The organism is Pseudomonas sp. BS-2016, from assembly GCF_001806145.1.
Lineage (GTDB): Bacteria > Pseudomonadota > Gammaproteobacteria > Pseudomonadales > Pseudomonadaceae > Aquipseudomonas > Aquipseudomonas lundensis.
The window spans coordinates 1-57671 of the sequence record NZ_MLCT01000037.1 but is presented as its reverse complement, the minus strand read 5'-3'; the positions used below and the strand labels follow the sequence as shown (position 1 = coordinate 57671).

The 57671-nt window shown below is 58.9% G+C and carries 44 protein-coding genes and 2 pseudogenes (1 of these 46 running past the window's edge); 15 read left to right on the top strand and 31 right to left on the bottom strand.

The genetic code is table 11. The features are described 5' to 3' along the window. Positions 1-590: the 5' portion of a metallophosphoesterase gene (locus BKD70_RS20150; protein WP_047274709.1), read on the bottom strand. 547 nt of this gene lie to the left of the window's left edge; 590 of the gene's 1137 nt are visible here — the first part of the coding sequence; its start codon is at positions 588-590; its stop codon lies off the left edge, out of view. Between the two features lie 264 nt (positions 591-854). Further along, positions 855-1277 carry a nickel-responsive transcriptional regulator NikR gene (gene nikR / locus BKD70_RS20145; RefSeq protein ID WP_047274710.1) on the bottom strand — a complete coding sequence of 141 codons (423 nt, stop codon included), beginning with the start codon at positions 1275-1277 and terminating at the stop codon, positions 855-857. 89 nt (positions 1278-1366) lie between these two features. Here nikR and nikA point away from each other — a divergent pair. The 5 genes and pseudogenes from nikA to BKD70_RS20120 all read left to right on the top strand — a co-directional run bounded on the left by nikA (position 1367) and on the right by BKD70_RS20120 (position 6334). Beyond that, a pseudogene (gene nikA, locus BKD70_RS20140) lies at positions 1367-2941 on the top strand (nickel ABC transporter substrate-binding protein). 3 nt (positions 2942-2944) lie between these two features. Continuing rightward, entirely contained in the window at positions 2945-3886 is a 942-nt protein-coding gene (nikB, locus tag BKD70_RS20135) for a nickel ABC transporter permease subunit NikB (protein ID WP_047274712.1), read from the top strand. After that, positions 3883-4731, top strand: coding sequence for a nickel ABC transporter permease subunit NikC (gene nikC, locus BKD70_RS20130; protein ID WP_047274713.1), 849 nt, complete (start codon positions 3883-3885; stop codon positions 4729-4731). The genes nikB and nikC overlap by 4 nt, the downstream gene beginning before the upstream one ends. Then, a complete protein-coding gene (locus tag BKD70_RS20125) occupies positions 4728-5501 on the top strand; it encodes an ATP-binding cassette domain-containing protein (protein ID WP_047274714.1) in 774 nt (257 codons plus the stop codon). Before nikC ends, BKD70_RS20125 begins: the two co-directional genes overlap by 4 nt. Then, on the top strand, positions 5498-6334 hold the full coding sequence (locus tag BKD70_RS20120; protein WP_047274715.1) for an ATP-binding cassette domain-containing protein: 837 nt from the start codon (positions 5498-5500) through the stop codon (positions 6332-6334). Before BKD70_RS20125 ends, BKD70_RS20120 begins: the two co-directional genes overlap by 4 nt. A gap of 34 nt (positions 6335-6368) precedes the next feature. Here BKD70_RS20120 and BKD70_RS20115 read toward each other — a convergent pair whose 3' ends face one another. Next, complete coding sequence (locus tag BKD70_RS20115) at positions 6369-7565, bottom strand: sugar transporter (RefSeq protein ID WP_047274716.1); 1197 nt, start codon at positions 7563-7565, stop codon at positions 6369-6371. A gap of 404 nt (positions 7566-7969) precedes the next feature. Here BKD70_RS20115 and BKD70_RS20110 point away from each other — a divergent pair, with 404 nt between their 5' ends. The 3 genes from BKD70_RS20110 to BKD70_RS20100 all read left to right on the top strand — a co-directional run bounded on the left by BKD70_RS20110 (position 7970) and on the right by BKD70_RS20100 (position 17979). Further along, positions 7970-10126, top strand: a complete 2157-nt coding sequence (locus BKD70_RS20110) for a TonB-dependent siderophore receptor (RefSeq protein WP_047274717.1) — start codon at positions 7970-7972, stop codon at positions 10124-10126. 121 nt (positions 10127-10247) lie between these two features. After that, positions 10248-15992: a hypothetical protein gene (locus BKD70_RS20105; RefSeq protein WP_047274718.1), complete on the top strand. Its 5745-nt coding sequence runs from the start codon at positions 10248-10250 to the stop codon at positions 15990-15992. A gap of 247 nt (positions 15993-16239) precedes the next feature. Then, on the top strand, positions 16240-17979 hold the full coding sequence (locus BKD70_RS20100; RefSeq protein WP_047274719.1) for a dipeptidase: 1740 nt from the start codon (positions 16240-16242) through the stop codon (positions 17977-17979). Positions 17980-18050: 71 nt separating this feature from the next. Here the strand turns inward: BKD70_RS20100 and BKD70_RS20095 are convergent, their stop codons facing one another. The 3 genes from BKD70_RS20095 to BKD70_RS20085 are packed head-to-tail and all read right to left on the bottom strand — an operon-like array spanning position 18051 to position 20386. Further along, on the bottom strand, positions 18051-19259 hold the full coding sequence (locus tag BKD70_RS20095; protein ID WP_047274720.1) for a CynX/NimT family MFS transporter: 1209 nt from the start codon (positions 19257-19259) through the stop codon (positions 18051-18053). Beyond that, positions 19246-19707, bottom strand: a complete 462-nt coding sequence (locus tag BKD70_RS20090; RefSeq protein ID WP_047274721.1) for a nucleoside deaminase — start codon at positions 19705-19707, stop codon at positions 19246-19248. Before BKD70_RS20090 ends, BKD70_RS20095 begins: the two co-directional genes overlap by 14 nt. Positions 19708-19726: 19 nt before the next feature. Beyond that, complete coding sequence (locus BKD70_RS20085; RefSeq protein ID WP_047274722.1) at positions 19727-20386, bottom strand: ankyrin repeat domain-containing protein; 660 nt, start codon at positions 20384-20386, stop codon at positions 19727-19729. Positions 20387-20495: 109 nt separating this feature from the next. Between BKD70_RS20085 and BKD70_RS20080 the strand changes: the two genes are divergently transcribed. The 4 genes from BKD70_RS20080 (at position 20496) to BKD70_RS20065 (ending at position 24180) form a co-directional block, all read left to right on the top strand. Then, positions 20496-21356, top strand: a complete 861-nt coding sequence (locus BKD70_RS20080; protein ID WP_047274723.1) for a LysR family transcriptional regulator — start codon at positions 20496-20498, stop codon at positions 21354-21356. Positions 21357-21594: 238 nt separating this feature from the next. Further along, complete coding sequence (locus BKD70_RS24850) at positions 21595-21798, top strand: MarR family winged helix-turn-helix transcriptional regulator (RefSeq protein WP_139047508.1); 204 nt, start codon at positions 21595-21597, stop codon at positions 21796-21798. Positions 21799-22128: 330 nt separating this feature from the next. Then, complete coding sequence (locus tag BKD70_RS20070) at positions 22129-23124, top strand: SUMF1/EgtB/PvdO family nonheme iron enzyme (protein WP_047274724.1); 996 nt, start codon at positions 22129-22131, stop codon at positions 23122-23124. A 60-nt stretch (positions 23125-23184) separates the two neighbouring features. Then, positions 23185-24180: an SUMF1/EgtB/PvdO family nonheme iron enzyme gene (locus tag BKD70_RS20065; protein ID WP_240478018.1), complete on the top strand. Its 996-nt coding sequence runs from the start codon at positions 23185-23187 to the stop codon at positions 24178-24180. A gap of 49 nt (positions 24181-24229) precedes the next feature. On the opposite strand, the gene BKD70_RS20060 is transcribed toward BKD70_RS20065, so the two are convergent. The 9 genes from BKD70_RS20060 to BKD70_RS20020 all read right to left on the bottom strand — a co-directional run bounded on the left by BKD70_RS20060 (position 24230) and on the right by BKD70_RS20020 (position 34341). Then, positions 24230-26758: a LysM domain-containing protein gene (locus tag BKD70_RS20060; protein WP_080960323.1), complete on the bottom strand. Its 2529-nt coding sequence runs from the start codon at positions 26756-26758 to the stop codon at positions 24230-24232. A 19-nt stretch (positions 26759-26777) separates the two neighbouring features. Beyond that, positions 26778-27611, bottom strand: coding sequence for a DUF4123 domain-containing protein (locus BKD70_RS20055; RefSeq protein ID WP_047274725.1), 834 nt, complete (start codon positions 27609-27611; stop codon positions 26778-26780). Beyond that, positions 27608-29659 carry a type VI secretion system tip protein VgrG gene (locus BKD70_RS20050; protein ID WP_080960322.1) on the bottom strand — a complete coding sequence of 684 codons (2052 nt, stop codon included), beginning with the start codon at positions 29657-29659 and terminating at the stop codon, positions 27608-27610. The genes BKD70_RS20055 and BKD70_RS20050 overlap by 4 nt, the downstream gene beginning before the upstream one ends. 83 nt (positions 29660-29742) lie before the next feature. Beyond that, positions 29743-30261 carry an Hcp family type VI secretion system effector gene (locus tag BKD70_RS20045; RefSeq protein ID WP_047274726.1) on the bottom strand — a complete coding sequence of 173 codons (519 nt, stop codon included), beginning with the start codon at positions 30259-30261 and terminating at the stop codon, positions 29743-29745. 681 nt (positions 30262-30942) lie between these two features. Further along, entirely contained in the window at positions 30943-31599 is a 657-nt protein-coding gene (locus BKD70_RS20040) for a DUF799 domain-containing protein (protein WP_047274727.1), read from the bottom strand. Then, positions 31596-31955 carry a DUF4810 domain-containing protein gene (locus BKD70_RS20035; RefSeq protein WP_047274728.1) on the bottom strand — a complete coding sequence of 120 codons (360 nt, stop codon included), beginning with the start codon at positions 31953-31955 and terminating at the stop codon, positions 31596-31598. Before BKD70_RS20035 ends, BKD70_RS20040 begins: the two co-directional genes overlap by 4 nt. 27 nt (positions 31956-31982) lie before the next feature. After that, positions 31983-32666, bottom strand: a complete 684-nt coding sequence (locus BKD70_RS20030; RefSeq protein WP_047274729.1) for a CsgG/HfaB family protein — start codon at positions 32664-32666, stop codon at positions 31983-31985. Between the two features lie 266 nt (positions 32667-32932). Continuing rightward, a complete protein-coding gene (locus BKD70_RS20025) occupies positions 32933-33934 on the bottom strand; it encodes a GlxA family transcriptional regulator (protein WP_047274730.1) in 1002 nt (333 codons plus the stop codon). A gap of 80 nt (positions 33935-34014) precedes the next feature. Continuing rightward, positions 34015-34341 carry a DUF2834 domain-containing protein gene (locus BKD70_RS20020; protein WP_047274731.1) on the bottom strand — a complete coding sequence of 109 codons (327 nt, stop codon included), beginning with the start codon at positions 34339-34341 and terminating at the stop codon, positions 34015-34017. A gap of 121 nt (positions 34342-34462) precedes the next feature. Here BKD70_RS20020 and BKD70_RS20015 point away from each other — a divergent pair, with 121 nt between their 5' ends. Both BKD70_RS20015 and BKD70_RS20010 read left to right on the top strand, forming a co-directional pair. After that, positions 34463-35320, top strand: a complete 858-nt coding sequence (locus BKD70_RS20015; RefSeq protein WP_047274732.1) for a helix-turn-helix domain-containing protein — start codon at positions 34463-34465, stop codon at positions 35318-35320. 71 nt (positions 35321-35391) lie between these two features. Next, complete coding sequence (locus BKD70_RS20010) at positions 35392-36129, top strand: hypothetical protein (RefSeq protein ID WP_047274733.1); 738 nt, start codon at positions 35392-35394, stop codon at positions 36127-36129. Here BKD70_RS20010 and BKD70_RS20005 read toward each other — a convergent pair. The 16 genes from BKD70_RS20005 to tssA all read right to left on the bottom strand — a co-directional run bounded on the left by BKD70_RS20005 (position 36111) and on the right by tssA (position 56612). Further along, a complete protein-coding gene (locus BKD70_RS20005; protein ID WP_047274734.1) occupies positions 36111-37127 on the bottom strand; it encodes a serine/threonine-protein kinase in 1017 nt (338 codons plus the stop codon). The genes BKD70_RS20010 and BKD70_RS20005 overlap by 19 nt on opposite strands. Beyond that, positions 37124-37852 (bottom strand): PP2C family serine/threonine-protein phosphatase, encoded by a 729-nt coding sequence (locus BKD70_RS20000; protein ID WP_047274735.1) that lies wholly within the window; start codon positions 37850-37852, stop codon positions 37124-37126. The genes BKD70_RS20005 and BKD70_RS20000 overlap by 4 nt, the downstream gene beginning before the upstream one ends. Beyond that, the gene (gene tssM, locus BKD70_RS19995) at positions 37852-41385 is read right to left on the bottom strand and encodes a type VI secretion system membrane subunit TssM (protein WP_047274736.1); all 3534 of its coding nucleotides are present in this window, start codon (positions 41383-41385) and stop codon (positions 37852-37854) included. Before tssM ends, BKD70_RS20000 begins: the two co-directional genes overlap by 1 nt. 13 nt (positions 41386-41398) lie before the next feature. After that, entirely contained in the window at positions 41399-42274 is an 876-nt protein-coding gene (gene icmH, locus BKD70_RS19990) for a type IVB secretion system protein IcmH/DotU (RefSeq protein WP_047274737.1), read from the bottom strand. A 5-nt stretch (positions 42275-42279) separates the two neighbouring features. Continuing rightward, a complete protein-coding gene (gene tssK / locus BKD70_RS19985; RefSeq protein WP_047274738.1) occupies positions 42280-43611 on the bottom strand; it encodes a type VI secretion system baseplate subunit TssK in 1332 nt (443 codons plus the stop codon). 2 nt (positions 43612-43613) lie between these two features. Further along, entirely contained in the window at positions 43614-44114 is a 501-nt protein-coding gene (tssJ, locus tag BKD70_RS19980) for a type VI secretion system lipoprotein TssJ (protein ID WP_047274739.1), read from the bottom strand. Positions 44115-44119: 5 nt separating this feature from the next. Next, positions 44120-45316, bottom strand: a complete 1197-nt coding sequence (gene tagH / locus BKD70_RS19975) for a type VI secretion system-associated FHA domain protein TagH (protein WP_047274740.1) — start codon at positions 45314-45316, stop codon at positions 44120-44122. 17 nt (positions 45317-45333) lie between these two features. Next, complete coding sequence (locus BKD70_RS19970) at positions 45334-45474, bottom strand: hypothetical protein (protein ID WP_047274741.1); 141 nt, start codon at positions 45472-45474, stop codon at positions 45334-45336. 92 nt (positions 45475-45566) lie between these two features. Next, a complete protein-coding gene (locus BKD70_RS19965) occupies positions 45567-47081 on the bottom strand; it encodes a sigma-54-dependent Fis family transcriptional regulator (protein ID WP_047274742.1) in 1515 nt (504 codons plus the stop codon). 10 nt (positions 47082-47091) lie between these two features. Next, positions 47092-49704, bottom strand: coding sequence for a type VI secretion system ATPase TssH (gene tssH / locus BKD70_RS19960; protein ID WP_047274743.1), 2613 nt, complete (start codon positions 49702-49704; stop codon positions 47092-47094). A gap of 13 nt (positions 49705-49717) precedes the next feature. After that, on the bottom strand, positions 49718-50725 hold the full coding sequence (gene tssG / locus BKD70_RS19955; protein ID WP_047274744.1) for a type VI secretion system baseplate subunit TssG: 1008 nt from the start codon (positions 50723-50725) through the stop codon (positions 49718-49720). Further along, positions 50689-52476, bottom strand: a complete 1788-nt coding sequence (gene tssF / locus BKD70_RS19950) for a type VI secretion system baseplate subunit TssF (protein ID WP_047274745.1) — start codon at positions 52474-52476, stop codon at positions 50689-50691. Before tssF ends, tssG begins: the two co-directional genes overlap by 37 nt. A gap of 119 nt (positions 52477-52595) precedes the next feature. Further along, on the bottom strand, positions 52596-53003 hold the full coding sequence (gene tssE, locus BKD70_RS19945; protein WP_047274746.1) for a type VI secretion system baseplate subunit TssE: 408 nt from the start codon (positions 53001-53003) through the stop codon (positions 52596-52598). A gap of 12 nt (positions 53004-53015) precedes the next feature. Then, the gene (gene tssC, locus BKD70_RS19940; RefSeq protein ID WP_047274747.1) at positions 53016-54491 is read right to left on the bottom strand and encodes a type VI secretion system contractile sheath large subunit; all 1476 of its coding nucleotides are present in this window, start codon (positions 54489-54491) and stop codon (positions 53016-53018) included. A gap of 28 nt (positions 54492-54519) precedes the next feature. Beyond that, positions 54520-55023 (bottom strand): type VI secretion system contractile sheath small subunit, encoded by a 504-nt coding sequence (gene tssB / locus BKD70_RS19935; RefSeq protein WP_047274748.1) that lies wholly within the window; start codon positions 55021-55023, stop codon positions 54520-54522. Positions 55024-55055: 32 nt separating this feature from the next. After that, positions 55056-56612: a type VI secretion system protein TssA gene (tssA, locus tag BKD70_RS19930; protein ID WP_047274749.1), complete on the bottom strand. Its 1557-nt coding sequence runs from the start codon at positions 56610-56612 to the stop codon at positions 55056-55058. 975 nt (positions 56613-57587) lie between these two features. Between tssA and BKD70_RS24460 the strand changes: the two are divergent. Then, positions 57588-57671: pseudogene (locus BKD70_RS24460) on the top strand (type VI secretion system tube protein Hcp); the annotation flags it as partial.

Genomic DNA, 57671 nt, shown 5'->3' with positions numbered 1-57671 from the left:
GCACGGGCATACGGGGTGCCGTCCACCAGGTCGCCGGTGATCAGGGTCACATCCGGTTGCAGGGCATTGGTTTTATCGACCACTGCCTGCATCCAGGGCGCTTGCAACAGTCGGCTGGCGTGCAGGTCGGTCAATTGCACCAGGCGCAAGCCATCCATTTCCGGGGGCAGATGCGCCAGGGTGATGTCCATCGTTTTCACATCCGGCACGCGGATCGCTTGCCACACGCCCAGCAGTGCCAAGCCGACGCTAACGATGCCCAACGCGGCATTCAGGCGTCGATTGCGCCACAGCGCGCGCCCCTGCGCACGTGACACCAGCCACATCAACAGGCCAATTCCGTCGCGCACCAACAACAGCAGCGCCAGCACGATCAGGCTGCCAAACGCCCAACCCAATGCCATCAGCACCTCGCCGGGTATCTCAGGCGAAGCCATGCTGCCAAACCTGATTCGGGTGATCAGATGATGCTCGGCCACCAGTAACAGCAGCACGCCCAACACGCATTTGCTTGGCGTGCTGACCCGCATTGGCCCGATGAAACGTGCGATGACATACAACGCGATCAGTGCCGTAACCCCATGAAACATGCGTTATTCCTTGTCAAATTTCAGTGTGCGATCGCGATACTTTAGACCACCCCCTGTGATGGTATGTGTCTATACCTTTACGCTTCCAACGGAATGGGAGCGCAAGCGCAGTCGGACACGAAACCCTCCTGCTGACTAATGGTCTGCCTCGGTTGTTTATTTTTAAGTGCACCGCCTTACTTGCCTGTGAAACGCAGGTTTTTGGACGAGCTCAGGTATCTCCGACCTTGGAGAGGTGTACCTACCTCCAATCAACCCGCAGCTTTAATGCGAATGCCCGCCTTCGTCCGTGGGCAACGGGATGATCTGTGCAGCGCCATGCCGCACCCCGCGTTCGGCCATCACCTGGCGCGTCAGTGCGGTGACGTGTTTGATCGAGCCCTTGAGTACCGACACTTCCATGCATTTGCCCTGATCGAGGTGCACGTGCAGGGTCGACAAGGTCAGGTCGTGATGTTCGTGAAAGGCACTGTTCAATCGTTTGGACAGCTCGCGGGTGCCATGGTCGTACACGTAACTCAGGGTAGCCACGCAGGTGTCGTCGGGGTTTGCCGCCTCCGGCTCCAGCAGTCCGGCGCGTAATAAATCCCGAATCGCCTCCGATCGCCCTTGATAACCATGGGTGGTGACGCGCTCATCAATAACCGCCAACAAGGCGTCGTCCAAGGAGATGGTGACTCTTTGCATGGATCTTGCCTCGCGTTTATGAACTTTTCACATAGACTTCATACCCATTGCATGAAATCCAAAATGCCATCATTAGAGGGAGCGCCAGTTTGAAGCAGCCGTCGATGAAAAAGAAGCTTGGCCTGTGGCTACTCGGATGCTGCCTCTCAAGCGGCATCGCACCCAGCCACGCTGCGGACGATGCGCCGACGCTGACTTACTCCTAGCCCACCAATGCAGGGCCGCTTGACCCACGAGGGTACTCGCCCAATCAGATGTACGCCCAAGCCATGGTCTATGAGCCGCTGGTGCGTTACACCCGGTCGGGGCAGCTGGAACCGTGGCTTGCCACGCACTGGACGGTGTCTGCCGACGGCAAGACGTACACCTTTACCCTGCGCGAAGGCGTGACTTTCAGTGATGGCAGCCCGTTCACTGCCGCGGCCGCCAAAGCCAACGTCGACGCAGTGCTGGCCAATGCCAAACGCCATCAGTGGATGGAACTGGTGAGCACCCTTGATCGCGTCGAGGCCCCGGACGCGCGCACGTTGGTGCTGGTCCTCAAGCACCCTTATTACCCGACCTTGATGGAACTGGCCCAGGTGCGTCCGCTGCGTTTTGGTGCGCCCAACGCCCAAAAAGGGGCACCTGTGGGCACCGGCCCGTGGAAACTGGTCGAGACCCGACGCGGCGAATACGACCGGTTTGCCCGTAATGACCAGTATTGGGGTGATAAACCTGCTTACGGCTCGGTGTTGGTGAACGTCATTTCTGACCCCGACAGCCGCGCCATCGCCCTGCAAACCGGTGTCATCGACCTGATCCAAGGCGCCGATGGCGAGATTTCGTCCGGCACCTTCGTGCGTTTGCGGGACGCCGGGTTCAAAACCGCGCTCTCGGCGCCTTTGGCCACCCGGCTGGTCGCGATGAATACTGCGCGCGTGCCGACCAACGAGTTGGCCGTGCGCCAGGCGATCAACCAGGCCGTGGACAAGGACACCCTGATCGCCAAGGTGCTGTACGGGCTTGAACCGCGTGCCGATGCGCTGTTTTCCAACAACCTGCCGTACACCGACCTGGGCCTTAAAGCGCTGGGTTTCGACCGGCAACAAGCCCGCGAGCGTTTGCAAACCGCAGGCTGGACGCTACCGCCAGGCAAAACCATACGGGAAAAAGACGGCCAGCCGCTGAGCGTGGAGTTGGTATTTCTGGGCACCAGCGCGTTGCAAAAAAGCCTGGCCGAGATCATTCAGGGTGAACTGGCCAAGGTCGGGATGCAGGTGCAATTACGCGCCGAAGAAGACGGCGCATTGGTGCAGCGGCAACGTGAAGGCCGCTTCGGCATGATTTTCGCCGACACCTGGGGCGCGCCGTATGACCCGCATTCGTTTGTCAGTTCGATGCGCTATGCCGGCCATGCCGATTACATGGCCCAGCGCGGCTTGCCGATGAAAGACGCCATCGACCGAAAAATTGCTCAGGTACTGGGTGAGACCCGCGAAAAACAACGTGCCGAAGGTTATCGCGACATCCTCACCACGCTCCACGAGCAGGCGGTGTATTTGCCGATTTCCTACCTCACGGCCATCAGTGTGAGCCGCCCCACGGTCGACAATGTGCAGTTTGGCAGCACGCTGTTTGACGTGCCGTTCGATGTCATGCGTCCAGCCAGCGGGAAGCCTTGAACCATGTTGCGATATATCGCGTTACGTCTGATCTTGCTGGTTCCGGTGCTGCTGGGGGTGTCGCTGATTGTGTTCCTCCTCTTGCACATGGGCAACGGCGACCCGGCGCTGGACTACCTGCGCCTGTCACAAATCCCGCCCACGGATAGCGCACTGGTCGAAGCGCGACAGGCGCTCGGGCTGGATCGCCCGTTGCCTGAGCAATACCTGAGCTGGGTATGGAACGCGCTGCATCTGGACTTCGGCGTGTCGTATATCACCGGCCGGCCGGTGCTGGATGACGTGCTCTACTACCTGCCCGCCACCCTGCAATTGGGCGCTCTGGCGCTGCTGGTCACACTGGCGCTGAGCATTCCTTTGGGGCTGGCCGCCGCCCGCTGGCAGGGCAAATGGCCCGATCACGTGGTGCGCTTCGTGACCTTTATCGGCGTGTCGATGCCCAATTTCTGGCTGGCATTCTTGCTGATTGCCCTGCTCTCGCTGTGGCTCGGCTGGCTACCGCCTATGGGCCGCGGCGGCCCGGCGCACCTTGTCATGCCGGTACTGGCGATTGCGCTGATGTCGATGTCAATCAACGCCCGTCTGTTGCGCGCCAGCCTGCTGGACGTGCGGCAACACCGCCATGTGTTTTATGCCCGTGCCCGCGGCCTGAATGAGCGCCGGGTGTGGCGTGATCACATACTGCGCAACGCGTGGATGCCGCTGGTCACCGCCACCGGCATGCACATCGGCGAACTGCTCGGTGGCGCACTGGTGATTGAAACGATCTTTGCCTGGCCCGGCGTCGGCCGCTTCGCCGTGAGCGCCGTGCTTAACCGCGACTTCCCGGTGATGCAGTGCTTCACCTTGCTGCTGACCACATTGTTGGTGCTGTGCAATCTGGTGGTGGATATCTGTTATGCGTGGCTCGACCCGCGCACACGCTTAGCGGGGGTGATGGCATGACGGCGATAGCGGCAACAACCCTGCCCCGCCCCCGGCGCGGGCTGCACGTGGGGCTGGCACTGGTCGCGCTGCTGTTGCTCATGGCGCTGCTCGGTCCCTGGCTGTCGCCTTACGACCCGACGCTGGTCAACCTCGACGACCGCCTGCTGCCTGCCAGCTCGGCTCACTGGCTGGGCACCGATCATCTGGGTCGCGATGTGTTGTCGCGCTTGATCGTCGGCACCCGGCTGTCGTTGGGCAGCGTGGTGCTGACCCTCGGGCTGGTGTTGATTCTCGGGGTGGTGATCGGCGGCATTGCGGGGGTTATCGGCGGCAAGCTGGACATGTTCCTCATGCGCCTGTGCGACATGTTCCTGACCTTTCCGACGCTGGTGCTGGCGTTCTTTCTGATCGCTGTGCTTGGCACCGGGCTGACCAACGTCATCATTGCCATCGCCCTGTCGCACTGGGCCTGGTATGCGCGGATGGTGCGCGGCATGGTGATCGCCCAGCGCAATCGCGACTACGTCCTGGCCTCGCGGCTGGCCGGTGCCTCGCGCCTGACCCGCTTGCGCCAGCACATCATGCCCAACGTGGTCGGGCAATTGCTGGTACTGGCCTCAATGGACATCGGGCACATGATGCTGCACGTGTCCGGGTTGTCCTTCCTTGGCCTGGGGGTGAGCCCGCCGACCCCTGAATGGGGCGTCATGATCAATGATTCCAAGGAGTTCATCTGGACTCACCCGCAACTGCTGCTGTGGCCGGGGCTGATGATTTTCCTCGCGGTGATGGCGTTCAACCTGTTGGGCGATGCCTTGCGCGATCGCCTCGACCCCGGCGTGCTGGCGGAGATCAAGGAATGAAGGACACATTGACACTGCAAGGGCTGACCCTCCGTCATCAGCAGCGCACGCTGGTGGACGGGATCGACCTGACCCTCAGCGCAGGCAGTATTCATGGGCTGGTAGGGGGCAGCGGCTCGGGCAAGTCGCTGACCTGTGCCGGGATCCTCGACCTGCTGCCACCCGGCGTGCAGCGCAGCGCGGGCATATTGCACCTGGACGGCCACCGCGTAGATCCGGCCCGACTGCGCGGGCGGGACGTGGCGCTGGTGGTGCAGAACCCGCGCAGTGCGTTCAACCCGGTGCGTTCATTACGCCACCATGCGCTGGAAACCCTCGACACCCGCCATGTCCGCGGCAGCGAAGCGCACCGCCTGATCTTCGACACCGTGCGCGAAGTGGGGCTCGAAGACGCCGATCGTGTGCTGGATTCGTTTGCCTTTCAGCTCAGCGGCGGCATGTTGCAACGCATGATGATTGCCCTGGCGCTGCTGGCCGACAGCCGTTTCTTGCTGGCCGACGAGCCCACCAGCGATCTAGACGTGGTGGCGCAGGCACGTTTTCTCGACCTGCTGGAGCGGCTGGTAGTCGATCGCAACCTCGGCGTGTTGCTGGTCACCCACGACATGGGCGTGGTGGCGCGCAGTTGCGATCAGGTCAGCGTCATGGCCCACGGCCGAATCGTCGAACAGGTCGATGTGCACCGCTTGTTCGAATCCCCCCACAGCCCTGAAGCGCAGACGTTGCTGGCCGCGCACCGCACCTTGACCCGGGAGGCCTACGCGCCATGAGTTTTCTCCAGATACGCGACGTCAGCCACGGCTATACCGCGGGCGGCCTGTTCAGCAAACGGCATCGGGTCGACGTGTTACGCGGGCTGAACCTTGACTTGATCGAAGGGCAGAACCTCGGTTTGTTGGGCAGCAGTGGCAGCGGCAAAAGCACCCTCGCCCGCCTGCTCATGGGGCTGGAAAGCCCTGACCAGGGCACTGTTACATTCCGTTCAGCGCCGCTCACCGGCCCCGGCAAAGCGTTTTTGCAACAGGTGCAAATGGTGTTTCAGGACGCCCTCAGTGCCTTCAACCCGCAACGCAGCATCGGCTGGAGCATTGCCGAGCCCTTGCGGCATTTGGCGGGCATGGGTGAAGCGGCGTGCAAGGCACGGGTAGAACAGTTGCTGCGTCAGGTCAAACTGCTGCCTTGTGACGGCGACAAAATCCCCACGCAACTCAGTGGTGGCCAGTTGCAGCGCGCCGGGATTGCCAGGGCGCTGTCAGTGGCGCCCAAACTGATCATCCTTGACGAAGCCCTGTCCAACCTCGACCGCGTCTTACAGGTGCAAATCCTGGAACTGCTGGCGGACATCCGCCGCGAATCGGGCACCGGTTTTGTGCTGATTACCCATGACTTGAGCCTGATCAAGCATTTCTGCCAGCGCGTGGTGGTGCTGGCAGAAGGCACGTTAGTGGAAGACCGTGAAGTCACGCCGCACCTGTATTTTGAACACCCGGCGGCGGCCCAGCTGCAAGCTGCGGTTTTACCCGCCCGGCCCCGGCGTGCGCAGCCCGGCCCGGCCGCACCGCACCGCTCCCCCACGACCACGGTTGGCGAGCGTCAGGCGTGAAGCCCCGCTACAGGGGCGTCTGCGGCTCGCACGATTACTCGGCTGGCGGGGTGTGCTCGGGCGAACGGCTGATGCGGTACATGCTCACGCAGTAAATGGCCAAGGCCACGCCTGCCAATCCACCGCCCGTGACGCCGATGTAAGAAAAGCCCGCGTGCACGCCCACCCAGCTACCCAACAGTGCGCCACCGCCGATGCCGATGTTGTAGATGCCGGAGAACATGGCCATGGCCACGTCCGTGGCGTCCGGCGCCAGCGACAGCACCCGCGACTGCAAGGCCAGGCCGAAACACATGATGGCCATGCCCCAAAACAGGCTGAGGGTTGCCAAATACGCCTCGTTGCCGCTCAGCGGCAACAGCAGTGCCAGGCACAGCGCCAGCACCGACACCGCAGCGATCAGGAAGCGCTGCGGGCTGTGGCGATGCAGCACGCTGAACAGCAGCGAACCGATGATCCCGGCGCCACCGAACAACAGCAGGATGAGGGTCACCACATTGCCACTCAACCCGGCCACGGTCTGAATAAACGGCTCGATGTAGCTGTACGCAGTGAATTGCGCCGTGACCACCAGCGCGGTCAGGATGTACACCGCCACCAACGCCGGACGCTTGAACAACACCGGCAAACTGCGCAACGAACCGGAGTTCTGGCTGGGCAGCAACGGCAGACTGCGGGCCAGCCAAAACACCAGCGCCACCGCCAGACCGGCAATCACCAGAAAGGTCGTGCGCCAGCCCATCGCCTCGCCCAGCAAGCGGCCAAGGGGAATCCCCAAGACCATGGCCAGCGACGTGCCCGTGGCCAACAACCCCAGCGCCTGCACTTGCTTGCCTTCTGGCGCCAGGCGTACCGCCAGCGAAGCCGTAATCGACCAGAACAACGCATGGGACAACGCTACCCCGATCCGGCTGAGCAACAGAATGCCAAAGTTGGACGCCACACTGGACAGCACGTGACTGGCGATGAACATGGCAAACAGGATCAACAGCAACTTGCGGCGCTCGACGTTGCGTGTCAGCAGCATGATCGGCAGTGACGTCAACGAGACAATCCAGGCGTAGATCGTCAGCATCAGCCCGACACTGGCTGTGGTCATGTCAAAACTGGCGCCAATGGCGCTCAACAGCCCCACAGGCACGAATTCCGTGGTGTTGAACACAAATGCGGCCAGCGCCAGTGCGATGACCGGTTGCCAATTGGCAGAGGGTGTAACGTTGGGAGTGTTCATTTAAAGGATGTATGACTCGCTATCGAAGGTCTGACAAGGCCCTGACTCGGGCGCCCCGGCACGCACGTTTTGCATACACAACACGTGCCATGCACGCGATTGCGGCCCGAAGCAAAACAGGGCGGCATTCTATAGGCTTCTCACAGCGCCGTTCGTGCACTTGGATCCGGGCGGCGAGGCATTTTGTCACACTACACCTGTTGCAGTTGCATCGTTTCAGCGGATTACGGCGCCATCCATCCCGTGCAGGAAGTGCCGGATTCAATGCCCCGGAGATGCTACCCTGCGCGCCTCAAAGATCTGGCCATCAGCCAGACACCTATCGACCTGTGCACACACACACGCAGGCTGGCGTCTTCGCGAGCCTGTGCGTGCGCGCCAGGGCGGGACGTTCAGGAGTTTTCATGGGTAAGCCTTTGCCGCGTTTTGCGTTCACGACCTTGAGTGTCAGCCTGCTGCTTGCCAGCGCTTTTCAGACGGCGCAGGCCAGCCAAACCGAGCTGCCCGCCATTTCAGTCACCGGCGAAGACAGCCTCGGGTATCAGGCAGACACCGCGTCGGTGGGCGAGTTTGACGCGGCGCCCTTGCTGGACACCCCGGCGGCTGTTTCGGTCTTCACCCAAGCGCTGATTCAGGATCAACAGGCACGCCTGCTCAGCGATGTGTTGAAAAATGATGCCTCCGTGGGCGAAAGCTACGCCCCCATCGGTTACTACCAGAACTTCGTGGTGCGCGGTTTCTCCCTGAACGCGGCCAGCAGCTACGCGATCAATGGGCGCACCATCACCGGCGAGCAAAACGTCGGCCTTGAAAACAAACAGCAAGTGGAATTGCTCAAGGGCCTGTCTGGCCTGCAAAGCGGAGTGTCGGAGCCTGGCGGGCGGGTCAACTACGTGACCAAGCGCGCCGCCGATGTGCGCTCGGTGACGGTGTCCACCGACGACCGCGGCAGCGGCTACATTGCCACCGACGTCGGCGGTTGGTTCGGCAGCGAACAACAATTTGGCTTGCGGGCCAATGTGGCCCATGAAGACATTCATTCTTACGTTGAACACGCCAACGGCCAGCGTGATTTCATGTCCCTGGCGTTCGACTGGAACATCAGCCCCGATGCGCTCTTACAACTGGATGTCGAGTACCAGACCCAGGAACAGCGCTCGGTGCCCGGCTACCAACTGCTGGGCGGCACCGAACTGCCCCACGGCGCGTCCCCCAAAAAACTGCTCGGCCATCAAAGCGGCTCCAAGCCCGTCACCCTCGACTCATTGAACCTCAATGGCCGTTTTGAGTACCGCTTCAGTGACAACTGGAAAGGCAACCTCAGTGCGTCGCGCAGCAAGGTGGTGATCGATGACTACAGCGCCTTTGCCTGGGGCGGTTGTTCGCAAGGGACGGCGTGTTCGCAAGGCAACTATTTCACCCCGGCAGGCGGCTACGACATTTACGACTTCCGCAGCCCCGACGACACCCGGCGCAATGACGAAGCCCAGGCCACCCTGAGCGGCGCCTTCAACACCGGGGCATTAGACCATGAGCTGACAGTGGGCAGCAGCGCATTGCGGCGCGTCGTTAATAATCGCGAGCAAATCATGGAATGGGTCGGCAGCGGCAACATCGATGCCGAACCTGAGCAGTTCCCCCGCTACACCGGCGCCCTGAACGACAGCCACCGTCGTCTCGACAGCCGCCAGTACGGGGTGTTTTTCAACGACCGCATCCGCTTCAACGAACAGTGGCACACCGTACTGGGCGCGCGCGAAGTGCGTCTGGACGAAAAGGCCTTCGACAGCACCGGCGTCACCACCCGCCACACCCAACGCTATGCGTTCTTGCCACAGGCAGCGTTGATCTATAAACCGCTGAATAACCTGTCGCTGTACACCCGTTACAGCAAAGGCTTGTCGCTGGGCGGCACGACGCCCTGGTTTGCCACCAATGCTCCCGACATCCTGCCCCCCAGCGTGTCGCGGCAAATCGAAGCCGGGATCAAGTACGACTGGCAACGCCTGAGCCTCAGCGCGACGCTGTTTCAGTTGCGCCAGGGGTACCAGTACGCGCAACCGGACGGCGCCGGGAAGTTCACCTACGTGCAACAGGGCGAGCAAAAAAATACTGGGCTGGAGCTGGCAGCCAATGGCCACGTGACTCCGCGTTTACAGGTGGCTGCCAGTGTCGCGGCGATCCGCGCGCGGGTGTCGGGCAGCGGCACCCCGGCCTACGAAGGGCACCAAACCCTTAACGTCCCCACCCTGCGTGCCAGCCTGTATGGCGACTACGCCCTGCCCTGGGTCGATGGCCTGGCATTGCTCGGCGGTGTGCAGTACAGCGGTAAAAAATACGCCAACCCACAAGGCAACGTGGAGGCCGCCAGCTATGCGGTGTTCAACATCGGGAGCCGCTACAGCACCCGTATCGACGGTTACGACACCGTGTTCCGACTGACCGTCGACAACCTGTTCGACACGCGTTACTGGCGCGACGTGGGTGATTACATGGGCGACAACTATGTGTTCCAGGGCGCACCGCTGACCGCCCGTTTGAGTGCTTCGGTCAACTTTTAACGCAAATTAGCCCCGTTATTGGCCACTCAACCGGCATCGCCCGCGAACATCTATCTACCGCGTGCCTTGAGTCAAAACCTCTTACGGTCATGTTTCGAACATTGACGGTAAGAGGCTGACTGTGAACCCCACCACTGAACAAACCCTAGAGCGCATCACGCTGTATGAGCTCGCCGATAACATCGGTCTGATGTATGTGAACCGCAGTGAGACCGTGGCGGCCTCATTGGCTATCGAGCTGATCAGCCATGTACTGGCGCAGCTGGGCACACACACGCTCACCGATGAGCAGTGCGCAAGCCCGTCTTTCCTGCTGATGCTGGCGACCGAAGGGGCAGTTAAAGCCTCCGTGGCCACCTTGTTGGCCGTGCCACAGGGCACGGTTACCCATAACGATGTCAGCGCATTGCTGTTAAAACTGGCCAATCAGGTCTGGGCCTTCCACGCCGGGCATATCAATTACCCTGGAACACAGCCCGGACCCGCGCAACGCGCTCAGTTCAAGTCCGCGCTGGTTACAACCCTCTCCACTCTGCCCCACAGCCCTACGACCACCCTCACGTTTATCGCCAACCTGCTGGACCGGCACTGCACGCGCACCACTCAAAAGCTGTTGATCGATTCGCTGACCGTCTATGACGCAACGTCTTCTTTACTGTCCGCTCAGCCCTCGCTCACGGAGTGTTTGCTGGCTGAACTGCGCGCTGTCTTTACCGACCTGCCTGCGACACTTGCAGTGCCTGATCTGAACAGTCTGTGGTTCGTCACCCCGTCAGCTACGAGCCAGCCAGATACAACGTTGGCAGCCCTGATACAGCGCCTCTTGTCCGGGGAGCCTGACACGCAGCCAGCCGATAACAACCGGGTTCTGCGCTACCGCACACCACACGCGTCGACCGCGTTCTCGCAACTGCCCATCACTGAGGTGCAATACCGGCGCTTTACCGCACGGATGCAGACACTCGGCGCGGTGTATGTCGAGGCCTTGAAGGCGTACTGGGCCAGCCCCGCGTACAACAACGGCGTGACCAGCGCCTCCAAACAAGACGTGTACGCCGAGCATCTGGCCTCACAGCTGCAAACCGAGCTGCGGCTGTTGTGCGCTGACGACACCCTGCCTGCCGCCAGCGCTGCCATGCTTCGTCAGGTCTTGGAGTACCCAGCGGCGGCAGAGCGTCAAGCCGCCCACCCTGCCAACCCGGTCAAGGTGTTGCGCGTCGGCATTCAGAACCTGCGCACACACGTCGGCCGAAAACTGGCCTCTGTCGTGGCTTTTATAACGGATGAGGCCGACTCGGCGTCGACCGGGGCCGTCCTGTATGCGCCCGGACACGGCATTGAGGTGTTCAGCAGTCATCAGTCGTTGAAAGACGAAATGAATCGGCGTTTTAACGACCGGGATGACCTGCTGACATGGTTGCCTCATGTGCACGCCAATGACTATGCCGAGACAGCCTTCTTCAATAAGGCGCACAAAAAGAAGTTCAAAACCGCCGAGTTGACCAGCCCTGTGTTCACGCGAATCAGTGCTGACCTGTTGGAGAAGCAATACAAGGATGTTCATTACCTGTTCAAACACGCCAATGCCCTTGGCCTGCAGGGCTCACTGGGCCTGCTGAGCCAGCGACTCGATAACGCGACCCGCCGACAGGTCCAGGCTGCGAAGCAACAATTACTGGCTGCACGCACCACCCGACTGCTGATGCGCGTCCCCCCGCAGGAAGTCGCACAGGCCATGTTTGTCCAGCAAAACCCGGACCAGCCGTTACCGCCGGACAACGCTCTGCCGATCATGGACCTCGCGGCGATTTTCAATCCCCCGGCACGCTTGAAAACGCTCACCAAAGACGCTGAGTTTTACCTGCTTGCCCAGGAGATGTTCGCCACAGACGCCGCGCAGACGGTGCTTCGGGAGGTTGCACAAACGCTGCACGACTATCTGCCACCCGCCTTGCCTGTCAGCACGCAAGCTGCACTGGTGTTGAGCCATAAATGCATCAGCCATCACCGCAAGGCGCCGGACATCGACAGTCGGCAATACCAGTGTTTTTTTGCCATTGAGCAGTCGATGCGCAAAGCCCGATTTTTTTCCACTGATTACCACTACCTCACCAACAGCTTGCAGGTGCTGGGTGCCAGCCCAACGTTCAGGGCCGGTGCAGAGGTGATGGTTCAACAGGCAGACTGGGACAGGGTTCAAGCATTCTCAGCAGGCTGGTCGGCCACGCTGCACCAGCTGATTGGTGGGGCTATCAACACCCCGGACCTTGCGGCGCTGGCCAGTGCATTGAATTTCAACGCGTTATTCCCGGACCCCAGCCTTCCAGACTCCGGGCTGCACGCACTGTCTATCAACGCCGTGCTGACCTTGCTGATGGACAGCCCCGAGTTTCATCGGCTTGAAACCGGGCTCTTGAGCGCCAGCACCTGGACCAAGGAACAGCAAAAGAACGCCAGCCCCGGTCTCATCAGGGCGTTGGCGGTATCGATCATCACCGACTACCTCTACCCGCCAGCCAGCCATCGTCCAGGGTATGTGTGCGGCTTCAATCTGAACGCCAAGCGACTGGGTGACTTGACGTTTGAAGCCGTTCGCCAGTTAGTGAAGGAGCATTTAAGGAGCACGCTCAAGTGCACGTCTCATCAAGAACTGAATGTTGCATTCGTTGTGTTGGCCAGCCGCTACTGCCCTGAGCTACTGATTTTCGACGTCCCGCCAGACCTTCGTTTCGGCAACACCCGAGACGCCGTCGACTTCAAGCACGCGGTCGCACTGGCCGAGTTGACACTGCCCGGATCGGCGGTAAGTCTGGGTTATCAGGCCCTGATAAAGCTGGTGCACGCGACCCATGCCGACACGCTGTCCACGGACCAGGCGTTGGCACTCAGTGCCTTGCGCAAAACGCCCGTGCTGCACTTGGCGATGTGCAGAGGGGTCATCCCTGAAAGTGACATTGCCGATGTCACACCTGAAGACCTATTGAGCGCGTTTCAGTACGTGATGGACCTTGACCAGCAGCATGCCCAGACCTTGACGGCGCTGGTGCAACAGCCCCCGGATCGTAAACGCATGGCTCTGAGGCGACTGGCAGAACACCACCCCGGCGTGGATATAAACCATCCGCGGGCCTTCACTGAAAGCGAGATCAACAAATACTTCGTGAACCGGTACAAGTCCCGCGGTCGAAACATGCGCCTCTCCTTGCTGGAGATGTACATGACCTGCGGACAGGACCGTACGTTCGATGACCAAGTGCTCGGGTTCGATACCCAGGGGCGCGGGGGCTGTACGCTCAACAATGCGTTCAACACCGCTTACGATACGTTTCAAACGACCCATGATCAGGCGCTCGCCGCGCAACTCAAATACGCCATCAAGGACTTACCGGAGTCTCAGCGGCTGGAGCTATTGAGCGCCAATCACTTTTTGAAACTTCAGTTTGACGTGGATAACACCTATGTTCCCGGCCATTTCGGCCTGCTGGCGGTCAATACGGACCCCGCCAACGCCTACGTGTATGAAGTGTTCTGCCCGTCAGGCACCATCAGAAAACTGACCCAGGAAGGCGGCGTCATTTCTCATTACGCCACGTATGACACATCCGGTTTGATCCGAACGGATCACTATGTAACGGGGCTTCCTGCGCTCGACGTTAACGCTTACACCACGGGCTCAACCGGCACAGACCGCAGCAGGCCGGCCCTGGAACTGGCCTTTATGTGGAGTAATCCGATCGACACTCCGCTGGTGTCGCGCATACGCATGCTCAGTGAGCGGATGGTGGAACATATCTTCAGTCACGCCACCCGTTCAGCCCGTGCGCAGTTCAACCATGCCACGCCTTACGAGCGCTACCGAAATGAGCTGGTGGCTAAAACAGAATTGATCTTTAACGTCTTCATTCCTTTTTATTCTTTATACAAAGACATACAGGATGAAAACGTTAACGCGGTGACCATCGCCACGGCGTTACTTGAGATCTTGTCGTTTGTATTGCCGTTCGGCAAAGCGGCTTATAGCGGCTACAGAGCGTCGTTATTACTGGGCAAGATTGTCGTCAGAAGTACTTCATTTGGCGTTTCCAGGGCGGCCCTCTTAACCATGCGCACCGCTTATGCCTCACGGGCATTTGTCATTGCCTTGTCCAAAGGTCTGGTACAGGCCGCCCATCCGTTTGCGCTGGTCGGCCTGTTGTTTCAAGGTGGTCTTAAAGGCGCTGCGCTTGTGCAACGGGCGCTGTTGCTGCGACGCAAGTTGAAGTTTGTGCCCCCGTTCGCCCAGCTTGAGACCACCCTGAACCCGCAATCAGCAGTGCGAATCGAGTACCCCGGCCCTTCCATTCGCCCCAAAAACATCGGCCCGCTGAAACACCCGATCAACCCCTTTCGCCCGGACTTCACGTGGGGCAACAGAAAACTGGATGTGCTTAACCAACAACGGTTTCATCACTCAAACGTTGACCTTTCCACGGCCACGTTCGCTGATAACGCTTACCAGGTGGCCGGGAAACAGTACATAAAAATGCAAGGCAACGTGTTTGCCATCAGGCAACTGCCCAGTGGCCGGGCCACCCACCTTTACAAAGGGGATACGCAAGGCCCGGCCGTGCGGTTCAATGCCGGCGACAACCAGTGGGAACTCGAAACGGGCGGGTTACTGGCAGGCGCTCCGCCGCGCCCGCTCACGCTGAGCCGTCAAATCAGCTTGCCCATGGACGGTGTGCTGGAGGCTGGCAATGACTACATGGTCTTGTACGAACGCTACATGTTGCCTGTGGCCTATGACGCCAACCTTGGCGCCTGGCGCCAATTGCATGAAATCAGCCCGAACGAAAAAAGACTCGGTGATCCGCTCTGGCGAGATCAGGCGGGCACGTGGCGAAAAGGGTCGGTCGAAGCGTTCGTGGTTCAGAAATCGCGCACCCCTACGCCCACGCGGCTAAAAGATTTTTCGTTCCCGACCTTGCCCGTGGTCCCGGACAACGCGGTGGCCATTCCCAACAGAATTCATTACATCTGGCTCGGCACCCAAATGCCGCCCGCCCACCTGATCGACAATATCGCGATCAACCTGACACGCGCTTCAACGTTTATTTCAACCTTGCACCTGGATGTCAGTGACACCCTGTTTGCAAGCATCACAGCCCTGTGCCGTGAAAAAGTCCCGACACTGGTGATCTCAAAACTGCAAGACGAACCTTTTTTCGAGGTATTCAAGAACAGCCCGAACGCCGAGCACTATCAACTCATCAAAGTGGCCGAAAGTCAGTTGTACGCTTCGGCGTGCGATGTTCTGCGGTTTCCATTAACCAATTACTACGGGGGTATCTACATCGACATGGATGATGTCCTGAAACAAACACTGATCGCCGAGGATTTAAAAGCAGCCCCCGATGACGTGTTGCTGGGGAATCTGGTGACCTTGGCCGAAATCGATTTTCACGGCTATAACAGCAGCCACTTTGGCACGCAGCCCAATAATCCCGTGCTGACGGCTATTTCTGCTGAAATGCACGCCCGCTATATCGCGAACAAGGCGTTTTACCTCAAACCCAAACCCACGCTTGATGAACAACTGCCGCCCGCTGAACGGGCCAAGGCGCGCGCGCACTACAACGCTTACTTCAAGGAATATTTCCACCTGACGGGGCCGACGTTACTCAACGATGTACTGGCCAGGGAGCGGCGTGTTTGCTACGAGACCGCGTTTCAAGTGGTGCAAGGCAAGACCGTGTTCGAGACGGCCAGCATTGCCGACCCCCTGTATCTGGAGCAGTTGAACACCGCTTTTGATCATTACTTTCCGTTTGCCCGTAAATACGAAATTGACACCGGAAGTGAACACTCCTGGAAGCAGGGACGATAAATCGCTGAGGCTTTAAAGCGTCGTGACGCAGCAGCCTTAACGTGTGTGGGCGCTGGCTGGCCGCCTGTCTTGAGCCAGGCCGCCAGCGGCAGCCCTCTACCTTGCGTTTGTGCGCCGCTTTTACGTTTCTGTGCGACAGATCGCATTTGAGGGCTCCCGGAGCGGGCGATGCGGTGTTAGTTTGGAAAAGTTTTGTTGCAACTCAACTCTTTACTGACTTATCACCTGCAAAGGAATGCCTCCTGCAATGGATTTCCCTCTGAAAAAACTGGCTGCGGCCACCCTGCTTCTGGCTGGCTTGTCCTCCTTCACCCCGTTCGCCCAGGCCAACATCACGCCAGAGCAAAGCGCGGCGATTTTGAAAAACTTCAGTGACGCGTCTGTCACTGATTTCAGGCAGTTCCTTACCCGCCTAGGTCAAAGCGAGCTGGCTAAAACTGATAACCTGAGCGCGACGATCAGCACCTTTCTCGACAACAAGCCACTCAATGCGGAACAGCAGAACGAGATCCATCGCCTGCTCGGTCTGTACACCCGGGTGAAATACGGCAAAGCCGCGACTGAAACCCTGCGTGAGCTGGTGGCGATCCCGACCGTGACCGTCGAAGGGGTTGCACAGCACCAGAACCCGGAATTCCTGAAGATTGCCGACAAGATCAAAAACCTGGCGCAAGCGTTCGACCTGACGTTTCGCAACGTAGACAACCGCGTGTATGAAATTTCCCTTGACGGCCAGGGCGACGAGGTCGTCGGTATTCATGCACACGCCGACGTGGTGCCCGTCACCCCCGAAAACTGGGTACTCAAGGACGGTACGCGGCTGGACCCTTTCAAGCTCACGTTGATCGGCGACCGCATGTATGGGCGCGGTACGGAAGATGACAAGAACGGCATCGTGGTCACGCTGTATGCGATGAAAGTCATCAAAGAAGAAAAACTGCCACTGGCGCGCAACTTCAAACTGCTGGTCGATACCACCGAAGAAACCTCTGGCGACGCCATTCCGTATTACTTCGAGCACAACCCGACGCCTCAGTACAACCTGGCACTGGACGGTGGATACCCGGTGGTCATTGCAGAGAAAGGCTACGGCACTGTGATGGCCAACTTTGCGCGACGTGGTGCCCAGGGCAATGGCGCAGAGATTGTGTCGCTCACGGGCGGCATGGCCACCAACCAGATCCCGTCCACCTCGGTGGCGACCCTGGTGACCGATCAGCCTGAGAAGCTGGCGGCGGCATTGAACAAGGCTGGCGCCGAATACGCCAAGCGCAACGGTGGTGATTTTGAAATCAACGCCAAGGTGGTGGGCAAGGAGGTGCAACTGACGGTGACAGGCGTGTCGGCCCACTCCTCCGAGCCAGAATCCGGGGTTAACCCGGTGGCCCGCATGCTCGAGTTCATCAATGGCCTGCACGGCACCGTTGCGCTGAAGTCCAACTTCATCACTGATGCGGCGCGTTATGGCGCGGATAACTGGGGCCTCGATTACACGGGCAAGAAGCTCGGCGTGGGTTTTTCGGATGCGTTCATGGGTCCGTTGACCACGTCCCCGACGTTCGTCGGTCTGGACGACAAGGGATTGAAACTGGCCGTGAACCTGCGGGTGCCGAAAGGCAAATCCCCTGAAGTGCTGAAGGACGAAATCGCGGACAAACTCAGTGCCTGGAGCACAACCACGCACACCCCGGTGGTGTTCGATTACTCCATCGCCGAACCGATGTACCGCAACCCTGAGGGCGAGTGGGTGCAAGCGCTGCTGGCGGTGGCCACAGAGAACCTGGGCATGGCGCATACATTTGAATCCTCCGCGGGCGCCACGTCGGTGCATGAGCTGCCAAACGGCGTGCAGTTCGGCCTGGCCATGCCTAATGTGAAATACACCGGTCACACCGACAACGAGTTCAAGACGGTCGAGCAGTTCATGCTGGACCTGCAAATCGTGACCGAGATGATGGGCCGTATCGGACAATTGCAAAAACTGTAAGGGGCAAACCGGGGCGGCATTGCTTGCCGCCCCGCGTACCGTGTCCCTGCTCGCCCCTTTCGTTTACAACCTCAGGTCGGTTGTTGTAGGGTTGGCTGCGCAGCAAACACCGTTTGGCTGATGTTGGCCGGCCTGAAAAGCCGTGTCAGCAGCATCATTGAACATACCGCCATCACCAGCACCCACCAGGCACTGGCAAATTCCCCCGTAAGCTCCCGAAGCCAGCCCGTCATCCAGGGCGAAAGCGCATTGATCAGAAACCCAACGCCTTGAACAAAGCCCCCGAGTTGCCCGGCTTCGTGCGGCTTGCGGCAATGATCGAGGGTCAAGATCAGGCTCAATGCAAAACAGGCCCCCAATCCGAACCCGATCAAGGCAACCCAAAGATGCGGCGCCCCCAGCGGCCACAACACCAGCCCGGCATAACCCGCCAATTGAGCCGCGAGGCTGATCATCAACAGCGGCCGCCGGTCATGGCTGCGGTGCGCCAGAGCGGGCATCACCAACGCCGCAATGACCTGGAATATAGTCATGAACGCCAGCAACGAGCCGCTGCGTGTCGCGCTCCAGTCCATTTCCAAGTAATACGCGGGTAACCAGGCGACCATGCTCATGTAACCGCAGTTCACCAGACCGAAATACAACGCCAGCCACCACGCCCGGCGCTTACGCCAAACGCGTGTTGGCGCCGAGGCTGCGGGCTGGTCGGTCTGCGCAAAGGGCAGCCGCCACCACAAGGTCAACGCCACCGCTGCCGGAATCAGCCAGATGCCCAGACCGCTCTGCCAATGCGCGAAGTGGCCCGCCACCAGCGGACTGACCAGCGCAGCCAATCCGCCACCGGCCATCAGCGATGCGCTGTACACGCCCAACGCCAGCGAAACGCGCTGCTGGAATTGACGCTTGATCAGTGCTGGCACCAGTACTTGAATCAGCGCCACACCCAACCCGCCCAATAAGGCGGTGGCGATCAAGACCTCAGCGTGCTGGCCATAGAAACGCCAGCCGCAAGCCCCGAGGATCATCGCCAGCCCCAGGGCCACGCCATGGCGCTCCCCCAAACCGGCGTGCAGACGCGTTCCGAGCAGGGCCACCAAGCCCATGCAAACCACAGGCAGGCTGGTCAACCAGGCACTGCTTTGAAAACTCATGCCCGTGGCTGCGCGAATTTCCATCAACAGCGGGCTGACTGAACTGAGGATCGGGCGCAAATTGAGGCCCAGCACAATCAGCAAAGCCCACTGGGCAAGCACCCGCAACGCGGTTTTATCCCGCGGCATGGCGCGCCTGCCAGTCACGGTAAAGGCCGATCATGGCCGGCTGCTCCAAGTGCTCAACCGGTAATGCCTGCGCCGACAAAGGCAACGCCATCTGCGCATAGACACCGGCAGTGGACAAACCAAAAGGCTGCGCCTGCTCATTGCTCGCGGCATACACCACCCGCGAGACACCGCACAAATGCATCGCGCTCAAACACATCGGGCAAGGCTGGCCGCTGGCGTAGACCACACACCCTTCAAGGTGTGGCCCCAGTTGTTGGCTGGCGGCGCGTATTGCCAACAACTCGGCGTGCGCGGTGGGATCCTGACTGAGGTGGATGGCATTGGCCGCTTCGGCAATCACGTGACCGTCTTTAACCAACACGGCGCCAAACGGTCTGCCCCCGGCAGCAACGTTATGAGCGGCCAATTGCACGGCGCGTTGCAGGTACACCTCATCGTCACGCATGAAAACACCTCGACCTGAGTCAGTGCGCGCCCGCGGCGCGCAGTAATTGGGCAATAACGCGCTGGCCGCGTTGTTGGGCATGGTGTAACGGGGTGACGCCTTGTTTGTCCGGGAGGTTCAAGTCGGCGCCTGCGTCGATCAGTTGACTGACAATGTGCTGATGCGCCGGCCCGCCGTCAGACAGCACAATGGCTTCGAGCAAACAGGTCCAGCCCAATCGGTTGACATGGTTGAGGTCGACACCCGCCGCAATCAGCAGGCGCACCGTTTCGACATGGCCGCGCTCACATGCCGGGATCAATGCGGTGCCACCGTAGCGGTTGGTGCTTTTCAAATCCGCTCCGTGCTCCAACGCCAATTGCAGGATCTCGTTATGCCCGCTTGCACCCGCCAACAGGTAGGGGCTGTCCTGGCTCAGGTTCTTCTGATTAACGCTGGCCCCGGCATCGATTAACGCCCTGGCGATCTCGATCCGGTTTGAGTGAGTGGCCAGCAGGAGCGCGCTGCTGCCATCCTCTGTAGCCGCCTGAAGGTCAACACCCGCCGTGATCAGTTGCTGCACCCTGCCTAGCTCACCGTCCCGCACGGCATCCAACAGCTCATTCTCATTTGCCATCACCACCCCCATCATCAGCAATCCCACAGCCCACAAACTGGATTTACATGCCTGCACACGCATGCTCACGCCCTCTTATCAATCGCAGGGAAAACCAGTATGGTCAGCACACTTGGCATTCTGAAATTAAATATAAGCATGCCTTTCAGTGGCGATGTGAATGGCGGTAGCGATGTTCGATCCGATTCTGTTACGCAGCTTTGTGGCGGTCGTGGACTGCGCCAGTTTCACCCGGGCCGCCCAACGTCTGCACCTGACCCAGTCCACGGTCAGCCAGCAAATCCGTCGCCTTGAAAACACCCTCGGCTGCCCGCTGCTGGACCGCGAACAGCGCCACGTGAGGGCCACCCCTGAAGGTGAACGCTTGTTGGCCTATGCCCGCCGCATCCTCGCGCTACAGGAAGAAGCACGCGACGTGCTGTGCAACCTGAAAAGCGAAGGCGTTTTGCGCCTGGGGGTGCCGGAAGATTTTGCGGCTGAACGCCTGATGCCGATCCTTTCGCGGTTCGGCCGTGAGCATGCGGGCGTACGCCTGGAAGTCACCAGCGGACTGGGCCCCGAACTGATGCGGCTTTACCGTGAGGGGGAGTTCGACCTGCTTTTGGTCAAGCAGATGGGGCAAGGGGTCGATTGCCTGGCGTGCTGGCCTGAACCCATGTGCTGGGTCGACAGCCGCGCCATGCCCGCCCTCGGGCGCGATCCCTTGCCGCTGGTGGCATTTCCGGTCGGCGGTTTATACCGCAACGAGATGCTGCATCACCTGGAAGTCGCCGGGTGGCGCTGGCGCATCCACTACTCCAGCGCAAGCCTGGCCAGTGTGTGCGCGGCCGTGGCTGCGGGGGTGGGCATCAGCCTGCTGCCTGTGCGGGTCATCAGTGCCGAGCATAAGGTGCTGGACGCCCACAGTGGCTTGCCGGATATACAAGGCGTATTTCTGGCGCTCTACGGCCAGAATGGCCTCAGCCACGCGGGCAATCTGTTAAAGCAAGCACTGATGGAACTGTGCGAAACCCTTGCACCGAACCCAGGTTGAACACGTGCGACAGGCCAGACCAGCAAGGTCATCACTGACCACTACCGCGGCGACAGCCGGCAAGGGCCACCCCCCAAGCATGTCACGTCGGGTTTTACCTCATGGGCCGGTAACGATGTGGAGGCCGTCACTCGCTGGGTCAGCGGGCACTATCCGGGCTTGCCCACATGGCCACAGGCCACAGTTTTGGAGGTCATGCCATCGGACTGTGCGCCAGCCGGAGCGCATTGACGATCGCATGGCCAAACCGGGGCTCATTCTTCGCCGGGTGGATGAACCAAATAAACGCAGCTACCGGCTCTGGTTAACCGAAGCCGGACGAGAAGCGGCCCAACAAGCGATGGCCGAATGGGCCCCGTTGAATATCAAACTGACCCAAATCTTCACTGACAGCGAGTTAGAAGTCCTGTCCCAGTGGCTACGCACGGTTAACGAGCGGTAAAAATCATCGTGACACGTACAGCCAAGACCCCAAATCACACTTAACAGATCCGTTCTTTAAACAAACACAGGAAGGCATTAAAGCAGAACCCATTGCTTGAATGACAATTACTACATAAGGCAATTCTTACAGTAAAAGCAGACAATTACTTATTATCAACTTGGCCACTCACACACCATCTAAAAAGTGGCCAAAATTTTTATTCAAGCACATCAATAACCTACACATTACTTCGTTGTACGCATGACAAGAAACTGCTCTTGACGATAACTTCCTCGCCTTATAAATGCTAAGATCGCTCCCATTTCCAGGCGCCTATGGGACATCCCCATGATAAACAAAACGCTATTACCTCTGTTTACATCGATTATGCTGATGGGGTGCCAGGCACAGACTTCCGTTCTACCCAAAAGCCAGAAACTGTCAGCCGATAAAGTCGCTGAAATAGCAGCAACCATCGAGCGAGCTTACCCAAAGCTGTCCACTGAGATTCGCGGTCAACTGTTGAATACAGTGGTGAAGTCTCTGGACAATATGGTGTTTGTCGAAGGCGGTGAATTTCAGATGGGGGATTTCGGTTGGCCCCATAATTTTGATATCACCAATATGTGTGACTGGCCGTGCGGTATGGACCCCGAGCGGATGGGGCCCCTGAGCATGGGGACCGATAATAAATTCGTTCATCCCGTCAAACTGAGCAGTTACTCCTTATCCAAGTACCAAACAACCTTAAGCGATTTCGATCTGTTCTTTATCGCTCAGGGCAAACCGTTGTTTGATGCAGAAGATCGTAATCGGGAGGATTTACAGGAGATTTTTTACGCTCCCAACCTTCCCGCACCGGTAAAAAGCTGGCAAGAAGCCAAAGATTATTGTGGCTGGCTCGGTAAGTTGAGTGGCTATGCGGTGGACCTGCCTACCGAGGCTCAGTGGGAATATGCCGCCCGTAATCGGGGTCAATACGTGATGTTTGCTACTGATAATGGCAGTTTGGACTATGGGCGAAATTATTCCGAACGGGGCATAGGCCGTACTTTTTCCGTTGATCGTTTCGTACCTAACCCCTTGGGTATCTACAACCTCACTGGCAACGCCACCGACTGGGTTAATGACTGGTATGACGAAGACTATTATCGTGTTTCACCGTTTATGAACCCTACAGGGCCGGAGAAGGGAACACTTCGAGTCCTTAAAGGAGCTGGGTATGGTGAAGATCCGTTGCTCAGCGCTAGTACTGTACGGCGTTGGGCGCAAGAACCTGTCAGAAAATACTATTCCCCAGGTTTTAGCTTCCGCTGTGCCATTCAGTCCGATCAGCCTCTCTGACATGAACTTAATGAGGTCACATTTGTTGCACTCTCACTTTTCTTATATAGAGATATTCCTGTGATAAACAAAACGCTATTACCTCTGTTTACATCGCTCATGCTAATGGGATGCCAGGCACAGACTTCCGTTCTACCCAAAAGCCAGAAACTGTCAGCCGACAAAGTCGCTGAAATAGCAGCAACTATCGAGCGGACTTACCCAAAGCTGTCCACTGAGATTCGCGCTCAACTGTTGAATACCGTGGTGAAGTCTCTGGACAATATGGTGTTTGTCGAAGGTGGTGAATTTCAGATGGGGGATTTCGGTTGGCCAAATAATTTCGATATCACCAATATGTGTGACTGGCCGTGCGGTATGGACCCCGAGCGGATGGGGCCCCTGAGCATGGGTACCGATAATAAATTCGTTCACCCCGTCAAACTGAGCAGTTACTCCTTCTCCAAATACCAGACAACCTTGGCCGATTTCGATCTGTTCTTTATCGCTCAGGGCAAACCGTTGTTTGATGCAGAAGATCGTAAGAGGAAAGAATTACAGGAGAAATACTTCTCCCCCAACCTCCCGACGCCTGTAAAAAGTTGGCAGGAAGCCAAAGACTATTGTGGCTGGCTCGGCAAGTTGAGTGGCTACCCTGTGGACCTGCCTACTGAAGCTCAGTGGGAATATGCCGCCCGTAATCGAGGTCAATACGTGATGTTTGCTACTGATAATGGCAGTTTGGACTATGGGCGCAATTACCCCGAACCGGGCATAGGCCGTACTTTTTCCGTTGATCATTTTGTCCCTAATCCCTTGGGCATCTATAACCTCACCGGCAATGCCACCGACTGGGTTAATGACTGGTACGACAAAGACTATTACCGTATTTCTCCGTTGATAAATCCTGCCGGCCCCGACACGGGAACCCTTCGTATTCACAGGGGCTCAGGGTTCCTTGAAGATCCTGTGCTTAGTTCTAGTACCGTCAGGCGGTGGAGTGATCAGCCGGAGAAAGATGGATATTACCCTGGCTTTAGCTTTCGGTGCGCAATTCAGTCCGATCAACCTCTCTAAGATTAAACTTAATCAGGGCGCATTTAAGCGCCCTGATTTTGCCTAAAGTTCAAGCCAACCCTTCAAATCGTCCGCTGCGCTGTGCGGCAACCAGTATTTTCTCTTTACGCCAGGCATTGCTGGGAGTCCAGGCTATCCGAGCCCGGTTGTCAGATGTTTGGCTCATCGCCAAGTTATCAATAAAGCGGTTGAACTCATTTTGCTCGTATCCATCAAGTAGTGCATTGATACGCTCCAGGCTCTGCATGGCATTGACCTTGGTCGCATCGCGCGAACAATGCTCCAGCACTTCGATAAAATGCCGCCAGCGACGTACTTGGGAGAGAAGAATTACTAAAGCCTGTTCCTGTTTTTCATTGAAGCTACCAATGCCTGTGGCGATGACCCCTTCGGTTAACAGGTAAACCATGGGGCCAATGGTTTCTGGAGGTAGCATATTTAACGGAATATTTTGCTGACGAATACGCAGGATTTTATCGTCTTTGTGCGCGATCAAATAATTGGCCAATGCGTCTGCTTCTATTCTTGTAGCCTTTCGATTTTCCCACCACTGAGACAGCTTAAAGGCCCCATATTCAAATGGTCGGCTTATCGTCTTACTACTAGAAATCGCCACCCGATAAAACTCAGAAGCCATATAACTGAAAGCCTCCTCCGTCACCCCAATAAGATGCCTGTAATCCATATCAGCCAACGCATTGCAAAATAGCAATGCCAACTTGCCAACTTGATCCAGTTCCACCACGGTGCCAAACCCGCCCCCGGCACCTGGCCCTAATACCACGGATCCTTTGCAGTTAAACGCCAACCGATCATTTGAAATACTGATGCCGAATTCGCCACTGCCGCCGATTCCGACTGCAGCATTACCTTCCATTTTCACCTCAGCCAATTTAACCCAATTGCCTCTCGCCGGATCTCTAATCGCTTTGCCCCCTTCGTCAGGTTCAATCCATTCAAAAAAACCACTCAAGGCACCTCCGGTCTGAGCACCGGCAAAGGCATCGCATTTGACACCGACGTAACCACTGCGCCCGACCTCCATGGTCGGAGGCCCTAACAGCGCGGTAGCGCCTGCCGGTGTTTCGCTCGGTTTGTACTGGATGTTGACCCCCGTTTCGACCTGAGACTTGGCGCCGACAAAACACGACAGTTCCAACTTGCCGCCCAGGCGAAACACGCCCATCGGGTGAAGGACTTCTTCGCCCAGCGCATTGCGGTAGGCCATGGTGGCAACGTAGCCACCTTTATCAGGGAAATACCTGTCGAACGACACAGACCCTTCTCCCAGCGAGAACGCGGCGCTGCCTTTGACGCCGACATCAATATTGCCTTCCTCGGGCTCCCAGCTATTGACGCCAGCGCTCGCACTGGCGGCAAATCGCAGGGCGTGGGCCTCCGCAGAGACGGCATAGGGCATGGCACCGCTCTGATCGGTCGTCCATGCCACCTCTTTGTGCAAGGCGTTGAGCAAGTTGTCGGTCTGGCTGTTCCACAGTCCGATCTTGAGTTCAAGGTTGCCCAGCGGCCCTGCCTTGCGGCCATCGCCGATGGCTTCTTTGATGTCTTTTATCAAGTCTTTGGCCAACTGCTTGTTGAACGGTTTTCCTGCCATGACACGGGTCGACACTCGAACATGCCATGCGGTGATCAGCCGATAAGGGATGTAGTAACGCCGGGCAGGATCGCCAAACACACTGATTTCCAGGACGAGTATCCCCGTTCTGCTCTGTATGCCACCTTCACGCCTGCTGCTGCGCCCCCTGCCATGCTTCAAGTCAGGGGCAGCGTCGTTCGCATTCGTCTCGCTGTCTGAGCTGGCGGCGGTGAAGGAATTGAACGCGCCTGAAGCCGGTACGGCCGTTGGCTGCGTTGCCCGTTGGGCAAGCAGTTTGCTGATCTGCTGGTCGAGCGCCTGGATTTTTTTCGCCCGCAATGTCTCCCAGTTGCTTTCAACCCGCGTCTGCAAGGCCCTGGTTGGCCAATAGTTCTGATACCAGTCACGGGCCTTCTGTAACGTCGCCAGTTCGCCTTCCAGATCGTTCTCGGAGGTCAGCGGTGCGGCGTTGTTTGCCTGAGGGACGGGCTCACGCATCAGCAGACCGGCCAATTGTGCCTTGGCGCTCCACACGTCTTTCACGCAGCGCGTGCAGGTGCATTCGGCACTCGGTGCCTGCGGCTTTTTACACTGCGTCACGGGCAGGCTGTTCGCCAGGTTTTGATGCAGTTCATCCATCAGGGCCTGAACCTTGGTGGTTTCTTGTTTCAACGCTTTGCACTGCGTTTCAGTCAGTACATAAAAGTAAGGATCCCCTGTGATGTGCACCACTTCCACCAGCTCTTCATCGCACTCGGTTTGCCCCATGAGTGCGATGCAGGTGGCGCTCTCGTCATGCACGGGTGGCGGCAGTGACGGTTGAGAAGGCGTATCCGGGAGCCTCAACGCCCACCCTTCCCTGAGAAAGTCCGGGTCCGCAATAAACGGGTTAAGGGCTTGCAGGTCTGCCATCTTGACCCCGAGCTGCTGGGCAATCTCGCTCAATGTATCGCCGTATTTAACGATGTACGTCGTGCTCATCTGTGGTTGTCCTTGTATATCAGAGGCGCTCTAGCGCATTGAGTTTGTCGCCAAGGCTCAGGTCTTCACGCGCCAGTAATTCGCTAAAAGGGACGCGACTCCAGAAGCCATCACCCTGACGCAGAGCCAGCCTCAACCAACGCTCCAGGTCGGCCAGTTGCAGGTAGCCGGCATGTCGGGCGCCGTGCAGTTGCCGATACACGAACGTCTCTGGCTCAGGCATCGTGAGTACGGTCTGATAATCGCGGGCCAATCGAACGGCGAACAGGTGCAGCCGGCGCTGTTGCATCAGGCGCTGACGCTCAGCACTCAGGTGCAGCCAGCCAGGTGGGAGCCTGTGAACTTCGGCCTCAGGCTGGGGAAGGGACAGGTGACGCCAGCCCAGCTCGTTGCGCCAGGCGATATCGGTGAGCGGCCCCATAAACTGCGCACGCTCAACGTCGTTGAGGCTTCGCAGCAACGGTTCCAACCAGCGCGGATCATAAAAACGCATCAGCCGGGCCGGGGTGTCTTCGCTGCTGACGGTCAACAGGCTGCGCCAGTGCTCTACCGCCAGATCGACCTGTTGTTCATGCTTCAGATAGAACACACACCCGGCATCGACCCGCGCCAGTAACGCACTGGCATAGGCCAACAATGCCCCGTTCAGCGCGCACAGCACGGCGAACGGCCCGGCGGATTGCAGGCCGACATAGGGCGTTGTGTCAAACAACGGCACACAGCGCTCCAGGCCATGGCCCATGCGCTGTTCGAGCTGTTCTGGCAGGGCCGGGTCGAAACTGGCATCCAGAATCACGCACACCATTCCCGGCGCCACAGTCGCCTGAAAAGGCGAGGCAATCGAAGTGATCATGCTGTCTGCCCCTGTTGGTGGATGGGGCAGTTGCCCGATGCGTCGAGCGCACAGCCCGGTAAAGGCAACAGCGCGCCCGCGAAGGCTTGCAGTTGGTAAAAGGCCAGGTCCGGCAGCGCCAGTGCCGAAGGTACCGACACGCCTTCAAGCATCCCTGGCAGCACCGGTGCCGCAGCAGTCCCGCTCACAGGTGTGCCGCCGAGCTGAATGTCGGTGCTGCTGAAAATCCCTCCCGGGCCAATCACGAGGTGTTGCCCGCCACCTTTCAACGTGATGCTGGCCCCTGCATCCAGAATCAGGTGGGCCCCGGCCTTGAGGTGGACTTGTTGACCGGCCTCAATTACGAACGTTTGCCCGACACGGGTATGGCTGCTGCTCGCGACCTGTAAATAATCGTTGGCCTTGAGCTGGACTTTGCGGTCGGCCGTGACCGTGCGCTGCTCTTGCGCTTCGAGCACGGCAACGCTATTGCCCTTGATGGTTTCGCGGCGCTCGTTGCCGACCTCCAGTCGGCTGTCGTTCTCGACCCGCTGCTCCATGTCGCGCTGTGCGCGAACATAAATCAGCTCCTGGCCGCTTCGATCTTCAATCGACAGCTCGTTGAAGCCGCCACTGGCCGGCGAGCTGGCACTGCGCATCACGGTTTTAGTTTTATGCGCAGGCAACGGATAAGGCACACGGGTGACCTTGTTGGGTACGCAGCCGGTAATCAGGGGGTTGTCGGGGTTGCCTTCCAGGTAGGTCACGACCACTTCCATGCCGACCCGCGGGACGGTCACCGCGCCGTATCCTTGCCCTGCCCAGCTCGACGACACCCGGAGCCAGCAACTGCTCTTGTCGTTTCCCCGTTCGGCACGGTCCCAATGGAACTCCACCTTGACGCGCCCATATTCGTCGCAAAATATTTCTTCGCCAGCAGGCCCGGTGACACGGGCGGTCTGGCTCGCCACGACCGTTGGACGCTTCACCAGTGCAGGTCGGTAAAACACATCCCACGGAATCGCGCTAAAGGTATTGCAATAGCCTTGGGTGAACGCATCGTCCGACGTCACGTCGCTGGTCATCGTCTCTTCCAGCACTTGTGGCTGTTTGCCAACGTGATGAACCTTCAGCAATAACCACAAATCGTTGTAACGCTTGCGGGGATGGTCGCTCAGGTTGAAAAAGTGACCGCTGCGCATGGTGGGCTGGTCACTCTGCCCCTGCGCCAGTGTGTAATCGGCACGATGGCGTTCCAACGCGTGCCGGGCGATCTGTCGCCCCTGCTGCTCATTGTCCAGAGGTGCGGGCGAGCTGTAGTCCTCCAGCGCAGGGGTGAACTCGGCCGTGAAGTGGCTCTGCAGCAATGCACTGGGCCGTTTGAAGTCGTAACTTCGGCGTGTGACGGTGGTAGTCCGGGAGCTCAAACGCAGGGAAAAGTGGCTGACAACCGGATAGTCGGCCACTTGTCCGCTGGTTTGCTGGTAGGGAGTCGTCCCGAGTGTTGGAAAAAAGGTCTGGTCTTCGGTGAACACCAACAGGTGGTCCTGCGCACTGTGTTGGTGATGCCAGGAAATCCCGTCTTCACTGCACAATCGCTGGATGAAATCGAAATCGCTTTCACCGTATTGCGTGCAATAGTCGCGTTCAGGGCTTTTGCTCACATGAAATGTATAAGCATGGGCTTGAATGCCATTCCCTTTGAGCACCTGTTCGATAATCTGCGGCACCGTAAGGTGCTGGAAGATGCGTTGGTTAAAGCTGTACTGCAAGTAATACAGTGCAGGCACCAGCGTCAGGGAGTAACGCGTCAATCGCTTACCGGATTCACCCACTCGCACCTCTTCAATACGGCCATGAATACCCTCACCTTTGAGGCCGAACTGAAGAAATGCAGGCTGGCTGAGCAAACGCTCCACATCAAAATCAGAGCGCTCACTGACCAACTCCACCTGGATCGCATACAACACACTGATCGCTTCAAGTCCATCAAAGGCAAGCACCTTGAAGTCATTGGTAACATAGGGGATCAACAACGTGAAATGCGCAGTGTTGGCGGGCGCGAACATATGTTTTTCCTTACGTTTGGACGTGGATGTCATGCAACACCCCGGCCACTCAGTGACCGGGGTATTTCATTCATCGGCCAGCGTTAACCAGCGACTGGCGTACGCCAGTCATCGGAACCGGAAGTACCCGATACTTCATGGGTCCAGGTGATTTTTCGGTAAGTGAATTCCACGTCTTCCAAGTGCGTGAAGTGCGAGTTCGACGGGTCCTGGCAGTTGTGCATGTAGTCCTTGATGTCGACGATGATGGCGTCTTCAAGTTTGGTGGTGAAGTAATGCTCTTGCGTGCCCGCAGCGGAAGTGCGGTACCACTGGATCGTGATCTCGGTCAGCCGCTCACCCGAGGTCAGCGCGGCCAGCAGCAGCGGCGACGACTTGTCGAACACCTTGGTGATCTTCACCGGCTTGTGAACGCGCTGGCCGGTCGGTTGGCCCGATTGCGGGTCGCGAGGGATGATCACTTCGTGGTTGAAGCCTTGAACCATGACCTGGTCTTCATGACCTTCCTGGTAGGTGTTGCCGACTGAATCCGCGGTGAATGCACCGGCAGTGATAAGACCTTGTTTAGTGCCCGTCACGGACATATACGCTGGAGTAGCCATTGATACTTTCCTTGTTTAAAAAATGAATGCCGACAGGCAAAAACGCTTGCCGGGCAACAAGTAGGTAATCAATCTTCATGCCAACTTTTTTCTAACTTATAAATATCAATCAGTTAGCTAAATCACTTAATAAATACAAGGGCAATAAGAGTAAAAAACAGCCAAAAAGTGCGCAACTTCTTGCGCAGTGCTGTGCAAGAAGTTGCGCAGTTGTCAGGGCACTCTTTAAATCGGGAGATACAGCGATGTATCCACAGGTTTATTCACATTTCATTGCGCAAGAAGTTGCGCAGCTGACCAAAAACCACGATCTGTAACAGGGGTGTTTATCAGCGCCCCATTACTTTTATAAAGTTGTTTAAATCCGTCTCATGGCCTCACAATTAATGCGCCTGTTAGTTGATGAAAAGCGTAGGAGAAATCATATAGACATATAAGATCATTGTGACGACCTAAAACAATCAACCGCACTTTTTGTTAGCCGTCACGGCACGTGCAGGGAACCCATGTTCCAAGAGCTGCCTGTGCAGGGGCGTGGGGATATTGGAACAAGGCACCAAAGTGCGATGACCGGGCAGATTCGCACGTTGCTGATGTCAGCGGTGGCCCAATAAACCCCGGTTCAAGGGCGGGCCGTTCCCGCGTCGGTGGCACGCAAGCCTGCCACCGACGCGGTGCGGGTCAGTCCGAACCGTACTTGGGCGAGCGTGGCCCGTAGAGGATGCCGGTGCGCTGGCCGGCCGAGAGCAAGCGGGCACTGGCTACCCCGGCAATCGGATGCGCTGCATCGGTGGAGCTGTTGATGACCTGCTTGACCGCCGCGGTGATCAACATGCCCACAATCCCGCCCGCGTTGCTGTTGCCCTCCTCGCTGGAAGCGCGTGCCACACCGGTCCACAGGGTGGTGCCCGTTTTCAGATCCACCAGCTTGGCTGTGGCTGTCACAGCTGTATCACTGGAGATCAGCATGTACTGCGTGCCGTATTCGGTGATGGTGATGTACAAACCGGCGTCCGCGCCAAAGATTTGCTGCAACTTGGCCGGAGCCACAGCCTGAATATCATTGGCAGTGGTCAGTCCGTTCTGGCGGAAGGTTTCATCCACCAGCGCAATGGGCAACACGTAGTAACCGGCTTCGGCCAGCGGGTAAGTCACTTGGGACACCAGGCTGTACGAGGCCTGGACTTCCGGCGACTCATTGATGGGCGGCAGCACCAGAATGCTTTTCGGACGGCTTTGCTTGAACGCGGCGTAGTCGATGGTCTTGGGCGCGGCGCACCCACCGAGCAAGGCCAAGCTCAGAAACGCCGCCGACAGCGCCATAAAACGCGGCATCATTTGGCATCTCCGGCTTTAGCGTTCTTCAATAAAAAGTCCATGTAAGGCCCCGACTCCGGGAACAGGGCTTTCTCGGTGCGAAACTGCTGAACCATCTGATCATCCTTGCCCATCGACAGGTAAAGCATGCCCAAATGGGCGTGGTACCCCGGTGGCGCGGAACGGCCGCTGGCATTGATCTTTTGCAGATCGCGCTCCAGTGCCTCGATTTGCGCCTCCTTGGGCTCACCTTTGAAATACTCGTACACCTGCGGCTGATAGCTCTCCCACTGATAGAGAGGCTTGGGGGCCGGTTGACACCCGGCCAGTAGCCCGAGTCCTGCCAGCACCAGCGACAACTTGACTGCCTTGCTCATCCTTGTACTGCTCCTTGAGTGCCGTGATCAGTGGTTGCGCGGATTCCAGGCACCGGCATTGATGCCGTCTACCAGGTGATTGATCGCTTCGCGCATCGCCAGATCCAGCACCTTGCCATTGAGCGTCGAGTCGTAGCTGGCAGTGCCACCGAACCCGATGATTTCGCGGTTGGACAGTGCGTATTCACCCGCACCTTGCGTGGAATACACGACTTCCGAGGTGTTGATGTTGACGATGTTCAGGTTGACCTTGGCGTAGGCCACCTGTGTTTTGCCGCGGCCCAACAGACCGAACAGTTGACGGTCACCCGTCTCTTTACGGCCGAATTCGGTGACGTCACCGGTGACCACGTAATCAGCGCCTTTGAGTTTTTGCGCCTGGCCCTTGATCGCCGCTTCCTGGGAGATTTCGCCCATGTTGTCGCGGTCCAGCACGCTGAAGCGGTTGGTCTGTTGCAAATGGGTGATCAGGATGGTCTTGGCCTGGCCGCCCAAACGATCAACCCCATCGGAAAAGATGCCGCGCATGTAGCTGGAACGGTTATCGAACTTGCCAACAGCAATGGGGACACGTACGCCTTGATAGGCCACGTTAGCGCTGGCCACTTTTTCAATCGGTAGTGCGCGCGAGCTTTCCGTGGCGCAACCGGCCAATGCGAAGAAACCCACCACGACGGTGCTGGCCAACAGGGTTTTAACGACTGTTTTCACTGAATACTCCTTTAAGGAAAACGGGGTGTTACATGCAATCGAACGCTTCATGGGCATGCCGCGCGCGCCTGTGCTACACAGCAGGCACAGGCCCGTGCAACGCTCAAAGCGTGTTGTCGGGAATGTGAGCGTGTGAAGAAAGACGGCGCTCTGCAGACCTGCCCTGTGTCAGGGCTTACGCGCAGAAAGGTCGCGGAAGATACCAAAACCACCTGACCGGTACAACGAATGCCGCCGCCCTGCCCGGCGCAGCAGCCTGTCAAACCTCATTTAACCCGCCGGACTTCCCTGGAAGGTCTGTAGCCAAAAAAGGCGCTGTAGCATTTGCTGAAATGGCTGGGTGACACAAAGCCGCATGCCACCAGGACTTCCACTTGTGACAGCTCGGTGTGCTGCAGCAGACGCCGTGCCTCTGTGAGGCGCAACTCCAGGTAATAACGCTGCGGGGTGGTGCCCAATTGCTCCTTGAACAAGCGCTCCAACTGGCGTCGCGATCTGGCGGCGTAGGTCGCCAACTGCTCAAGCGCCAGCGGCTCTTCCAGGTTGGCATCCATCAACGTGATCACTTCACGCAAAGGTGCGCTGACGCAGATGTTTTCGGCCGGTTTGATACGCCGATAGCGCGACGCTTCAAACGCCAGAATGTCCTCGATGCCTTCGACCAGCGCCTTGTCGTGCAGTGCTTTAATCCACTCCAGCGCCATCTGAAACGCCCCCGCAGGGCTTGAGGCGGTCAACCGGTCGCGATCAATGACAAAAGGCTCGCTGGTGACCTGTGCCGAGCGGGCCATCTCCGCCAACGCGGGTCGATGCTCGGGGTGGATGGCGCAGCGATAGCCTTGCAGCAAGCCGGCGCTGCCCAGAAACCAGGCCCCGTTCCACAGTCCCGCCAGGGTCATGCCGGTCTGGCCGGCGGCACGCAGCAATTCAACCAGTTGTTCACTGGCCTTCAGTTCGGTTCTGTAGCCCCCGCACACAAACAGTATGTCCAGGCCGTCAAGGCAGCCCTTTTCAAACACCGCATCCGGACGAATCACCAGCCCCAGATCGCTCAGCACCTGGGCGTCGTCCACACCGAAGGTGCGCGAGGAAAACAACCCGGCGCGCAGCAAGTTGGCGGTCACCAGCGCATCCAGGGCCTGGGTAAAGGCGGGCAGCGAAAAGTGCTCCAGCAACAAGAAACCGGCGCGAACCGGGGTATCTGTGGAGCCCGCAGAGGCGTGCAGATTGTTTTTTTTCATGCCACCGCTGAACTGACGTCTTTGCATCAAGCAGGCTCGATCGTGGGGGGAGCTGGCTTATATACCCCACTGCGCGTGTCGATGCCATGGGCTACCCCCCTTCCCCTTCAACGCGCTGTGGGTTTAGGTGAAGACCGTGAAAAACCCTTGACCACCACGTACAGCAGCGGCCCGGCGGACACGAATAGCGCCGTGAGCAAAAAGTACGGCCACAGGGACGCCATCGATTGACCCCGGGTACGTGCATCCCGGTACATCCAGACACAGGCCAGCCCAGCCATCACGTACAAGTCGATGACGACTTGGGCGGTGTCAGGGCTGGACATCAGTTGCAGGCCAAACTCCAGCAGGGACTGGTCTGCATGCCACAGGGTAAATGCCGTGTACAGCGTGAACAGCACCAGCACGATCAAGGCGAAACAAGGTTTTTTCATGATGTCGGTCCGTGAGGCGTCAGAGGGTGTCTACCGGTCTGACGTTAGTGATAACGTCTGCCCTCGAGCAATGACCTCTGAGGTCATGGACGCCCCCCGTTTGCCCTGCCAGAGTGCCTGCATGAGCCAGCATCCGTTTCCTCGATCAACCTGCGAACAGGCAGGTACCCAACTGCGCCAGCTGCGCAAACAGGCGCGCCTGAGTCAAATGGAACTGGCCCTGATCACCGGGATGTCTCAACGTCATCTGAGTTGCATTGAAACGGGACGCGCCCGACCCGGCCCCGCCACGTTGCACCATCTACTGATGGCCTTGCAGGTGCCTCTGGAACGCTGCAACGCTTTATTTTTAGCGGCCGGTTATGCGCCGCGCTATGAAGCGACGCCCCTGGCATCCCCTTCGATGACGGCCATTCGGGAAGCAATCAGCCATGTGCTGCAGGCCAACAACCCAGCGCCGGCAATCGTATTGGGCAGCCAATGGGACGTACTGGCCGCCAATACCAGTACCTACGTGTTGTTTGGCCTGGCGGGACTGGACCCTGGCGCGGCGCAGGGGTTGAACCTGCTCAGCACGCTCTTGCAACCCGGCGGCCTGGGTGATTGCCTGGCTAACGCCGAAGAGATCCGGCACGTGGCCTGGCAAAGGGCCGCGCGCGAAGCGTTGGAGAATCCGGCGCTGGCGCGCTTACTCGCGCAATGGCCTGCACCGCCCGCTGCTCAGCCGTTGAACAGTGAACCGCCGCCCTTGATGATGACGCGGGTGAACTCACACCGGGGGCTGCTGAATTTCATGTCCACGTTTACAACCTTTGGCATGCCCCTGGATATCACGGTGACTTCACTGCGGATCGAACACCTGATACCGGCCGATGCCCATACCTGGAGCGTCATGTCCGAAGCCTATGCCGAGGCTGGCAGCACCTTCAGCCCCATCCCGGTTTTTTGGGATCAACCCCTGGATGCCCATCCTGTTTGAGTGGGAACCGTTGGCCAGCCACCCGCACATTCAGGGGCAAACCATGGTCTGGACCGATAAGGAGACTCAGCATGCACAAGCAGTGGTTGCAAATTGAGCAGGCCTACATTCAAAGCAATCGGATTTTCAACTATGCCCAACTGCGGTTGCAGGGTCGTTGGCGTGCGGTGTGGCCGACCCTGGTCGTCGCCGGTTTGCTCATTGCCTTGTCCGGCACGCTGTTTGTGTGGGCAAACCCGCTGTGGCCCATTGCCTGCGTCACAGGGGTCGCACTCTGCATGATGGTGTTTTTCAGGACGCTGGACCGGCTGTTGGGGCGGCTCTACCCGCAGGAGTACGAACAGTACGGCATTGCCCGGCAACGGATGTCTGAGCGCTGCGATTACCTGGCGTATGCGCTGTTTTTTCAACGGGTCATCGCGATGGGCCATAGCCCGCGTACCCTGCAAGCGATCAGCGACTATTCGCAAACCCTTGGCCCGCCACCCAAACCGTTTTTGATCAATCAGCACTTTACGACGGTGATCATGGTGTCGATTCTGGTCAGCCTGCTCAGCGCCTACCTGCAAAAAACACCGGGCTGGTCGACTCAAGCGCTGGAATACATCGCCACCGCGCTGGGTTTGACCTTCGTGCTCTCGTTGGGGCTCGACGGTTTTCGCGTCACACAAACCCGTGACAGCCGCATTCGCCGCTACCTGCAGCGTGCATGCATTGAGCTGGAACACGCTGCACACATGCCTTCAGCAACCGACCCGGCAACCGCCCCGGACGACGTGGCTGACGACACTCAACCTCGGCACACCTGAACATGCCCCAGCCAGTGCCGCGCCCCGGCCCAGCGGGAATGCCACGCCTGGCGCAACTGGTGCGCCGTGATGCTGCGCGCCTGCGGGTCGAGGCTGAGCGCAGCCCGCAAGGCAGGCCAGCAATGCCAGGGCAGATGACGAGGTGCACGCAACCTTAAGTGCAAGCCTTGCGCCTGCGCCAGATTTGACGGCACACGCTGAAACGGGTGCTTGCCTTCGGCCAGCTCATACAGCACGCAAGCCACGGCGAACAGATCGGCGCGCGAGGTCAACGGCTGCCCGTCCAGCAACTCAGGCGCCGCATAACCCGGCGTCCAGGCATTGAAACGGCTGCGGCTCAACTGCGGCAAACCGTCGAGCACGCCCTCCTCGCTCTGTCCGAGGCCAAAATCGAACAGGCGGACTCCCTCGTCACAGAGCATCACATTGCTGGGCTTGATGTCGCCGTGCAGGACCCCACGACCATGGGCGCAGACCAACGCGTCCAGCAGTGGCAAGGCGATCTCCCGCAATTGGTTCCACGGCAACCCACCGGGGCGCTCGCACAGCAATTTGTCCAGCGTCAGCCCGCGCATCAGCTCCATGCTGATAAAGGCCAACTGACTGTCCTGATCGACCTCGAAGGTGTACAGCCGAAGCACGTTGTCATGGCGCACATGTCGCGTCAGTGCAAATTCGCTGTACAGCAACGCGCTGGCATCCGGGGCCGCGGCTACGTCTTCACCTAGCACCTTGATGGCCAGATACGGCGACGGTTCGCCGTACTGTTCATGCAGCAGATCCCGCGCCCGGTACACCGTCCCCATGCCGCCAGCGCCCAGCAAGCCTTCGAGTTGATAGCGACCGGCAAGCACCTGCGGCAGTTGCCCGACACTGGCCTGCGTGGGGGCCGGTGCGGGTTGGCGCACCGCATTCTTGGCAAAGGCGAAGTACGTCAGGTTAGGGGCCTGCTCGGCCATTTCCAGCAGATCATCGGTTGAGGCATCGGGCTCGATCATTGGCGAATCACCACGGCGGTCAGGTTGTCCCGCGCCTCGCCGCGCAGCGCCCCGGCAAACAAACGCTCCAGCGCCAACTGCGGCGCGGGCAGATTCAGCGCGTGGCCAAGGGCATCGGTGCTCAAACTTTGATACAAACCGTCGCTGCACAACAAAAAGGCATCATCCGGACAGGTTTCCAGCTCCAGGACATCCAGCGTCAACTGCTCACTGGCGCCCACTGCACGGGTCAGTGCATGGGCTGAGGGATGCGCCTTGGCCTGCTCGGCACTCATTTGCTGCTCGTCAATCAATTGCTGCTGCAGGGAATGGTCCCTCGACAGCTGGTACAAGCGTTGGCCTCGCCATAAGTAGCACCGACTGTCCCCCGCCCAGACACACGCGGCGCGGTTGCCCTCCATCAACACCGCCACCACCGTGCTGCCCATGATGCTGTCGGAACGCCCGGCGGTCACGGTCAGTTCCTGGCCCAGTCGACGGTTGAGCCAGTGCAGGCACTGACGAACGTTTTTCAGACGTGCGTCGAAATCCACCTCCACCGGCAAATCCGCCAGGCTGGCAACGATCAACTGGCTGGCGATATCGCCGCCCTGATGCCCGCCCATGCCATCGGCCACTACCCATAAGCCGTGTTGCGGACACTCCAGAAACGCATCCTCGTTGCGCGCCCGTACCTTGCCGGGGTCAGTGCGCGCAGCGCTGTGCCAGAGCCCGGTCGGGCGCATCAGAGCTGCACCGGCATACGGAAGGTGCGGATAACCCCCATGTCGAACGGGTTCGGCGCACGCGCAGTGGTCAACAGGTAGTTGGCCCGCAACCCGCCGAGATCAGCTTTGAGCACCAACACGTCACGCCCGCTCAGTGACTCGGTTTGCATCAAGTCAAACAGGCGGAACAGCGACCACGCTCCGGTATTTTTTTCGATGCCCACCGGGCGCCCGACCATTTTGTCCAGCACCAGGCTGGTCCTGCCGGCGGCTGTATCGGTGGGCCATGTGAAGGCCACCGGCACAATCGGGCCGTGGCGGTATTCAATCACCTTGTCGCCAAAGGTAAACGCCGAGCGGCTGACGGCGGCGTCCAGCGTGTAAGGCTCCAGCTTGAACTGCACACGCGGCTCGGCCGGGTTCTCAGCGAAGAAACTCTGGCGAATCACCTGTGCCGAGCCCATTTGGTCCAGATAGGCCTTCGAAATCGGCACGCTGTGACCATCCACACTGCGCAGCCGGTAATTGCCCGGATCGCCACTGACGAAGGCGCGCAGGTAGTTGTCGAAAAACTTGTCGGCAATCCCCTGGGCCTTGAAGAAATCACGGAAATCGCTCAGGGCCACATCGCTGGTGCTGTGGGCATAGAACGGGTAGCGCTTGCTGATGGCTTTGCCGTAATAGCTGTACAACTCGCTTTGATAACGCTGGTTCAGGTAGTCATAGGTATCGTCGAGCAACAACCGCCAGGTGTCTTCAGCCAGCACGTTCAACCATGCACCCACCGGGCGCGGCAAGCGTGTCGAGGCCGTGCGCAAGCTGCTCAACGCATCGCGCTGGCCACCCATGCGCACTTTGGTCATCTCGTAGGCGGCTTGTTGCGGCGCACTGGCCCGGGCCAGGCTGGTCAGTTGCAACTGCACGTCATTGAGCGCCTGAAGGGCTGGGGTCAAATCAGCCGCAGGGCCGTTATTGTCATCAAGCAAGCGGTGCAACGGTTCAAAGCGGCGCTGCAGTGACTTTTTGGCGGTGTCGGGCAGTTTGGCCGCCACCGCCTGCGACGCTTTACCGGCCACCGGCTGGAGCGCCTTGCCTGCCTTGCCGGTTTTTTGCGCCAGCGCTTCTGTGGCTTCGCCCGCCGCCTCCAGACCGTCGGCGATGGCCTGGAAGCGGGTGTTATCGCGCACTTCGACCAACAGTTGCAGCATGGGCGAATTGGCTGAGGTCAAACCGGCCAGTAGTTCAGCCCCTTGCGCAGCATCATTGATGGGCTGCAAGGCCACCCGACCGACCGCTTCTCCCCAATAGTTGGCGTAGTCGCGGAAATACAGCTGCTCCAGCTCCACCATCAGACGACGCAAGTCCATCCCGCTCATACCGGGGCCTTCGCCCAGCACCCAATTGTCTTCCAGGATATCGGTCACCAGCGTGGTGCTTTGCACCGAGAAATACTGCTGATAGCCGCTTTGGGTGTAGAAACCCGGGATCACATACTCCGTGCCGAGAAACAGATTGCCTTGCGGCCCCAGGTGTTGGCTCAGGCGGTACTCGGGCAAGCTGCGCGCCTGCTCGCGCAACATCCGATACACCACGTTGGCCAGCGATTCGCTGCGCAGCACCTGACGCGCCTGCGCCACCAACTGATCGTCGAGCGTGTACGCGAACGGCTGCTTGAGCAAACGTTCAAAGTGCGTGTTCAGGCCGTTCTGCACCTCGGCATTGCCTGCATAACGCACCGACCAGTCGGCGGCCACCCACTCTTTCAGCCAAGCGGTGTCCCGACGCTCTTTCATGTTCAGCATCAGGTAAGCGCGCAGGCTATTGAGCAGGCGTTCACGGTTTTTCAGATTGCTCCGGATCTGCCCTTCAAGCAGTGTGGCCACGTGCGGCAACAGCTGCTTTTCAAGCTGCTGATCATACGCCGTGGTGACCACCGGGTTAGTGGCTTCGCCCTGATACAGGCCGCCGCGCTCCAGGTACGACGCCTCGCCGGGTGTCGGGAATACCTGGGTGGCCGCGTATAACGTGTCCAGCGGCTTGAGCACCGCCCGCGCATCCAGGTTGGCCGTCAGGGCCGTGCGTTGCTGCACCCACTCCTGAGCCAGGGCACGCACCCGCTCAAGACGCTCAGAATTGGCCGAAAAACCGCCTGCCCAGAGCACGCCAAACAACGCCAGTGCCGCCAGCGCACCCACATACAATGCCCGCTGGCCCCAATGAATGCGTCGCCGCTCGCGCTTGTCGAGCCCCGCCAGATCCGCTTCCGGGAAAATCACCCGGCTGAACAGGTGGTGAATAAAGGAGGCGCGCCCGCGTTGCATACCGGGCAACCCATCAACGCCCAGGTTGTCCAGATGTTCGTCATGATCGGCAGTGGCGGCCGAGGTCTGAACCGGGGACGCGTGCGGGGCACTGGTCAGGTAGAACCCGCGCAGTTGGCTGACGCGGTGATAACGGTTGCCGTTGAAGGCGATGTCCACAAACGCGCACAGGTTAGTGCCGATTTGCCCCAGTTGGTGCGGGAAGTCGAGGATTCGCGCCCGACGCTGAGGGTCACGCTCCTGATGCATGCGCATGATGACCTGGCTGTTCAGGCGACGCAGGAGTTCTTCGAACTCGGCGCGCAGGACCGTTGCGTCGGTCCCGCTCTGGTCTTTACGCAGCGTGGTGCCAAGCACCTGATCGCTTTCTTCACGGCTCAACTGGTCGAAAAAGGCGTCGAAACCGAGCAATTGATCGGCCTTGCTCAGCACCAGATACACCGGCACATTCGCGTGCAACTGTTGATGGATGTCCTGCAACCGGGCACGCACCAGGCGTGCCAGTGCTTCCACCGTCTCAGCGGTGCCCTCCATCAGGTCCTGCACCTCAATAGTGACCAACACACCGTTCAGGGGGCGGTTGCGACGACGTTGCCGCAGCAGGCCGAGCAAGGTCTTCCAGCCGCCGCCATCCACTTCGGCATCCGGCTGGGCCATGTAGCGCCCGGCGGTGTCGATCAGGACGCCGTGATCGGCAAAGTACCAGTCGCACAGTGGGGTGCCCTGGGTGTCACGGGTCAGTTTGCGCTCCAGCGTGTTGATCGGAAATTCCAGCCCCGAGTACGCCAGCAAACTGGTTTTACCGCTGCCCTGGGGGCCGATCAGCAAGTACCACGGTAAATCATTGCGCCAACGTTCGCTGCGCCCGCGATAGACGCTGGAGGTTTTGAGCGTGTTGAGGGCGTCCTTGAAGCGCTCTCTGAGCGCCTTGCGCTCTTGCTCGGCCTTCTCGGTCTGACGCAGCCGTTCCTGACCGTCGGTACTGTCCTCTAAGGCCTGCTTGCGCACCCCGGCCCGCCAGTTGGCATAGACCATGAACAGGCCCCACATCAGGATCAGCCCGCTGATGGTCAGCAAACGCGAAATCGGGCTTTCCCAGAACTTGTAATCGTTGACGGCCAACAGCGGCCCGACAAACCACACCAACAGCGCGGCGAACAGCAGCAGGAGCAGGGTCCAGACCCAGGTCTTGCACAAGAATGCGCCGATATTTTTGACAAAATTTTTCATCACACGTCCTTGTTTACGGCTGCGGCTTGGGCTGAACCGGGGCCGGATCAAGCTGCTGGTAAGGTTGCAGAACTGTCTGGCGTTGCTCGCCCAACACCCAGGCAAACCCGGAATACATCACCCCCAGGCACACCAGGGTAAACAGCACCACCATCCAGGCGGGCACGATGCGCACCAGGTGACGGCGCTGTTGGCTCAAGCCCTGCCACTGCGGCGACAGTTCGCGAGGCACGTCGCCGCGCAATTGGCGGATCTGGCGATACAGCGCATCACGGATGCCTTCGAGTTCCAGCATGCCGCGCGGTTGCACCCGGTATTTCCCTTCAAAACCCAGCGCCAGGCAGAGGTACAACAACTCCAGCATCGGCAAGTGCCTGACCGGGTTTTTGGACAGCTGCTCAAGCAAGCTGAAGACTTTTTCGCCGCCAAAGGTTTCGCTGTGAAAGCTGCTCAACAGGCTGATCTTCGACCATTCGCTTTCGCTGCCCCACACGGTGGTGACCACCGCTTCGTCAACCACCGTGCACAGCACGTAACGGGCCGTCATGACCTCGCTGCTTTCTGCGCCGTTGTGCGCGGCGCGCACTTCAAACTCCCGCACGGCATTGGTCAGGCGCCTGTTCAATGGCGTCAGGTCCTCACGGGTTTTGGCGTGTTTGAGCCGCACCACTTCACTCAATACTTCAGAGGCCGCTGCCACCAGCGAATTGAGGCTGATGCTGAAGGTCTGCGCCGGGCGCATGCGCGCGGCGTAAATCATGCGCTGTTCCAGTTGCTCAAAACGCGGCGGCGAAGAAAAGTCAGTCAGCGGCCCCGCAACCGGGCCTTTGCCCTTGCGGTCAAGCAGGACGGTTTTCTCGTCCTGGCTGTGTTCCATGTCCTTGATCATGTCGGTCAGTTCCTGATGGCCCAGAATTTCAGTTCAAGCTCGGAGAACTCCCCGGAAACGTGGAATGCAAAGCCTCCGGAACGCTCCAGCTGTGCCACGTCATCAGGACTGAGTTCGAGGATGAAATAGGTTTTGTTGGCGTGAAAGGCAATCTGGCGAGGCGCCACCGGTAACGGTTTGACCTTGATGCCGGGCAAGTGCAGGTTCACCAATTGGCGGATCTGCTCCACGGGGCCTACTTTCAAGTGCGCCGGTAAGCGATGGCGCAACTCTTCGTTGTCGCAATGGGCGCTGGCCGCCAGTACAAACGAGGCCGAGGTCAGCAATTTGTGGTCGTGCAGCGGCGACACCAGGATGCCGTACTGGCGCGCTTGCAGGATCAGCTCGATGGCGTGTTGTTCAAGCACCATCGACAACACCTGGCGGATCGCGTCCATCAGCCTGCGAAAGCTCCCGCCCTGGTCACTGTGCTGATAACCGGTTTCCATCCGCGGACGTTTGGTGTCACTGGAGAAGGTCGCCAACTCGCCCAGCATGGTCAGCAGCGTGCGGTACAACTCTTCCGGGTGTACCTGTTTAAGCCCCAAGTAGTGGCGCAACAGCAGCTCGGTGCGGTTAATCAATTGCAACATCATGAAATCACCCACCTCCGCCCCGCCCACCTTGCCATTGGAGCGAATGCGCTCAGCGATGGTGTCGCCGCGGTGACCGAGCATGCTGATGATTTCTTTGAGGCACGACAGCAGGTAACTGGAGGAATGAGCCTGAATAAACGTGGGCACAAAGTCCTGATTGAGGCTGATAACGCCGTCCGGGGTGGTGTCGAGCACATCGCAGAGCTTCAGTTTGACGTACGCCTGATCGCTCTGCTGTTCGCCCAGCAGCAGGCGGAAGTCCGGGCGTGCACAACTGACCTGGCTGGCCGAGTCATCCCCCGCGTTGGAGTCAGTGACTTCGGCTTCGTACGCGGTGTAGCGCGCCAGGACGTCGGACTGCTCCGGGCGTCGCGCTTCGATGTGGTTCCCCGTGACCAGCGGCAACGCCAGATAAACCGGGGTATTGCCGGTGTTGGGCGGCACGTCGAGGGCCAGTGGATCGGTGTTGCCCCCCAGCTCGAACAGGCTGCCGTCGGGAAGGATTCCTGACGCCTGGCTGACGACCACTTTACCCATGCTGAGGAACTGCAAATCGATTTCCAGGCTCAGAAAGCCCCAGATGTAACTGCCCAGCAACTGGGTGCGGGTTTTCATCTGGTGATCGTAATAGCGGTCGTTGTGTTGAAAGTGCTGCGGGCGCAGCAGCATGCCTTCCTGCCAAATGACTTTGTGTGCATTCATGATCAGTCATCCGCCTTGGCGAGCATTTTTTGGGCATTGAGGATGCCGGTCTTGTCCAGAATCAGAGAAACGTCCGTCATCTCCTGCGGCGTGACCTGCACCGTGTAGCGCCACTGCGTATCGGGCAAGTCGCGATAAGCGGCCAGCACGCCGATGAAGCGGCTGCCCTCCTCCACACTGAGCTTGAGCTCCAGGGTTTCACCGGGACGCAGCTCCAATTGCTCGCTGGTCACCATGTCCGGGCTCAGCGCCTCTTTGGGGTGTTCATACAGGCTGAAAAAGTCTGCGTTTTCGAACGCCACCGGGTGCTTGAGCTCGAACAGGCTCACCACCACCGGCGACGGGCGGCCATTGAGGTCCGGGTTCAACTGGTCGCTGGCTTGCAGCGTGAGGTTGACCTTGGTCAGGGTCGAATACGGCGACAGGGTCGAGCACCCTGCCATCAGTTCCCACGCGGCAACGACACACAGCGTTTTCAATACACGGGTCGGGCTGCAAGACATACGCTTCATCCTTGGTAGTCGTGGTGTAGGGAGCCGATCAGGCGCACCTGTTCTTCGTAGGCTTGGGCGAAATCGCGGGCCAGCAGGCGTTCGCTCCAGTCATCGTCTTGCTGCAAGGCCTGGTGATAACGGGTGAAGGCTCTCCAGCGGCTGCCCGAAGTGGCCAGTAACGGTTTGTTGTCCCGCTCGAAACGCAGGGTCATGCGCTCTGGCGAAAAGTGTTCCAGGGTGCCCCGCAGTGCCGCCCGGCTGGCGGTCAGCAACGCCACCTGATGGGCTTGCACATCACGAAAGGCACGGGCAACCGCCTGTTCGGCCGTGAGCTGCCCCGGGCGCCCCGGCTGAAGCAGGATCGAAAGGGCTTCACCCGGGTCGATGGCCACTTTCAACGGGTTTTTTTGCGTGGTTTGCACCGTGGTTTGCGCCAGACGCAATTCGTTTTTCAACTCGCTGCGGGTGCGCAGACTCTGCTGCAACCCGCTGACGCTTTGTTTGAGCAAGCGCGCGGCATTCAGTGCGAGGGCTTCGCGGGCCTCGTGGTCCATGCCCATAAGATCAACCCCCAGGGCTGCTCCGAAATGCGCCCAAAAGCCATCACTTTGTTCCTCAACAGCAGGCGCGGGGGCAACCGGTTCAACGGGTTCAGGGGCTTTGACCAAGTGCGGCACGATCAGCCGTTCCTGATCGATTTGGGCGTAATCAGCCCGTTGACGGGGTGGCGCCTCGGCCGTTTTCGGGTTGAGCAGTTCGTTGATCCTGGCCTCATCCGGGTCGAGCTGAGTCAGGGCATTGAGCGGATCAAGATCAAAGAAGGCATCGTCCGGAATCACACTGCCCGCGGGCTGTGGCAGCCCGAATTCAATGTCCGGACCTGCCGGGTCACGGATCAACCGCGCACGAATCTCAAAGTCGCCCAGCACATAGCCCGAGCCGCTTTCAATGCGCAGGGGTTCGCCCCTGGGCAGGCGTGCGCCGGTCTCACGGTCCTGCATGCCGTTAGTGCTGGTGTCGGTGAGGTAAAACACACCGTCGCGGTACGTGATCAATGCATGGTGATTGGACAGATGCCGCTTTTCATCCGGGATCACCCAGTCACAGTCCGCTGCCCGGCCGATCACGCCTCCCGCGCGGGTGAATGTTTTCTGGCACAACTGCGCAGGCACGAACTGCTTGGTGTTCAGCATTTCGAAAACCAGTTCCATGATCTTGCTCCTTGCGGTCACTTGCCGCGATTGACCGCCTGCGGATCACCCAAGGGGCGATAGACGTTGTCGTTGAATTTGTAATTGCTGTTGCAACCGCTCACGCCGCATACAACGACGAGGGCCAACAGCACGGCTTGCCAGTGACGAACAGGCATCAGGGGTGTCTCCAGACGTAAACAACATTCAATGGCCTGCGCAGGCACAGTGGCCATTCATAAACACGCATCACGGGTGGTAACGGCACACGCTAACCATCACGCTCACCCACCTGAACATTCAGGCGCTCCATGCGGTACAGCAACGTGCGGCGTGGCAATCCCAGTTCCCGTGCGGCCAGCGTTTGGTTGCCATCGTTTTTGCGCAGGCAGTCGAGCACCCAACTGCGCTCCACTTGCTCCAGACGCTCACGCAGGCTCAAGCTGCTGCCTTCCAGGGCCAGGTCGGCACGTCGGGCAAAATGTTCGGGCATCAGCTCACGGCCTTCGCACAGCAGCACCGCGCGTTCGACCAGCCCTTTGAGTTCGCGCACGTTGCCCGGGAAGGGATAAGCCGCCAGATGGTCCAGCGCTGCCTGCGACCAGTGCAGGACGTCGCGGCGCAGGAAGGCGCAGGCCTTTTTGGCGAAATGCCGGGCCAGCACCAGGATGTCGCCCTCACGCAGCCGCAGGGGCGGCAACTCAATCGGGAATTGCGCCAGCCGGTAATACAAGTCCTCGCGGAACTTGCCTTCACTGACCAGCACCGCGAGGTCACGGTGGGTGGCTGCAATGATCCTCACGTCAATGGTGTGGGTGTCGTTGCTGCCCAGCGGGCGGATCTCGCCTTCCTGCAACACCCGCAGCAACTTGGCTTGCAACGAAAGCGGCATGTCACCGATTTCATCGAGCAACAACGTGCCACCATTGGCGGCATCGAACAGGCCGCGACGGTCGCAGTCTGCCCCGGTGAAGGCGCCTTTGCGAAAGCCAAACAATTCACTTTCGAGCAGGTTTTCCGGGAAGGCCGCACAGTTCTGCACAATAAACGGCTTCGAGCGGCGTGGGCCGTAATCGTGAATGGCCCGCGCCACCACTTCTTTTCCGCTGCCGGTTTCACCCAACAGCAAGACCGTGTACGGGCTGTGCAGCACTTTGCTGATCAACGAGTAGGTCTCACGCATGACCGGGCTTTCACCGATCAGCCCGTAACCGCTGACCCTTGGCTCACTCACCAAGGGCGCGGGCACGTCACCCGACGAGAGCCGCAAGGCGTGCTGCACATGCAATTGCCCGAGTACGAACGAACCGAGCTGGGCCAACGATTCGGCAAAAACGTTCAGGTCTTGCTGGCGTTGACTGGCGCACAGCAATACTCCTTCCACAGCCTGTTTCTGATTGAGCAGCGGCACGCACAGCAGCGCGTTCCACACCACCCCGGTAGGCAGAAAACTCAGCTCATGCAACCGGGTATTCAGGTCGCTGAGGCACACCACACGGTTTTGGCATAACGCAAACTGCAACAACTGTTCGCCGTTGTAGTCGGCCGGAACACTCTGCTCCTCCCGGGTGTGCGCATGCCCGTTCAGGTATTGCGCGCTCAGGCCCAAACGGGTGTGGGTGGCGTCCAGTACGTAGAGTTGCACCAGCTCGCAGCCACTGAGCCCGGCCACACCCTGCACAAAACCGCCGACCAATGCCTCGTGGTCCGGGGCCTGGGCCAGGTGCATGAAGTGGGTGAGCAAGGTCTGCGCATACACCAATGGCTGATCGACATGGGTAAACATCACGCCCACCTCAAGCGAACTCACAGATGACACCGGCATGGGCGTCAAGCGTGGCGTGCACCCGCTGCAGACTCTCCCCCTGCGCCATGGCGTCCAGCAAACGGTCGGCCACCAGCGGCAACACATGTTGCTCCAGCAAGTGGTCGATCAGGCGCGCGCCACTGTCACTCTGGGTGCAGCGCTCGGCCAACTCGTCTACCAAGGCCTGGCAGAAGCTGAACGCCAACTGACGACGCGCCAGGCGCTCGCCCAATCGGCCCAGCTTGATTTCAATCAGCTCGCGCAAAACCGGGCCGCCGACCGGGTAGTAAGGCACGACGCGCATACGGGCCAGCAGTGCCGGTTTGAAGTGTTGGCTGAGTACCGGGCGGATGGTCGCTTCCAGCACCTCGGCCGTTGGACGTGCGCCGTGTTCGCAGAGTTGCGAAATGCGCTCGCTGCCCAAGTTGGACGTCATCAGGATCAGGGTGTTGCGAAAATCGATTTCGCGCCCTTCCCCGTCATTGGCCACGCCTTTGTCGAAGATTTGATAGAACAGGTTCAGCACGTCCGGGTCAGCTTTTTCGACTTCATCGAGCAGCACCACCGAGTACGGCTTTTGCCGCACGGCTTCGGTGAGCATGCCGCCCTCGCCATACCCGACATAGCCGGGCGGTGCGCCGATCAGTCGCGAAACGGTGTGCTTCTCCTGGAATTCGGACATGTTGATGGTGGTCATAAAGCGCTCGCCGCCATACAGCAGATCGGCCAGTGCCAGAGCGGTTTCGGTCTTGCCGACACCACTGGGCCCCACCAGCAAAAACACGCCCACCGGTGCGTCCGGTTTGTTCAGGCCCGCAGCAGTGGCACGCATGGAGCGGTCGAGGGCATGCACGGCCTGCTCCTGACCACGAATACGGGTGCGTAAGTCGGTGGCAAAGCGTGCGACCTTGGCATTGTGCTCCCGCGCCAATTGCGCCAGAGGAACGCCCGTCCAGGCACTGATGACCTCTGCCACCAGCCGCGGGCACACCTCAAAACTGACCAGACGCTCAGTCGCTTGGGCCTGGGTCAATGCGCGGTGGGTTTCACCCAGGGCCGCTTCGAGCGTTTCGATGCCCGCTTGCGGGTCTTCGTCCATGGCAGTGTCCGGCACAGCCGCCGCCATCGTCCGCGCCGTGGCCAACTGCTTGCGTTGTTCGAGCACCGTTTCGGCCAGGGCCTTTTGTTCAGTCCATGATGTTTCAAGCGCTTCGCGTTCGCGCTCGGCGGCGGTCAAACGAGTTTCCAGCAACGTCAAGGCGTCAAGATCGATCATCAGGCCGGCTTCGGCATCGCGACGCAGGGCCCGGCGTTGCCGCTCGCCTTGCGCCAGCTCGCCGCGCAGTTGTTCCAGACGCTGCGGGGCCGCCGCCAGGCTGATGCGCACCCGCGCACACGCGGTGTCCAACACATCCACGGCTTTGTCCGGAAGCTGACGCCCGGCCAGGTAACGGGCCGACAGTTCGGCCGCTGCCACGACCGCGTCATCACGCAGGTAGATGCCGTGGCTTTTTTCATAAACGTGCGCCAGGCCACGCAGAATGGTCACGGCTTCACTGACCGTGGGCTCGTGTAACTGAACAGGCTGGAAACGCCGGGCCAGCGCCGGGTCTTTTTCAAAGTACTTCTTGTATTCGGACCAAGTGGTGGCCGCGATGGTACGCAGCTCTCCGCGAGCCAATGCAGGCTTGAGCAAGTTGGCGGCATCCGAACTGCCCGCCGTGCCCCCGGCGCCGATCAGGGTGTGGGCCTCGTCAATGAACAGGATGATCGGCCGGGGCGATGCTTTGACCTCATCAATCACCCCTTTGAGGCGGCGCTCGAACTCACCCTTGACGCTGGCCCCGGCTTGCAACAACCCCATGTCCAGAACCATCAACTCGACGCCTTTGAGCGCCTGCGGCACTTCTCCGGCGGCGATGCGCGACGCCAGCCCCTCCACAATCGCGGTTTTGCCCACGCCTGCTTCGCCCACCACGATCGGGTTGTTTTTACGGCGACGGGCCAGAATGTCGATCATCTGGCGAATCGCGTCATCGCGGCACAACACGGGATCCAGCTGGCCGTCGCGGGCCTGCTGGGTCAAGTTGTGAGTGAAGCGCGCCAGCAGCGACTCGCCCTGCACCGTGGGCTTGGCGGCGTCAGCCGGCGGGGTATGCGACAGCGCAAACCCTTTGAGGCGTTCGATGTTCAACTGGCTGAGCAAAGGTAAATAATGGCTGCCGGCGTAACGCATCGGATTGCGTAGCAGCGCAAGAATCAATGCCGCCTGCTCAACCTGGCTTTGACCCAACTCAAGGTTGGCCACCAACAGCGCGTCTTGTAGCCATTGCACCAGTTCCGGGGCAAACACCGGATTGCGCGAAGCGTTGTGCTCAGCCCGCGGTTGCAGTGCCGCGCTCAGCTCGCCGGGCTCCACGTCGGCGTCTTGCAGCGCGCGGGTCAGTAAGCCTTGCGGGCGTTCGAGCAGGCCCAGCAGCAAGTCTTCTACCAGCACTTTATGACCGCCACGGGCCACGCAGCGCTCAGCCGAGCCTTCGAGGTCGCGCCGGGTCTCGGCGTCCAACGCCTGAATCAGTTGTTGCAGGTCTACATTGATCATGAGTCATCAGTCCTTAATGAATTTTGCTGCCCAGCGTCACCACACCATCAGCCCGCTCGCGTCCCAGCCAACTGGTCCAGCCCAATCGGCAGGCGTTCTGTTCGCCAATGCGTAGTTCGCGGATTTCTTCCTGACGCAACACCAGCCGGATGTCGTAGTCCAGCGGGTCGCGCAAGGTAAAACGCACCAGTGCACACAGCGGCTGATAGCCAAAACCGATCGGCAAAAACTCGTGAAAGCGTTCCCAGTTCAGTTGACGGATATAAATGCGGAACTTGCCGCTGCGGTCCCGCACCCGCTCCCCCAGCACCAGGTCTTCCCCCAGCAGGCTGTTGGCCCGGCCGAGGCGATTTCGCTGTTCCTCAAGAATCTCGACCCGCCGTTCAATGCACTGCTCGATGGTCAGCTCGGCGTGCTTGAAGTAGTAACGCAACACCGCTTCAATCAGGGCCGCCGAGTGCGCCCGTAAGCTGAGCAACCCCAGATACGGCAACAAGCGCTTCCAGTTCAGCTCTTTGGCCTGACGAATGTCTTCGCCTCCCAGACCGATCAACGCAAACAGTTGCGCTGAAAACGGGTCCAGCGCACCGCTCTGGAAACTCGCGCGATAACGGTACTTTTTCCAGATGGGCAACATCAGCCGTTGCAGGCGGTGGTGGAACACATCCAGAAAGTGACGCGTCGGATTGCCGTCTTCACCGTCACCCAGCGCCTGCTCGCCATAGAACGCCGGCAAGGGCGAACTGGCCCCGACCAACCCGATCAGGTTGAAGCGCAAACGTGCCCGCAGTTGCCCGTGCTCATTAAAAAACTCCACGCGGTCCACATCGCTGCCCGGGAAGCCCAGGCTCGGGTTGGCCTGAAACTCCACGTGGTCGTAAAGGTCGTCTTCACTCAGCAGCGGGTGCGCGTCACGCAACCGCTCTATCACCAGCAATACCGCCTGAAACAGCGAGTACTCGCGTATCACCTGGCTCAGCCCATTCAAAGAAGTGGCTGTAGGCCCATACGTGGTGTCCATTGGTACACCTCTCCCTGTGTGCTCTTTACGCGCAACTCGTGGTACGAGTTAAGGCTGGCGTAAAGGGCGAAAAACTCATTGAGCACCGACGCAAACACGAACAGGTCGCCTTCACCGATATACCCTTGGGTGTCGACGGTCAGTTCGGTGCGTAGCCCGCGCACGGGCAGGCCGCGGTGCAAGCGGTCAACGTGTTCGTGGCGGATCGACTTGAGCCCGCCCAGCAGCCGCTGGCTGACTTTCTCTGCGTGTTGGTCGTAGTAGCGCGGCAGGTCGTAGGTTTCGAGGATGACCTTCAAGGCATTCACATCGGCCAGCGACAGGTAGTTCAGCGACATGTTGCTGATCAGCTTCCACAGAAAGTCACGGTTGATCGGCGGCGCATAACTGGAGGTCGCCGGGGTAATGTTGCGAAAGGTCAGGAACTCCGGGGTTTTTTCACAGGAGCGACAGATGTCCCCGAGTTTGAGCCTGCGCGGCAGGTTCTGATTGGTGCAGGTCAGCTCGATCGACAGGGTTTCGTGGGCCTCGATGTCACGCAGGCTGAAGCTCAGGTAGGTGTCGAGGCCCTCGTGCAACAGCGAGGAGCGCTGACGAAGACTGTAATGAGAACGGGCCGTGGGCACGTCAAAGCTGGGGTCGTGCTCGAACGACTCGAACGGCACGTAGTCCTGATAACCCAGGCCTCCGGGCTTCCAGCCGATGACGCTTTCGACTGAAAACACGCCGCAGTGCGCCTGCTCATACCTGGCGGGCAGCAGCAGGTACTCGTCCTGCTTGCCGTCAAGGCGGATCGGTGACGCGTCGTGCTTGAACAGGTTCACAATCGGTGTGCAATGGAGCTTCACGTTTTCCAGCGTCGGGCGTAACCGCTGAATGCCACTCTTGCGGATCTCAAAGCGCAGCTCCAGACCGCGCATTTGCTTGAGAGTGTCTTGCGGCAGGGATTTGAGGATGTCCAGGCCGTTGACATCGACAAACAGAAATTTGTCCTGAAACGCGAAATATTCCTGCAAATAGCGATAACCGCGAAACGTATTAAGCGGGTACGGAATCAGGGCTTCCTCTTCGGCAAAACCTACCGGTTTCACCCGGTCGCCGGGCATCTTGAATGCCATCGTGCGCCCGCCCGCCCCTTCCAGCGGATTGCCCGAGGCGTCCAGCGGGACCAGCTCGATGCTTTCCAGATTGCGCAGCACGCTCAGGTACAACATCTGGCTGATGTAACGCTCGCCGGCAAAGTGCAAACGCAAACGGCTCAGTTCCAGCTCCCCCAGATGCCCGTCGGCGCTCATTTCCAGACGCAGGCTAAGCAGCGATCCGTCGCCCTTGACCGAATAATTCAAAGCCTTCAGATCGAGTGCCATTACGTCGGTCGGGTAGCAGGTGCGAAAACGGCACTGCACCTCATCAATCGGCTCGCTTTCGACCGGCGTATCGCGCTTCACCTTGAGGCCGGGGCCCGGCACGGTGAGCGGGTCAAACTGCAAAATACTGAAGGCTGGCAACGGGCGCATGTAATTGGGCCACAGCAGCTGCATCAACGAGTGGCTCAGTTCGGGCAACTCGTCATCCAGCTTTTGGCGCAAACGGCCGGTCAGAAAGGCAAACCCCTCCAGCAACCGCTCCACATCTGGATCACGCCCGGCTTGCCCCAGAAAAGGTGCCAATGCCGGGCTGCGCTCGGCGAATCGTCGACCTAACTGGCGAAGTGCGGTGAGCTCGCTTTGGTAGTAGTGGTTAAAGGACACGAAATACCTTCCTGGCATTAAAACTCATGAAAAATCTGCCTTGCCCGCCGCGTCAGAGTGCCCTGTACGGCGAGAAAGGAACTGCTTGCTTGCGGTCGCTAGACCCGCGTGATGTAGCGTCAGGTCACCTTGACTTGGCCGCTGCCGTCCAGGCAGGCGGAAAAAGCCACGTGCCGCTTGATGCCTTCAACTTCCAGCAGCCCTTCGATACTGAAGGTCAGGCGCAGTTGATCGTGATCACGGGGCAAGGAAACGACACACACACGGTTCAAGCGCGGCTCGTAGGCTTCAATGAAACCTTCGATCGCCTCGCGGGCCTGACTCAACGCGTCATGCAGGCTCAAGCGCATGTCATTGAGATCGGGCAACCCGTAATCGGACAACGTTTGCACGCTGCCCGCCCGGGTGCTGAGCATCTTGCCGAGATGGGCAGCCACTGACGCCATGGCCGAAACTTCCCGGCTCCAGCCGATGCGTTTATCCGCATCGCCGTTCAGGCGTTCGAAAAGGCTGCCGTATCCCGTCATGCGTCGCTCCGCTTACTCTTTGTCCAGCTTGCCCACCAGGGACAACGTGAAATCGGCGCCCATGTACTTGAAGTGCGGGCGCACATTGAGGCTGACGCGGTACCAGCCCGGCTCCCCTTCAACGTCACTGACGATGATTTGCGCCGCACGCAGCGGACGACGACCCCGGACTTCCGCGCTCGGGTTCTCCTGATCGGCCACGTACTGGCGGATCCACTTGTTCAGTTCCAGCTCAAGGTCGGTACGCTCTTTCCACGATCCGAGTTGCTCGCGCTGCAGCACTTTCAAGTAGTGGGCCAGACGGTTGACGATCATCATGTACGGCAGCTGGGTGCCCAGCTTGTAGTTCAGTTCGGCGGCTTTGCCTTCGGCACTGATGCCAAAGAATTTGGGCTTCTGCACCGAACTGGCCGAGAAGAAGGCAGCGTTATCACTGCCTTTACGCATGGTCAGGGAAATGAAACCTTCCTCGGCCAATTCGTACTCACGACGGTCGGACACCAGCACTTCGGTCGGAATCTTGGTCTCGATCTCGCCCATGCTTTCGAAATGGTGCAACGGCAAGTCTTCGACTGCGCCACCGCTTTGCGGGCCGATGATGTTCGGGCACCAGCGGAATTTGGCGAAGCTGTCCGTCAGTTTGGTACCGAAGGCGTAGGCCGTGTTGCCCCACAGGTAGTGCTCGTGGCTGTTGGCAACGGTTTCTTTGTAGACGAACGATTTGACCGGGTTTTCTTCCGGGTCATACGGGTTGCGCAGCAAGAAGCGCGGCACTGTCAGGCCGACGTAACGCGAGTCTTCCGATTGGCGGAAGCTCTGCCACTTGGCGAACTGCGGGCCTTCAAAGTGATCTTTCAGGTCTTTGAGGTCCGGCAAGCCAGTGAAGCTTTCCAGGCCAAAGAATTTAGGACCGGCCGCCGCAATGAACGGCGCATGGGACATGCACGCCACACTGGACACGTACTGCATCAGCTTCACGTCGGGCGAGCTGGGCGACAGGTAATAGTTGGCGATGATCGCGCCCACCGGCTGCCCACCGAACTGGCCGTATTCAGCGGTGTAGATGTGCTTATAGAGGCCGGCCTGCATGACTTCCGGCGAATCCTCGAAATCGTCCAGCAAGTCTTCCTTGGACACATTGAGGATTTCGATCTTGATGTTTTCACGGAAGTCCGTGCGATCGACCAGCAATTGCAGGCCACGCCACGACGACTCCAGCGACTGGAAATCAGGGTGGTGCAGGATTTCGTCCATCTGGCGGCTGAGCTTGGCATCGATCTGCGCGATCATGCGGTCAACCATGGCCTTCTTGACCGGCTCGCCATTGTTCTGCGGCTTGAGCAACTCCTCAATAAAGGCCGACACGCCTCGCTTGGCAATGTCATAGGCCTCATCGTCCGGCGTCAGACGGGTCTGCGCGATGATGGTGTCGAGAATGCTGTATTCGCCGTTTTCCGTACTGCTTTGCTGCGCTGCATGGGTGCTCATTGCGTTGTCTTCCTTGGCTGATGGGGGCTCAAGCGTCCTGGGCGGCGGCGTTCAAGCCCAGCTCACCCAATACGCGACCACGGGATTCATCGTCGGCCAATACGCCTTCAATGGCTTTGCGAAAGGCTGGCGCATTCCCCAGCGGTCCTTTAAGGGCCATCAGTGCGTCGCGCAGCTCCATCAGTTTTTTCAACTCGGGCACTTGCTCAACAAGGCTGGCCGGGTTGAAGTCTTTCATCGAGTTAACGCGCAGTTCGACGGCCAACTCTTCAGTGTCGCTTTGTTCCTGAAGACGGTTGGGAACGCTCAAGGTCAGGCTCAGCTCTTGTTTGGCCAGCACTTCATCGAACGTCATTTTGTCGATGCTGATCGGCTTGCGATCTTCGACTTTGCGTTCGTCCTTGCGGTGGGTGTAATCACCGATCGAAAGCAGCTTCAACGGCAGTTCGATTTCCTCCTGCGCGCCACCGGTGGCGGGTTTGAAGGTGACGTTGATGCGTTCCTTGGGGGCTACCGAGCCTTCTTTGGCCATGGTTTTTTTCCTTGCTTGTGTGACCCTGGGGCCTATTCGAGTACCACTTCAAGATCGAGGTGGCACAACCTGCGATATATCTCATCCCTGCGTTCGCGTACGGCATGGTTCTGCGGCAATAACTCGCAGCAGCTATGCAATAAATGCAGCACTTGCAGCGCAAGATCGGGTTCCCAGGCATTCAGGCCTGAGTCCTGTAAGGTTTGGTCCAGGGTTTCAAGCTGGGTCTTGGCCAGCTCGTACTTCTTGGCCATGAAACACAGTCGCGCGAGGGCGAACTGCCAAAAAAATCGCACGCGCCCGCCCTGAGCATTTTGCAAACCTTGCTTGAGGATCTGCACGGCGGGTTTGAGGCCGTCCTTGCGCAGGATCGGCAGCACCTCGTCAAGGGCAAGCTCCCAGGCAGGCTGAGTAGCGGCCACTTCAACCTTGCGCGGCGCACTGGCGCTTTGCAGGTGCGGCATGACGCTGGCACTGATCCATGCGCGCGTCGCGGGGTCAGCAAACGGTGCGCCGTCATGGAAGCGCAATTCAATGATGCCCGGCAGTCGCTGAACCAGCAGGCTGAAGTGAATCTCCACTTCGCGCATGGCGAGGTCGGCGTTCAGGGCCTGCAAGCATTCCCACACAATCCGGTGACCATCGAACCAGAACGGGGCCTTGCCCAGGCTTGCTTCTACCTCGACCAGCAAATCGGCGTACTGCCCCTGGGCGAAACGATCTTCATAGGCCTTGAGCTTGTCGGCAGGCAGCCCGCGCAGCGCGGTAATGTGCTCCGCGTTGCGCTCAGGCACGGCATCGATAGCCATCCACATCAACGTGCGATTGAGGCGCAACGCCCGCACATCCGTGGCTTTGTGTTTGAGCCACCAGCCGCACAGCGCACGCGCACTGTCCTGCTGGCCACGCAGGGCTTTTTGCGCATCCTTTTCGTTATCGATGGGAGTGCCAGGCGTGAACAGCTGGTTGGCGGCCTGCTTGACCTGAGCGACCACAGCCCCGACGACGCCAGGTTCGGGCTCATTATTGGCAGCGCGCTGGACCATGTTGGCCAGTCGCCGGTGAATGGGCAGCAGCAACGGTGCGGCATCATCCAGGTGCCGGGTCAGCACCGCGTCCAGCGCTTGCAACTGTTTGACCAGACTGCGAAAGAGCGGCAGTTGCTCCTTGATCGGCACGTCGTCTTTTAACGCACCTTCAAGGCGTGGCACCAACCATCCAATGGCAGCCGCGCGAGTGCGCGCCTTGGCAGGGTGGAATTGTTCCCAGTGGTGCTCACACAGGTACACGAGCAGGCCCAATCCTGCGTGCAAGCCGGCAAACGACTCACGCAGGTGCAACGCCCACGTCAGCCACGCAGCAACACGCAAATCCTTGGAAGAATGTCGAAGAATGTGCTCGCTGTTTTCCTGAACTTTCAGCCAGTCGATCGGGCCGCTGGCGTGCAGTGATTGAGCCTTTTCCAGCTCCGCTTCCAGCGCTTCAAACTCACTGGAGTAGCGAACTTCATCACCGGCAAAACTGTCACTGGAAATGGGCTGCCGGACCAAGTCGGCATAGCGGACCATTAGCGTGCTTGAATACGTCATCTATACCTCCTTGATGATTGAACGCCACAGCGTTCGTGCCTCCTGGCACATCCCTTAAGCAACTTTCGACCCATACTCTGAACACGGGCCCAAACTGGCTTTATATCAAGCGTCATCAACACCTTTATGGCACTTTGACATTTGATGCGGGCCGAGAGGATACACAAAAAATTAACGAGTCGTTACCAAAAAACCGCCACCGACTCATCACAAAGGATTATGCCTTTCATATTTTCAAAACAACTGACCGACACTTTTGCATATCAGAACCGGTTACGCCGACTTGCTTGACAAGACTTAAAATCAAGCCTACGGACGCTGAAGAAATAGTGCCTGATTTTTGCTTTATCACTTATAAATCAATAGGTTGAGCTCTTAGTATGAAAACCGAAATTCATTAATCAATGTGGCAAAATTTGTCCGACAATCTTCGTTGCACTCAAACGGGATAGCTATCGGAAAATTCTGATAATTCGAAAATAATTCAAGCCCTCCTCAAACTCACACCCTGCCGTCATTAACACACTGTGTATTAATGAGAGAAAAATGGCAGGCGACATACAACCAAATCCCCTCCGCAGTCGTCTTTTTTTTGTTCTACGATTACCCCCGGACAAGGACTCATCTCACTTCAACTTACACCCTGAAATCCTCCTCAACACTCCCCTGGCAAAAAACACCAACTGCGCAAGAAGTTGCGCACTCAAATGTGGATAACTGTGTGGATACATGCCCAGAGCGTATATAAACCGTGAGCTGTAGACGAGTGCGCAAGAAGTTGCACAGTACTGCGCAACTTCTTGCGCACTTTTGAGAGGCTTTTGTTTAAAAAATAACCAGCAAAATTCCTTACTTCACGTAACTCCTTGTTTTTAAATGACTTGATAAAATCTGGCACGAACTTTGATTACCCAGTTCAGCACTTGAGCGGCATTTGGGCCTTTCAAGTCTCATTTTTCAGCAAGGAGAGCCTCAATGGCGACGCCAGCTTACATGTCCATCACCGGCACCAAACAGGGTCTGATTACAGCCGGTGCATTCACCGCGGATTCGGTGGGC

Excerpts from the sequence above, each read along its gene's own strand:
- BKD70_RS20100 (WP_047274719.1), top strand. The coding sequence starts at position 16,240 with ATGGATTTCCCTCTGAAAAAACTGGCTGCGGCCACCCTGCTTCTGGCT.
- BKD70_RS20095 (WP_047274720.1), bottom strand. The coding sequence starts at position 19,259 with ATGCCGCGGGATAAAACCGCGTTGCGGGTGCTTGCCCAGTGGGCTTTG.
- BKD70_RS20000 (WP_047274735.1), bottom strand. The coding sequence starts at position 37,852 with ATGCGCCCGACCGGGCTCTGGCACAGCGCTGCGCGCACTGACCCCGGC.
- BKD70_RS20015 (WP_047274732.1), top strand. The coding sequence starts at position 34,463 with ATGAGCCAGCATCCGTTTCCTCGATCAACCTGCGAACAGGCAGGTACC.
- nikB (WP_047274712.1), top strand. The coding sequence starts at position 2,945 with ATGTTGCGATATATCGCGTTACGTCTGATCTTGCTGGTTCCGGTGCTG.
- nikR (WP_047274710.1), bottom strand. The coding sequence starts at position 1,277 with ATGCAAAGAGTCACCATCTCCTTGGACGACGCCTTGTTGGCGGTTATT.
- BKD70_RS20040 (WP_047274727.1), bottom strand. The coding sequence starts at position 31,599 with ATGATGCCGCGTTTTATGGCGCTGTCGGCGGCGTTTCTGAGCTTGGCC.
- BKD70_RS20125 (WP_047274714.1), top strand. The coding sequence starts at position 4,728 with ATGAAGGACACATTGACACTGCAAGGGCTGACCCTCCGTCATCAGCAG.
- BKD70_RS19965 (WP_047274742.1), bottom strand. The coding sequence starts at position 47,081 with ATGTTTACCCATGTCGATCAGCCATTGGTGTATGCGCAGACCTTGCTC.
- BKD70_RS20010 (WP_047274733.1), top strand. The coding sequence starts at position 35,392 with ATGCACAAGCAGTGGTTGCAAATTGAGCAGGCCTACATTCAAAGCAAT.
- BKD70_RS20060 (WP_080960323.1), bottom strand. The coding sequence starts at position 26,758 with ATGAGCACGACGTACATCGTTAAATACGGCGATACATTGAGCGAGATT.
- BKD70_RS20050 (WP_080960322.1), bottom strand. The coding sequence starts at position 29,659 with ATGTTCGCGCCCGCCAACACTGCGCATTTCACGTTGTTGATCCCCTAT.
- tssJ (WP_047274739.1), bottom strand. The coding sequence starts at position 44,114 with ATGTCTTGCAGCCCGACCCGTGTATTGAAAACGCTGTGTGTCGTTGCC.
- tssA (WP_047274749.1), bottom strand. The coding sequence starts at position 56,612 with ATGACGTATTCAAGCACGCTAATGGTCCGCTATGCCGACTTGGTCCGG.
- BKD70_RS24850 (WP_139047508.1), top strand. The coding sequence starts at position 21,595 with ATGGCCAAACCGGGGCTCATTCTTCGCCGGGTGGATGAACCAAATAAA.
- tssB (WP_047274748.1), bottom strand. The coding sequence starts at position 55,023 with ATGGCCAAAGAAGGCTCGGTAGCCCCCAAGGAACGCATCAACGTCACC.
- BKD70_RS20080 (WP_047274723.1), top strand. The coding sequence starts at position 20,496 with ATGTTCGATCCGATTCTGTTACGCAGCTTTGTGGCGGTCGTGGACTGC.
- BKD70_RS20045 (WP_047274726.1), bottom strand. The coding sequence starts at position 30,261 with ATGGCTACTCCAGCGTATATGTCCGTGACGGGCACTAAACAAGGTCTT.
- BKD70_RS20090 (WP_047274721.1), bottom strand. The coding sequence starts at position 19,707 with ATGCGTGACGATGAGGTGTACCTGCAACGCGCCGTGCAATTGGCCGCT.
- tssM (WP_047274736.1), bottom strand. The coding sequence starts at position 41,385 with ATGAAAAATTTTGTCAAAAATATCGGCGCATTCTTGTGCAAGACCTGG.
- BKD70_RS20005 (WP_047274734.1), bottom strand. The coding sequence starts at position 37,127 with ATGATCGAGCCCGATGCCTCAACCGATGATCTGCTGGAAATGGCCGAG.
- BKD70_RS20120 (WP_047274715.1), top strand. The coding sequence starts at position 5,498 with ATGAGTTTTCTCCAGATACGCGACGTCAGCCACGGCTATACCGCGGGC.
- tssH (WP_047274743.1), bottom strand. The coding sequence starts at position 49,704 with ATGATCAATGTAGACCTGCAACAACTGATTCAGGCGTTGGACGCCGAG.
- nikC (WP_047274713.1), top strand. The coding sequence starts at position 3,883 with ATGACGGCGATAGCGGCAACAACCCTGCCCCGCCCCCGGCGCGGGCTG.
- tssG (WP_047274744.1), bottom strand. The coding sequence starts at position 50,725 with ATGGACACCACGTATGGGCCTACAGCCACTTCTTTGAATGGGCTGAGC.
- BKD70_RS20055 (WP_047274725.1), bottom strand. The coding sequence starts at position 27,611 with ATGATCACTTCGATTGCCTCGCCTTTTCAGGCGACTGTGGCGCCGGGA.
- BKD70_RS20020 (WP_047274731.1), bottom strand. The coding sequence starts at position 34,341 with ATGAAAAAACCTTGTTTCGCCTTGATCGTGCTGGTGCTGTTCACGCTG.
- BKD70_RS20035 (WP_047274728.1), bottom strand. The coding sequence starts at position 31,955 with ATGAGCAAGGCAGTCAAGTTGTCGCTGGTGCTGGCAGGACTCGGGCTA.
- BKD70_RS20115 (WP_047274716.1), bottom strand. The coding sequence starts at position 7,565 with ATGAACACTCCCAACGTTACACCCTCTGCCAATTGGCAACCGGTCATC.
- icmH (WP_047274737.1), bottom strand. The coding sequence starts at position 42,274 with ATGATCAAGGACATGGAACACAGCCAGGACGAGAAAACCGTCCTGCTT.
- BKD70_RS20110 (WP_047274717.1), top strand. The coding sequence starts at position 7,970 with ATGGGTAAGCCTTTGCCGCGTTTTGCGTTCACGACCTTGAGTGTCAGC.
- BKD70_RS20085 (WP_047274722.1), bottom strand. The coding sequence starts at position 20,386 with ATGCGTGTGCAGGCATGTAAATCCAGTTTGTGGGCTGTGGGATTGCTG.
- tagH (WP_047274740.1), bottom strand. The coding sequence starts at position 45,316 with ATGGAACTGGTTTTCGAAATGCTGAACACCAAGCAGTTCGTGCCTGCG.
- BKD70_RS20070 (WP_047274724.1), top strand. The coding sequence starts at position 22,129 with ATGATAAACAAAACGCTATTACCTCTGTTTACATCGATTATGCTGATG.
- BKD70_RS20025 (WP_047274730.1), bottom strand. The coding sequence starts at position 33,934 with ATGCAAAGACGTCAGTTCAGCGGTGGCATGAAAAAAAACAATCTGCAC.
- tssC (WP_047274747.1), bottom strand. The coding sequence starts at position 54,491 with ATGAGCACCCATGCAGCGCAGCAAAGCAGTACGGAAAACGGCGAATAC.
- tssK (WP_047274738.1), bottom strand. The coding sequence starts at position 43,611 with ATGAATGCACACAAAGTCATTTGGCAGGAAGGCATGCTGCTGCGCCCG.
- tssE (WP_047274746.1), bottom strand. The coding sequence starts at position 53,003 with ATGACGGGATACGGCAGCCTTTTCGAACGCCTGAACGGCGATGCGGAT.
- BKD70_RS19970 (WP_047274741.1), bottom strand. The coding sequence starts at position 45,474 with ATGCCTGTTCGTCACTGGCAAGCCGTGCTGTTGGCCCTCGTCGTTGTA.